Source organism: Nonomuraea sp. ATR24 (assembly GCF_041950485.1).
GTDB lineage: Bacteria > Actinomycetota > Actinomycetes > Streptosporangiales > Streptosporangiaceae > Nonomuraea > Nonomuraea ceibae.
The window spans coordinates 397,898-453,662 of the sequence record NZ_JBGNUU010000004.1 but is presented as its reverse complement, the minus strand read 5'-3'; the positions used below and the strand labels follow the sequence as shown (position 1 = coordinate 453,662).

52 protein-coding genes (2 of these 52 cut by a window edge) are annotated in these 55,765 nt (G+C 72.3%); 26 read left to right on the top strand and 26 right to left on the bottom strand.

Features of this window, described 5'->3' with window-relative positions; translation table 11 throughout:
- The 6 genes in view from ACBI99_RS13080 to ACBI99_RS13055 are tightly spaced (at most 45 nt apart) and all read right to left on the bottom strand, a layout consistent with a single transcriptional unit that may run on beyond the window.
- On the bottom strand, positions 1-2,070 hold the 5' portion of the coding sequence (locus ACBI99_RS13080; RefSeq protein ID WP_375072384.1) for a hypothetical protein. Its footprint begins 153 nt before the window's first position; only the first 2,070 of its 2,223 coding nucleotides appear in the window; its start codon is at positions 2,068-2,070; its stop codon lies off the left edge, out of view.
- A 45-nt stretch (positions 2,071-2,115) separates the two neighbouring features.
- The gene (locus ACBI99_RS13075) at positions 2,116-3,327 is read right to left on the bottom strand and encodes an acyl-CoA reductase (RefSeq protein WP_357591324.1); all 1,212 of its coding nucleotides are present in this window, start codon (positions 3,325-3,327) and stop codon (positions 2,116-2,118) included.
- Complete coding sequence (locus ACBI99_RS13070; protein WP_364173621.1) at positions 3,327-4,358, bottom strand: acyl-protein synthetase; 1,032 nt, start codon at positions 4,356-4,358, stop codon at positions 3,327-3,329. The genes ACBI99_RS13075 and ACBI99_RS13070 overlap by 1 nt, the downstream gene beginning before the upstream one ends.
- Complete coding sequence (locus ACBI99_RS13065; RefSeq protein ID WP_219500574.1) at positions 4,355-5,665, bottom strand: AMP-binding protein; 1,311 nt, start codon at positions 5,663-5,665, stop codon at positions 4,355-4,357. The genes ACBI99_RS13070 and ACBI99_RS13065 overlap by 4 nt, the downstream gene beginning before the upstream one ends.
- A gap of 3 nt (positions 5,666-5,668) precedes the next feature.
- On the bottom strand, positions 5,669-6,427 hold the full coding sequence (locus ACBI99_RS13060; RefSeq protein WP_364173618.1) for an SDR family NAD(P)-dependent oxidoreductase: 759 nt from the start codon (positions 6,425-6,427) through the stop codon (positions 5,669-5,671).
- Positions 6,402-6,650 (bottom strand): acyl carrier protein, encoded by a 249-nt coding sequence (locus ACBI99_RS13055; RefSeq protein WP_219500578.1) that lies wholly within the window; start codon positions 6,648-6,650, stop codon positions 6,402-6,404. Before ACBI99_RS13055 ends, ACBI99_RS13060 begins: the two co-directional genes overlap by 26 nt.
- Positions 6,651-6,995: 345 nt before the next feature.
- Here ACBI99_RS13055 and ACBI99_RS13050 point away from each other — a divergent pair, with 345 nt between their 5' ends.
- Genes ACBI99_RS13050 through ACBI99_RS13040 form a run of 3 tightly spaced genes read left to right on the top strand, consistent with a single transcriptional unit; the run spans position 6,996 to position 11,154 of the window.
- Complete coding sequence (locus ACBI99_RS13050; protein ID WP_375072383.1) at positions 6,996-7,649, top strand: hypothetical protein; 654 nt, start codon at positions 6,996-6,998, stop codon at positions 7,647-7,649.
- On the top strand, positions 7,646-9,253 hold the full coding sequence (locus ACBI99_RS13045) for a hypothetical protein (RefSeq protein ID WP_357591323.1): 1,608 nt from the start codon (positions 7,646-7,648) through the stop codon (positions 9,251-9,253). Before ACBI99_RS13050 ends, ACBI99_RS13045 begins: the two co-directional genes overlap by 4 nt.
- Before the next feature lie 14 nt (positions 9,254-9,267).
- The gene (locus ACBI99_RS13040) at positions 9,268-11,154 is read left to right on the top strand and encodes a glycosyltransferase family 2 protein (protein ID WP_375072382.1); all 1,887 of its coding nucleotides are present in this window, start codon (positions 9,268-9,270) and stop codon (positions 11,152-11,154) included.
- On the opposite strand, the gene ACBI99_RS13035 is transcribed toward ACBI99_RS13040, so the two are convergent.
- Positions 11,151-12,275 (bottom strand): aminotransferase class I/II-fold pyridoxal phosphate-dependent enzyme, encoded by a 1,125-nt coding sequence (locus tag ACBI99_RS13035; RefSeq protein WP_357591319.1) that lies wholly within the window; start codon positions 12,273-12,275, stop codon positions 11,151-11,153. The genes ACBI99_RS13040 and ACBI99_RS13035 overlap by 4 nt on opposite strands.
- Complete coding sequence (gene pseB / locus ACBI99_RS13030; protein WP_308125615.1) at positions 12,275-13,300, bottom strand: UDP-N-acetylglucosamine 4,6-dehydratase (inverting); 1,026 nt, start codon at positions 13,298-13,300, stop codon at positions 12,275-12,277. Before pseB ends, ACBI99_RS13035 begins: the two co-directional genes overlap by 1 nt.
- 21 nt (positions 13,301-13,321) lie before the next feature.
- Here pseB and ACBI99_RS13025 point away from each other — a divergent pair, with 21 nt between their 5' ends.
- Together ACBI99_RS13025 and ACBI99_RS13020 are read left to right on the top strand one after the other, a co-directional pair.
- Positions 13,322-14,053, top strand: coding sequence for a cytidylyltransferase domain-containing protein (locus ACBI99_RS13025; RefSeq protein ID WP_375072381.1), 732 nt, complete (start codon positions 13,322-13,324; stop codon positions 14,051-14,053).
- Complete coding sequence (locus ACBI99_RS13020) at positions 14,050-15,015, top strand: PseG/SpsG family protein (RefSeq protein WP_375072380.1); 966 nt, start codon at positions 14,050-14,052, stop codon at positions 15,013-15,015. Before ACBI99_RS13025 ends, ACBI99_RS13020 begins: the two co-directional genes overlap by 4 nt.
- Here the strand turns inward: ACBI99_RS13020 and pseI are convergent.
- Both pseI and ACBI99_RS13010 read right to left on the bottom strand, forming a co-directional pair.
- On the bottom strand, positions 14,996-16,039 hold the full coding sequence (gene pseI / locus ACBI99_RS13015; protein WP_219500589.1) for a pseudaminic acid synthase: 1,044 nt from the start codon (positions 16,037-16,039) through the stop codon (positions 14,996-14,998). The two genes, ACBI99_RS13020 and pseI, sit on opposite strands and share 20 nt — an antisense overlap.
- Positions 16,036-16,536 carry a GNAT family N-acetyltransferase gene (locus ACBI99_RS13010; RefSeq protein ID WP_219500591.1) on the bottom strand — a complete coding sequence of 167 codons (501 nt, stop codon included), beginning with the start codon at positions 16,534-16,536 and terminating at the stop codon, positions 16,036-16,038. The genes pseI and ACBI99_RS13010 overlap by 4 nt, the downstream gene beginning before the upstream one ends.
- 112 nt (positions 16,537-16,648) lie before the next feature.
- Between ACBI99_RS13010 and ACBI99_RS13005 the strand changes: the two genes are divergently transcribed.
- Genes ACBI99_RS13005 through ACBI99_RS12995 form a run of 3 tightly spaced genes read left to right on the top strand, consistent with a single transcriptional unit; the run spans position 16,649 to position 20,037 of the window.
- Entirely contained in the window at positions 16,649-18,097 is a 1,449-nt protein-coding gene (locus ACBI99_RS13005) for a glycosyltransferase family 2 protein (protein WP_357591313.1), read from the top strand.
- A 48-nt stretch (positions 18,098-18,145) separates the two neighbouring features.
- The gene (locus tag ACBI99_RS13000; RefSeq protein WP_246644003.1) at positions 18,146-18,967 is read left to right on the top strand and encodes a CDP-alcohol phosphatidyltransferase family protein; all 822 of its coding nucleotides are present in this window, start codon (positions 18,146-18,148) and stop codon (positions 18,965-18,967) included.
- Between the two features lie 20 nt (positions 18,968-18,987).
- Positions 18,988-20,037, top strand: a complete 1,050-nt coding sequence (locus tag ACBI99_RS12995; protein WP_219500595.1) for a sulfotransferase — start codon at positions 18,988-18,990, stop codon at positions 20,035-20,037.
- A 31-nt stretch (positions 20,038-20,068) separates the two neighbouring features.
- Here the strand turns inward: ACBI99_RS12995 and ACBI99_RS12990 are convergent, their stop codons facing one another.
- The 8 genes from ACBI99_RS12990 to ACBI99_RS12955 form a co-directional block, all read right to left on the bottom strand.
- Positions 20,069-21,133, bottom strand: a complete 1,065-nt coding sequence (locus ACBI99_RS12990; RefSeq protein WP_375072379.1) for a glycosyltransferase — start codon at positions 21,131-21,133, stop codon at positions 20,069-20,071.
- On the bottom strand, positions 21,130-23,739 hold the full coding sequence (locus ACBI99_RS12985) for a CDP-glycerol glycerophosphotransferase family protein (protein ID WP_375072378.1): 2,610 nt from the start codon (positions 23,737-23,739) through the stop codon (positions 21,130-21,132). The genes ACBI99_RS12990 and ACBI99_RS12985 overlap by 4 nt, the downstream gene beginning before the upstream one ends.
- Positions 23,740-23,847: 108 nt before the next feature.
- On the bottom strand, positions 23,848-24,558 hold the full coding sequence (locus ACBI99_RS12980) for an SRPBCC domain-containing protein (protein WP_375072377.1): 711 nt from the start codon (positions 24,556-24,558) through the stop codon (positions 23,848-23,850).
- 82 nt (positions 24,559-24,640) lie between these two features.
- On the bottom strand, positions 24,641-25,495 hold the full coding sequence (locus tag ACBI99_RS12975; RefSeq protein WP_375072376.1) for an FAD binding domain-containing protein: 855 nt from the start codon (positions 25,493-25,495) through the stop codon (positions 24,641-24,643).
- A complete protein-coding gene (locus ACBI99_RS12970) occupies positions 25,492-27,819 on the bottom strand; it encodes a xanthine dehydrogenase family protein molybdopterin-binding subunit (RefSeq protein WP_375072375.1) in 2,328 nt (775 codons plus the stop codon). Before ACBI99_RS12970 ends, ACBI99_RS12975 begins: the two co-directional genes overlap by 4 nt.
- Entirely contained in the window at positions 27,816-28,298 is a 483-nt protein-coding gene (locus ACBI99_RS12965; protein WP_219500606.1) for a (2Fe-2S)-binding protein, read from the bottom strand. Before ACBI99_RS12965 ends, ACBI99_RS12970 begins: the two co-directional genes overlap by 4 nt.
- A 70-nt stretch (positions 28,299-28,368) precedes the next feature.
- Positions 28,369-28,572 carry a hypothetical protein gene (locus ACBI99_RS12960; protein ID WP_219500607.1) on the bottom strand — a complete coding sequence of 68 codons (204 nt, stop codon included), beginning with the start codon at positions 28,570-28,572 and terminating at the stop codon, positions 28,369-28,371.
- Positions 28,562-30,184, bottom strand: a complete 1,623-nt coding sequence (locus ACBI99_RS12955; RefSeq protein WP_357584316.1) for a PspC domain-containing protein — start codon at positions 30,182-30,184, stop codon at positions 28,562-28,564. The genes ACBI99_RS12960 and ACBI99_RS12955 overlap by 11 nt, the downstream gene beginning before the upstream one ends.
- A gap of 113 nt (positions 30,185-30,297) precedes the next feature.
- On the opposite strand from ACBI99_RS12955, the gene ACBI99_RS12950 reads away from it, so the two are divergent.
- From ACBI99_RS12950 to ACBI99_RS12920, 7 genes are all read left to right on the top strand, one after another.
- Entirely contained in the window at positions 30,298-31,515 is a 1,218-nt protein-coding gene (locus tag ACBI99_RS12950) for a PspC domain-containing protein (RefSeq protein ID WP_357584314.1), read from the top strand.
- Complete coding sequence (locus ACBI99_RS12945) at positions 31,512-32,144, top strand: response regulator transcription factor (RefSeq protein WP_357584312.1); 633 nt, start codon at positions 31,512-31,514, stop codon at positions 32,142-32,144. The genes ACBI99_RS12950 and ACBI99_RS12945 overlap by 4 nt, the downstream gene beginning before the upstream one ends.
- 52 nt (positions 32,145-32,196) lie before the next feature.
- A complete protein-coding gene (locus ACBI99_RS12940; protein WP_357584310.1) occupies positions 32,197-33,660 on the top strand; it encodes a glutamate--cysteine ligase in 1,464 nt (487 codons plus the stop codon).
- Positions 33,661-33,665: 5 nt separating this feature from the next.
- On the top strand, positions 33,666-34,313 hold the full coding sequence (locus ACBI99_RS12935; RefSeq protein ID WP_219500611.1) for a neutral zinc metallopeptidase: 648 nt from the start codon (positions 33,666-33,668) through the stop codon (positions 34,311-34,313).
- Positions 34,314-34,379: 66 nt separating this feature from the next.
- Complete coding sequence (locus tag ACBI99_RS12930; RefSeq protein WP_219500612.1) at positions 34,380-34,637, top strand: WhiB family transcriptional regulator; 258 nt, start codon at positions 34,380-34,382, stop codon at positions 34,635-34,637.
- A gap of 19 nt (positions 34,638-34,656) precedes the next feature.
- Positions 34,657-35,385, top strand: coding sequence for a CPBP family intramembrane glutamic endopeptidase (locus ACBI99_RS12925; protein ID WP_219500613.1), 729 nt, complete (start codon positions 34,657-34,659; stop codon positions 35,383-35,385).
- On the top strand, positions 35,372-36,355 hold the full coding sequence (locus ACBI99_RS12920) for a DUF2804 domain-containing protein (protein WP_357584306.1): 984 nt from the start codon (positions 35,372-35,374) through the stop codon (positions 36,353-36,355). The genes ACBI99_RS12925 and ACBI99_RS12920 overlap by 14 nt, the downstream gene beginning before the upstream one ends.
- 104 nt (positions 36,356-36,459) lie before the next feature.
- Here the strand turns inward: ACBI99_RS12920 and ACBI99_RS12915 are convergent, their stop codons facing one another.
- Complete coding sequence (locus tag ACBI99_RS12915; RefSeq protein ID WP_219500616.1) at positions 36,460-37,179, bottom strand: PIG-L deacetylase family protein; 720 nt, start codon at positions 37,177-37,179, stop codon at positions 36,460-36,462.
- A 124-nt stretch (positions 37,180-37,303) separates the two neighbouring features.
- On the opposite strand from ACBI99_RS12915, the gene pcrA reads away from it, so the two are divergent.
- Positions 37,304-39,526 carry a DNA helicase PcrA gene (pcrA, locus tag ACBI99_RS12910; protein WP_219500789.1) on the top strand — a complete coding sequence of 741 codons (2,223 nt, stop codon included), beginning with the start codon at positions 37,304-37,306 and terminating at the stop codon, positions 39,524-39,526.
- 9 nt (positions 39,527-39,535) lie between these two features.
- Here pcrA and ACBI99_RS12905 read toward each other — a convergent pair whose 3' ends face one another.
- The 5 genes from ACBI99_RS12905 to ACBI99_RS12885 all read right to left on the bottom strand — a co-directional run bounded on the left by ACBI99_RS12905 (position 39,536) and on the right by ACBI99_RS12885 (position 43,893).
- Complete coding sequence (locus ACBI99_RS12905; protein ID WP_375072374.1) at positions 39,536-40,435, bottom strand: L,D-transpeptidase; 900 nt, start codon at positions 40,433-40,435, stop codon at positions 39,536-39,538.
- A 155-nt stretch (positions 40,436-40,590) separates the two neighbouring features.
- Positions 40,591-41,448: a hypothetical protein gene (locus ACBI99_RS12900; RefSeq protein ID WP_219500621.1), complete on the bottom strand. Its 858-nt coding sequence runs from the start codon at positions 41,446-41,448 to the stop codon at positions 40,591-40,593.
- Between the two features lie 49 nt (positions 41,449-41,497).
- Positions 41,498-42,253 carry a hypothetical protein gene (locus ACBI99_RS12895; protein WP_375072373.1) on the bottom strand — a complete coding sequence of 252 codons (756 nt, stop codon included), beginning with the start codon at positions 42,251-42,253 and terminating at the stop codon, positions 41,498-41,500.
- Between the two features lie 60 nt (positions 42,254-42,313).
- The gene (locus tag ACBI99_RS12890) at positions 42,314-43,066 is read right to left on the bottom strand and encodes a hypothetical protein (RefSeq protein ID WP_375072372.1); all 753 of its coding nucleotides are present in this window, start codon (positions 43,064-43,066) and stop codon (positions 42,314-42,316) included.
- 5 nt (positions 43,067-43,071) lie between these two features.
- Entirely contained in the window at positions 43,072-43,893 is an 822-nt protein-coding gene (locus tag ACBI99_RS12885; protein ID WP_219500627.1) for a hypothetical protein, read from the bottom strand.
- Between the two features lie 281 nt (positions 43,894-44,174).
- Between ACBI99_RS12885 and sucC the strand changes: the two genes are divergently transcribed.
- The 3 genes from sucC (at position 44,175) to ACBI99_RS12870 (ending at position 48,123) form a co-directional block, all read left to right on the top strand.
- The gene (sucC, locus tag ACBI99_RS12880) at positions 44,175-45,356 is read left to right on the top strand and encodes an ADP-forming succinate--CoA ligase subunit beta (RefSeq protein WP_219500628.1); all 1,182 of its coding nucleotides are present in this window, start codon (positions 44,175-44,177) and stop codon (positions 45,354-45,356) included.
- Between the two features lie 3 nt (positions 45,357-45,359).
- On the top strand, positions 45,360-46,235 hold the full coding sequence (sucD, locus tag ACBI99_RS12875) for a succinate--CoA ligase subunit alpha (RefSeq protein WP_049566658.1): 876 nt from the start codon (positions 45,360-45,362) through the stop codon (positions 46,233-46,235).
- Positions 46,236-46,605: 370 nt separating this feature from the next.
- Positions 46,606-48,123, top strand: coding sequence for a DUF6350 family protein (locus ACBI99_RS12870; protein WP_375072440.1), 1,518 nt, complete (start codon positions 46,606-46,608; stop codon positions 48,121-48,123).
- Here ACBI99_RS12870 and ACBI99_RS12865 read toward each other — a convergent pair.
- Positions 48,120-48,536, bottom strand: coding sequence for a hypothetical protein (locus tag ACBI99_RS12865; protein WP_308125616.1), 417 nt, complete (start codon positions 48,534-48,536; stop codon positions 48,120-48,122). The two genes, ACBI99_RS12870 and ACBI99_RS12865, sit on opposite strands and share 4 nt — an antisense overlap.
- A 64-nt stretch (positions 48,537-48,600) precedes the next feature.
- On the opposite strand from ACBI99_RS12865, the gene purN reads away from it, so the two are divergent.
- From purN to ACBI99_RS12850, 3 genes are all read left to right on the top strand, one after another.
- Positions 48,601-49,242, top strand: coding sequence for a phosphoribosylglycinamide formyltransferase (gene purN / locus ACBI99_RS12860; protein WP_219500630.1), 642 nt, complete (start codon positions 48,601-48,603; stop codon positions 49,240-49,242).
- On the top strand, positions 49,239-50,780 hold the full coding sequence (gene purH, locus ACBI99_RS12855) for a bifunctional phosphoribosylaminoimidazolecarboxamide formyltransferase/IMP cyclohydrolase (RefSeq protein WP_375072371.1): 1,542 nt from the start codon (positions 49,239-49,241) through the stop codon (positions 50,778-50,780). Before purN ends, purH begins: the two co-directional genes overlap by 4 nt.
- Positions 50,781-50,889: 109 nt before the next feature.
- Positions 50,890-51,072: a hypothetical protein gene (locus ACBI99_RS12850; protein ID WP_219500799.1), complete on the top strand. Its 183-nt coding sequence runs from the start codon at positions 50,890-50,892 to the stop codon at positions 51,070-51,072.
- Here the strand turns inward: ACBI99_RS12850 and ACBI99_RS12845 are convergent.
- Entirely contained in the window at positions 51,051-51,971 is a 921-nt protein-coding gene (locus ACBI99_RS12845) for an ROK family protein (RefSeq protein WP_375072370.1), read from the bottom strand. The two genes, ACBI99_RS12850 and ACBI99_RS12845, sit on opposite strands and share 22 nt — an antisense overlap.
- A gap of 155 nt (positions 51,972-52,126) precedes the next feature.
- On the opposite strand from ACBI99_RS12845, the gene ACBI99_RS12840 reads away from it, so the two are divergent.
- The 4 genes from ACBI99_RS12840 to ACBI99_RS12825 form a co-directional block, all read left to right on the top strand.
- Positions 52,127-52,981, top strand: coding sequence for a bifunctional methylenetetrahydrofolate dehydrogenase/methenyltetrahydrofolate cyclohydrolase (locus tag ACBI99_RS12840; protein ID WP_375072369.1), 855 nt, complete (start codon positions 52,127-52,129; stop codon positions 52,979-52,981).
- A gap of 80 nt (positions 52,982-53,061) precedes the next feature.
- Entirely contained in the window at positions 53,062-53,796 is a 735-nt protein-coding gene (locus ACBI99_RS12835) for an SDR family NAD(P)-dependent oxidoreductase (protein ID WP_375072368.1), read from the top strand.
- Positions 53,797-53,821: 25 nt separating this feature from the next.
- A complete protein-coding gene (locus tag ACBI99_RS12830; RefSeq protein WP_219500636.1) occupies positions 53,822-55,111 on the top strand; it encodes an MFS transporter in 1,290 nt (429 codons plus the stop codon).
- A 13-nt stretch (positions 55,112-55,124) separates the two neighbouring features.
- Positions 55,125-55,765, top strand: the 5' portion of a protein-coding gene (locus ACBI99_RS12825; RefSeq protein WP_219500638.1) for a C45 family peptidase. The gene runs 490 nt beyond the window's last position; 641 of the gene's 1,131 nt are visible here — the first part of the coding sequence; the start codon lies at positions 55,125-55,127; the stop codon falls past the right edge of the window.

Here is a 55,765-nt window from a genome sequence, read left to right as displayed (position 1 = left end):
CGTCTGGAAGGCCGCGTCGTTCACCGCCAGCCGCAACGGATCGGCGAACCCGATCCGCAGATAGGACTCCCTCGTCTCGGGCGCCCGCCGGAGCGTGCTCATCGCGTACGCCCACCCCTCGACCAGCACCCGCCGCTCGCTGTAGCCCGACACCCAGTAGTGCCTGGCGTCGCAGTGCCGCCGCACGGTCGGCCGGCAGTGCAGGTTGGTGGCCACCACGTCGCCCGGCCCGGAGTGGTCGCGCAGCCACCGCGCCGCCTCCATGCCCCCTTCGGGCATCATCTGCCGGAACTGCCCGCCCGGCCCGACCTGCCGCACCGCCTTCACGGCCGCCGCCGGCACCGTGTAGCCGCACGCCAGCGCCGCCACCACCACCGCCGCGACCGGCCTGCGCCACACCGCCACCGCCGCCCCGGCGACGACCAGCACACCCCCCAGCACCAGGTACGGCAGCGCGACGTCGGCGAGCCGCAGGTCCCGCGCCGGAATCTCGACGCCGAGCGTCTCCGCCACCAGCACCGCCAGCCCCGCCCCGGCGGCCAGCGCGCCCGCCGCGACCCGCCACGCCCCGGGGAAGGCCCGCAGCAGCGCCCCGGCCCCCGCGACCGCCAGGATCGCCAGGTAGGGCTTCGCGCTGGTCAGGAAGTAGAGCTGGGAGGCGGCCGGATGCCCGAACACCAGCACGGCCCCCACCCCGGCGGCCCCGATGCCGCCGAGCAACAACACCCCCGGGTCCCACCCCCGCCACAGCGCGAGCCCCGCGATGCCCGACCACACGCACGCCAGCGCGCCCACGTGGAGTCCCGCGAGCGCCAGCGCCGGCCCCACGGGGAGCTGCGCCATCTCCGGGTCGCTCAGCTCGGCCGCCGCCCGCCACAGCCGCAGCATCGTGTCGAACGGCGTCACCGTCATGCCCTGGGTCCCGTGCGCGAACAGCACGAACTGCGCCACCAGCAGCCCGCCCACGGCCAGCCCCGCGGCGGCCAGCGCGGGCCGGTGCACCCGCCGGTCCACCAGCAGCCGCACCCCCAGCACTACCACCAGCCCGGCCACCAGCAGCGGCAGGTAGGTCGCCTTGGCCCCGGTGAGCGCGAGCAGCAGCACCCCCACGACCAGCCACCGCCCGCGCCCGTCGCGCAGGTAGGCGATCAGCGCGAGCACCACCGGCGCGAACAGCAACGCCCCGAACGTCTGCGTGGGGCTCAGCCAGGCGCTGAACGGCGACATCGCCGGGAACAGCTCCACGCTCCCGGCCGGCAGCGCCGGCGAGCAGGCCAGGCAGGCGGCCACCACGGACGCCACCCCCGCCCAGGCCCGCCCGGCCAGCCGCCACCCGGTCACCCCGAGCAGCACCATCGTCGCCGCCAGCATGGGCAGCACGCTCAGCCGGTAGAGCAGCGTCTGCGGCTCGATCCCGGTCAGCCAGCTCGTCGCGGCCATCTCCGCGTAGACGAACCAGTGGTAGGACAGCGGCTCACCCAGCACCGACGGGAACTGCGGCGGCACGTGATGCCGGACCTCGCCGAGAAGCGCCAGGTGGTAGTGCATGTCGACGTAGGGGCCGGCGTTGCCCGGCCAGGTCAGCCCGTGCACCGCGTAGAACTGCCGGGCACTCCAGGCGAGCAGGTAGCCGACGACGCCCGACATGGCCCACGCCCACCACAGCGGCACCCGTACGCCCGAGCCGCGCCAGTGGCGCCGCAGCTTCGGCACGGCCAGGAACGCCACGACGGTCAGCACCGGCCAGGCGGCCACCGCGAGCGGCGCCCCGAGCGCCCGCGCCGGCAGGTAGACCAGCACCTCGATCGCGTAGCCGAGAGCCAGCCCGGCGGCCAGGTCGGCGGGCAGCGACCCGCCCCCGGGCCCCAGCGCCCGCCAGAGCAGCATCCCGGGCAGCATCACCCCGAGCCCGACGTAGCCGGCGAAAGCGCCGAGGTCCTGCGGCGGCACGCCGTGGCGCCACAGCACCACCACGGCGGCCACGGCCACCAGCACCGCCGGCACCCACCCGTAGCCACGCCGCGCCCGCGCGGCAGGCAGCACCGGCACCCTGGACAGCGCGACCGTCATGGCGCCCTCAGTCCCCTCAGCCTCCTCAGCCCTTGAACCCGCTGGTCAGGCCGACACCATGACCAGCCGGGTGAACTCGGCGGCCAGATCGACGCCGTCCCACACCCGGTGGAAGCTCAGCGCGTCACCGAACGGCACCATCCGGTCGACCCCGCGCCCGGCCAGCACCTGGGCCAGCTCCATCAGCTCGTCCCTGGCGAACCCGAAGTGCGTCATCGTCTGGTCGCGCCGCCCCACCAGCGGCACCAGCTCGGTCAGCGTGCCGAGCCTGGCGTGGGCGAACGTGCCGGTGCCGAGCCAGCGGCGGGGGGCGGCCACGGCGGTCGACAGCGTGACGTTGGCCAGCGCGTTGCCGTGGAAGTCGATCGTCCCGGCCGACCCGTCGGCGGCCATGCCGTAGGTGGCGACCCGCTTCTCCACGGCCATCGCCGCGTCGACCGCCCAGCCCCGCTGGGAGACGGCCTGCGACAGGTGGGCGGTGAAGTCGGCGCGGGCGGCGTCGGACTCGTCGCGCGGCCCCACCCAGAAGACGGTCCGCGGCGAGGAGCAGGCGGCCTGGTCGAACCAGTAGGAGTCGTTGACGAACCCCTCGGCCATCGCCACCCGGGTGGCGGGCGGCGCGGCCAGCCAGGCCGACGAGCGCACGGCCGCGAACGACGAGCGGTCGGGGAAGGTCAGGTCGCGCGCGTGCGGGGCCAGCGGATGCTTGCGGATCTCGTCGACGGTCCGGTCGCCGCCCCAGATGACCCGCAGGTCACAGCCCGAGGAGAGCGCGGCGGTGATGGAGTCGGAGCGGTCGTAGCAGACGATCCGCTGGGTCGCGGCCACCACCGGGTCGGCCCCGTCGAGCGACTCCAGCAGCGTTTCGACGATGGTCGAGGCGACCGTGCCGGCCCGGGGCGACAGGCGCACCACGTTGCGGTTGCCCATCAGCGCCGACAGCGCCCACGAGTAGACGAAGACGGTGTCGACGTTGGCGGGCGGGATGTGGAACACCAGGCCGCGCGGCACCCGTACGTGATCGCCGCGCAGGCCCTCGACGGTGCGCAGCAGCTCGCTGCGGCGCAGGAAGAAGCCGAGCGAGCCCAGCTCGGGATGGCGGCGCGACAGCGTGGGCCGCAGCAGGCGGCGGCCGAACCCGGTGAGGAAGTCGCGCACCCGCTCGTCGCCCACGGCCAGGCCGCCGCCCGCGGTGATCTGGTCGAGCAGGGTGCCGACCGGGACCGGCGGGCCGTCGGGGAACCTCACGTCGAGCATTACGCGGCCGCCTGCCCGTAGGTGTCGCTGCACCCGCGCGCCTCGGCCCGGGGCAGCCGGCCCAGCACCGAGAAGCGCTTGCCGGGCCACACGCCGTCGTCGACGCCGTGGACCACGCCCAGGTCCTCGGTCAGCAGCACGTGGCCGGGATAGGAGGTCGGCAGCGTGCTCACCACCTCGATCAGCCCCGGCACCCCCGGCGGCGCCTCCTGCCAGGTGTCGGGGTCGCGGATCACCACGTCGGCGAAGTCGGGGCAGTAGAGGCCGCCGCCGTCGGGGCCTTCGAGGAAGACCGTGCCGATCTGCTCGACCATGCCGTAGAAGTTGTGGACACGGCGCAGCCCGCACTCCTCGGCCAGGCGCCTGCGGAACTCCTGGTTGTCGACCGACTGCTCGGCCAGCTTCTTCCAGCCGCCGGAGTGGACGAGCACGCCCTGCGACAGGTCCATGCCCAGCTCGCGCAGGTGGAGCCAGGCCAGGTAGGTGAAGCCGAAGATCAGGTAGGGCTCGGCGCCGTGCCTGGCCAGGAAGCCCTTGACCGCCTCGGCGTCGAGCTCGCCCCGCTCGTCGAGGGCGAAGGTGTGGTCCCGGCCGAAGTTCATCATGCCGAGGACGCCCGCGCCCCGGGCGCTCAGCGCCGGGTCGCGCACCACCGCGCGGCTGTCGACGATCAGCATGGGCAGCCGCCGCTCGCCCAGCACCGCCCGCAGCGTCGCCGCGAGCATGCGCGGCTGAGCCGCGGCGGCCTCCCGGTCGAGGTAGACGCGGCTGGGCCGCTGCCCGGTCGTGCCGCTGGAGGTGAGCACCCGAAACACCTGGTCCTCGGGAACGCTGCGCAGCTCGTGGGTCTTGAACAGCCGCACCGGCAGCCACGGCAGCGCCGCCACCCGGTCGTAGGGTGGCCTGGCGCCGATCGCGTCGAGGATGCGCCGGTAAGGAGGGCAGGCCAGGCGGTGCCGCTCGGTGAGCGCGGTCAGCTCGGGCAGCAGCGCGGCCTCACGCTCGGCTGCCGACAGGGTGAAGACGGTCACGTCCGGGCCTCCAGGGCGCGGTAGTCGATCTTGCCGGTGGTGAGCAGCGGCAACCGGTCGACGCCGCGCACGTCGAAGCCGCTCCAGTGCAGCCGCAGCTCGGTGCCGAGCCGCCGGGCCAGCGTCGAGCAGCCCTTGGCGTCGACGCCCTCGGCCCACACCGTGACCCGGTCGTCGCCGCCGGTGGCCGCGATCGGGCCGCAGTCGCGCAGCAGCCGCTCCACGTCGTCGAGGTTGACCCGCACGCCGAAGATCTTGGCGATGCGCTTGACCCGGCCGGTGAGGTGCAGGAACCCCTCCTCGTCGAGGTGGCCCAGGTCACCGGTGCGCAGCACGCCGCCCAGCTCGTCGCCCTTGGCCAGGTCGGCGGCCTCGTCGGCATAGCCCATCATCACGTTGGGGCCGTGGTAGACGACCTCGCCGTCGACGATCTCCAGCCGGCCGCCGGGCACCGCGACCCCCGCCGAGCCCGGCTTGCCGGCCAGCCGGTCGGGGGGCAGCACCGCGATCCGGGCCGTCGCCTCGGTCTGGCCGTACATCACGTAGAGGGTCGTGGGCAGGGCGGCGAACTCGGTGACCAGGTCGGGCCTGAGCCGGCCGCCCGCCTGGGTGAGCGTGGTGAGCGACGGGTGGTCGGCGGGGTCGAAGCGGAGCCTGCGCAGCATCTCGTACTGGTAGGGCACCGCGGCCAGCGAGGTGCAGCGGTGCTCGTCGAGCGAGGCCCAGAAGGAGCGTTCGAGCAGCCCGGCGTCGGTGAGCAGGACGCTCGCGCCGGCCACCAGGTGGCTGTTGAGCACCGACAGGCCGTAGCTGTAGTGCAGCGGCAGGCTGGTGGGCGCGATCTCGGCGGGCCCGATGGCCAGCGCCTCGGCGATGGCCCGCGCGTTGGCGAGCACGGCGGCGCGCGAGAGCCGCACCAGCTTGGGGCTGCCGGTCGAGCCGGAGGTCGCCAGCAGCACGGCCAGGTCGGGATGGGTCGGGCTGCCCGCGCTGCGTGCCGTCGCGCCGTGCGGCGCGTGGGCGAAGCCGAGCAGGGCGGCGGGCTTGAACCGGCCCGCGAGCTCGGCCAGCGCGGCGGCGGGCAGGTCGGGGTCGAGCAGCGCCACCGCCCGCCGGGCCCGCCAGGCGGCCAGGTAGCGCACCACCGAGGGCAGGTCGTTGCGCATGCCGCAGAAGATCGGACCGGCCGGCAGCCCGTCCAGGGTGGCGGCGGCGCGCTCGACGCGGGTGGCGAGGGCGTCGCCGCCGAGACCGCCCGGCTCCTCGTCGGAGACGAGCCGCGCGCCCGGGTGCGGGAGATCAACCATGACTCACGGCACCAGCCCGCCGTCGACGCCGATGACCTGCCCGGTGATGAAGCAGGCGTCACTGGAGAGCAGGAAGGCGGCCAGCGCGGCCACGTCGTCGGCGGTGCCCAGGCGGCCGAGCGGCGTGGCGGCCACGGTGGCGGCGCTCGCCTCGGCGTCGAGCGTGGACAGCATCGCGGTCTGGATGTAGCCGGGAGTGACGGCGTTGACCCGGATGCCCGCCGGGCCGAGCTCCTTGGCCGCGGCCTTGGCCAGGCCCAGCAGGGACGCCTTGGTGGCGGAGTAGACCGCCTGGCCGGGGCCGCCGTCGCGGCCCATGACCGAGGAGACCAGCACGACCGACGGGCTGATGCCCCGGCGCAGCAGCCGGACCGCGCCCTGCAGGGTGTGGACCGCGCCCACCGCGTTGACCGCGAACAGGTCGCGGACCCCGGCGCTGGGCAGCATGCCGAGCAGGGCCGCGGCGTGGACGCCCGCGTTGATCACCAGGCCGTCGAGGCGGCCGTGACGCTGGTGGATCTCGCGCATCATCGCGGAGATCGCGGTGGGGTCGGACACGTCGCCGTGGACGCCGCCGACCCGGCCGCCGGTGAGCGCGGCCAGCTCGCCCGCCGCCTTGGCGGTGCGGGCCTGGTCGCGGCCGTGGACGACGACCTCGCGGTGGGTGGTGGCCAGCCGCGTGGCGATGGCCCGGCCGATGCCCGAGGTGGAGCCGGTGACCAGGACGACGCGGGGGTCAGCGGGCCGCTGCGCCGATGCCATGCTTCTCCAGGAGCGCCGCCGCCTTGGCGAACGAGCTCATGTCGATCATTTCGTCGGTGTCGATCGTGACGGCGAACTCGTCCTCCATCGCCGCGATCAGCGACATGTGGGCCAGGGAGTCCCACTGGGGGATGGCGCGGTATTCGAGGCCGTCGACGTCGGCGGCGGCCGGGAGGTTAAGCGAGCTGCGGAAGACCTCACGCAGCCGGTCGAGATGACTCATGCTTCACTCACTCTCTGTCTTCAAGCCAGAACTGAGTGTAGCGGTGATCCCCGTTCAACAGAAACCAAGCACCCGTCGCGAGTAATGGAAGCGTATAACTCCGAGTGGCCCGCGCCTGGGGCTGGGAATGTCGGATGGGGCCTGCCAACCGCGCGAGGGGAAACAATGGACGAATCCAACCACTGGTACGGTCATTCCCGCATACTCGGACGATATTGCGGAATGGCGGACGAAGCGCCCAGGCGTATCCAGGGGTTCCTCCAGCACGGATGGAATTATCTGCACGGATTTCCACCTAATGATCACTGGTGCAGCCCCGGTTACCCCCGTTTCGTATGGTCTGACGTGCTGCGTCGCCGGGGCTGGTCGATGGGGCGGCGCGGCCACTACCTCATCGGCGCGCCCTGGATCTACCTGCTCGACCTCGAACCGGACCTGGGCGTCAAGCCCAAACGCACGGGCACGATCTGGTACCCCTTTCACGGCTGGGAGAAAGCCTCCGTATCGGGCGACCATGCCCGGCTGGCCGACGAGATCCGGGATACGGAAACCGAACCGGTCACCATATGTCTTTATTGGCTGGAATTTGCGAATCCCGGCATCCGGCAGGCGTACGAATCGCGCGGGTTTCGGGTGATATGCCACGGCGAGCGCGGATCGCGCTGGGACCCGAGCGGGCGTGACTTCCTGCGCAAGCAGCTCGTCGAGCTCCGGCGGCACCGCCGCGTGGCCTCCAACCGGCTCGGCAGCGCCCTGTTCTACGGCGCGTCCGTCGGCTGCGAGATCGGCGTGTACGGCGACCCGATGCAGTTCGACGACGAGCGGCCCGAGTACGGCGGCACCGCGCGCCGGATGCGGCTGTGGCCCGAGCTGCACGGCGTCCGCGTCGACCCGGAGGTGGCCGGCGAGGCCGCGCGGAGCGAGCTGGGATTCGAGTATCAGGCGACACCTGAGGAGCTACGGCGAATGTTCGGCTGGAAGCGGGTGCGATGCGCATGACCGAGGCGCCCGAGAACGTCCGGTTGATCGGCGGCGAGATGCTGCTGTGGTCAGACATGTCCGACGGGTCGAGCATCACGGACTGGCGCGGCGTGGCACGGGAGCTGATCGGCCGGCTGCTCCCGGCCGCCGGCTCCGTCCTGTTGGTCGGGCCGCACCCGAGAGAGCTGATCGACGAGGTGGCCGGGCGCGCCTCCTCGGTGGCGGTGCTCGTGCGGTCCTACCCCGACGCGTGCGCGCTGGGCGACCGCCACCCCGGCCTCGACGTGCACTGCGGGCGGCTGGCCGCGTTCTGCTGCGACAGGCCGTACGACCTGGTCCTGGCGCTGGACGGGCTCCAGCGCACCCACTCGGCCGAGGCCCCGGCGGCGGCCTGGCGCGAGTCGATGGCCGCGCTGGCCGCGCTCGTCGCGCCCGGCGGCCGGCTCGTCCTCGGCGTGCGCAACGACCTCGGCGTGGACCGGTTCCTCGAAGCGCGCCCGGCCGACCGCGACGGGGGCGACGGGCAGTGGGAGCCGCACGGCTTCGACCCCACCTACCCCAACGGCCCCGCCGCGCTCGACTTCGACCTGGAGGCCACCGGCCTGGCCGTGGAGCGCTGCTACGCCGCCTACCCCGACAGCCGGGCGCCGCGCGCGATCCTGTCGCGCGAGGCGCTGGCGCGCGAGCTGCCGGAGGCGCTCACGTTCCCGCTGAGCGCGCGCGCCGACGACCGCATGCTGGTCGCCGACCCGCTGCGGCTGACCCGGCTGGCCTTCCGCCACGGCCTCGGCGAGCACCTGGCGCCGATCTGGCTCGCGGTCGCCTCCCGCGACAGGCCCGAACCCGTCGGGCTGCCGCTCGGGCTGGTCGAGGACGGCCCGGCCGTCGACGAGCTGCGCGAGGAGGGCGGCGAGGTCACGCTGCGGCGGCTGCCCGACGGCGAGTCGCGCGAGGTCCCGCCGGGCCGCGTGGTCGAGGAGATCCTCGTCGAGGCGTGCGCCCGCGAGGACGTGCGCGCCGTGCGCGAGCTGCTGGCCGCGCTCGCCCGATGGGTGGAGACCAGCGGCGACGCCACGGCGGCCACCGACAGCCTGGTGTGGGACGGGGAGCGCTTCTCCGCCATCAGCCCCGGCCCGTCGCCGGAGCCCGAGCCCGCCCCCGTGATCGTCCTGTGCCGGATGCTGTGGCGCTTCGCGGTGCGGCTGCTGGCCGCCGGGCACCACCATCCGTGGCCGTGGCCGCTGGAGGCCGACCAGCTCACGCTGACGCTCTGCGGCATGGCCGGCCGGCCATGCGACCAGCAGGAGCTGGACCTGGCCCGCAAGCTCGACGCCGAGCTGGGCCAGCCCGCCGAACGCGCCGGCTCCGCCCCCGCCTACCGCGACCTGCTGCGCTCGCGCGACCGGCTGGCCGGCCAGCTCACGGCGGCGATGGCCAGGATCGCCAGGCTGGAGACCAAGCTCAGCTACCGCGAGCGCGAGCTGGTCAGGGCCCGTTCCAAACTGCGCAGGACGCAGCGCAAGGCGACGGCCTACCGCAGGACGCTCGGCTACCGGCTGTCGCGCCGCCTGTCCCGCCCCCGCCGGATGGCCCGCCGGGTCATGCGGCTGCTGTCCGGCTGAGGAAGGGAGCATCCGTGCCGGTCCTATCCGTGATCGTGCCGTTCTACGACGTCGAGAAATACCTCACGCCGTGCCTCGACTCGCTGGAGGCGCAGACCCTGCGGGACATCGAGGTGATCTGCGTGGACGACGGCAGCCGCGACGGCGGCCCGGACCTCGTGGCCGCCCGCGCCGAGCGGGACGGCCGCTTCCGCCTGATCCGGCAGGACAACCTGGGCGTCGGCCGGGCCCGCAACATCGGGGTGAGCCAGGCGAGCGGCCGCTACCTGGCGTTCGTCGACGGCGACGACACCGTGCCGCGCGCGGCCTTCCAGCGCCTGGTCTCGTCGCTGGAGTCCACCGGCTCCGACCTGGCGTGCGGCAACGTCATGCGGCTGCACCGCAACCTGCTCGTGCCGTCGTGGGCGCACAAGGAGCCGTTCGCCGAACCGGCCGAACGCACCCACATCACCCGTCGCCCGCTGCTGGTGCGCGACCGCATGCTGTGGAACAAGGTCTACCGCCGCGCCGCCTGGGACCGCCTGGACCTGCGCTTCCCCGAGCGGATGTACGAGGACCAGCCGGTCGCCATGGCCGCCCACGTGGGCGCGCGCTCGGTCGACGTGCTGCACAAGGTCGTCTACCACTGGCGGCAGCGCGACGAGCCCGGCTCCTCCATCACCCAGCGCCGCCTGGAGCCGGACAACCTGCGCGACCGCCTGCTCTCGGTGCTGCAGACCGCCGCGCTGCTCGACGCGGAGGCGCCCCGGCTGCGGCCCGAGTTCGACCGCGACACGCTGGCCATCGACCTGACCGTCGCGGTCGAGGCCATCGCCCGGCTGGGCCCCGCCGCCGACCCGGCCCTCGTGGACCTGGCCGTACGGTATCTCGACGGGGTGTCGCGGGCCGCGCTGCGCGAGCTGCCGTTCGCCCACCGCCTCCAGGTGCACCTGCTGCACCGGCGCCGCCTGGACGAGCTGGCGGGCGTGGCCGCGCAGGCGCGCGACGGCCGCCTCCAGCCGCGCGTCAGCTCCGCCGGGCTGCTGCGCAAGCGCTGGTACGGCCGGCATCCGGCGCTGCCCGGGCACCTGTCGGAGGTCTCCGGCGAGCTGGAGGCGACCGCCAGGCTGGTGGAGCTGGAGTGGCGCGACGGCGTGCTGCACGGCTCCGGCCGGGCCGGCATCGGCAGGTTCGACGCGGGCGAGCTGGGCCGGATGCGCGTGACGGTGTGGCTGGAGGAGCGCCGCACCGGCGACCGGGTGCCGCTGGCCGAGCAGAGCGCCGCGCCCGCCTGGGAGAGCGCGCCCCAGCCGGACGGCGGGTCGGTGCCGGAGCACGTCTTCCCGTTCCGGTTCGCCTTCGACCCGGCGGCGCTCAGCGCCGCGCAACTGCGCAGGCACGGACACTGGGACCTGTACGTGCGGCTCAAGGGCGCGGGGTTGCGCCTGGAGGGCAAGGTGCGCGGCGACCGCAGGCTCGCCCCGTCGGCCCCGCCGCCCCGGCGCAGGTCAGGCGTGTGGCTGGTGCCGGTGCTCAGCTTCCGCGGCGCGTGGGGGCTGCGGCTGCGCGAGGCCGAGGCGGTGATCGGGGAGTGCCGCGTCGACGGCGGCGACCTGGTGTTCGCCGGGGAGCTGGCCGACGTCGGCGACGGCGAGCCGGTGATCAGGCTGGTGCGCAGGAGCGACGGCGAGGAGATGTACTTCCCGGTGACGCTGGCCGGGCGTGACTTCCGCGCCCGGGTGCCGCTCGCGGGCATCGACGAGGTCGTCGGTGACGTGACGTGGTGGGAGGTCGTCGTCGACCAGGGCCGGGCGATCCGCACGCTGGTGCGGACCCGGAGCCGCCCGCCGGCGGACGTGCCCGGCAGGCGCTTCCTGGTGGACCGGGGCGACGACGGCTGCCTGCTCCTGCTGGAGCACTAGGACAGGATGCCCGCCAGGCACTCCGCGACCCGGTCCTGGTCGGCGTCGCCCAGGCCCGGGAAGAGCGGCAGCGACAGCTCCTCGGCGTAGTAGGTCTCGGCGTTCGGGCACAGCCCGCGCCGGTAGCCGAGGTCGGCGAACACCGGGTGCCAGTAGGCCGGCAGGTAGTTGACCTGCACGCCGATCCCGGCCGCGCGCATCCGCTCGTACACCTCGCGCCTGCGCCCGTCGGCGACGCGCACCGGGTAGAGGTGCCAGCTCGGCGACACGTACGGGCGCTCGGCGGGCAGGGTGAGCCCCGGCACGCCGGCCAGCAGCCGGTTGTAGCGGGCGACCAGCTCGGCCCGCCGGGCGCGGAAGGTGCCCAGCCGGCCGAGCTGGCTGGTGCCGAGCGCGCACAGCACGTCGGGCAGCCGGTAGTTGAGCCCGAACGCGTGCACCTCCTGGTGCCAGCCGCCCTCGCCCGGGTCGCGCTGCTCGGCCGGGTCGCGGACGAGGCCGTGGTTGCGGAAGCGGGCGGCGGCGGCGAACAGCTCGGGGTCGGCCGCCGCGACGGCCCCGCCCTCGGCCGTCGTCACGGTCTTCGTCGGGAAGAACGAGAACGTCGTCAGGTCGGCGAGCGAGCCCACCGGCCGGTCCTTGTAGGTGGAGCCGATGGAGTGGGCCGCGTCGCCGATGAGCACCGCCCCGGCCGCCGACGCCACCCCGCGCAGCTCGTCGTAGTCGGCCGGATGGCCCGCGTAGTCGACCGCGGTGATCGCCCGGGTGCGGCCCGTCACCAGGCTCGCGGCGGCGTCGGGGTCGAGGTTGCCGGTGTCGGGCTGCACGTCGGCGAAGCGCACCCGGGCGCCGCGCAGCGCGGCGGTGGCGGCCGTGGCCACGAACGTCAGCGGTGAGGTGACGACCTCGTCGCCCGGCCCGACGCCGGCGGCCGCGTAGGCCACGTGCAGGGCGGCGGTGCCCGACGTGACCGCCAGGCACGGCACCCCGCCCGTCCACCGGGCCAGCGCCGACTCGAAGCGCGCCACGGCCGGGCCGGTGGTCAGCCAGTCGCCGCGCAGCACCTCGGTCACCGCCAGGATGTCGGACTCGTCGACCGACTGCCGTCCGTAGGGGAGCATCAGGCCGACACCATCGCCCGCAGGTCGTCGACCGACAGCCAGCGGTCGTTGGCGTCGGAGCGGTAGGCGAACCCCTCCGGCAGCACCTCGCCGCCGACCGGCGGGACGTAGCCCCAGGTCGCGATCGTCGGCTGCACTACGTAGCGGTCGGCCAGGCGCAGCGCGCGGCGGCCGTCGTCGGGGCCGATCATCTCCTCGTGCAGCTTCTCGCCGGGCCTGATGCCGATCTCGTAGATCGGGCTGCCGGGCGCGAGCGCGTCGGCCAGGTCGACGATCCGCATGCTGGGGATGCGCGGCACGTAGAGCTCGCCGCCCTGCATCAGGTCGAAGGAGTCGACGACGAACTCCACGGCCTGGTCGAGCGTGATCCAGAACCGGGTCATCCGCTTGTCGGTGATCGGCAGGCTGGCGCCCTGGCGGGCCAGCTTCAGGAAGAACGGCACCACGGACCCGCGGCTGCCGACGACGTTGCCGTAGCGGACCACGGCGAAGCGGGTCTCGTGCCCGGCGGCGTAGTGGTTGGCCGACACGAACAGCTTGTCGGCGACCAGCTTCGTGGCGCCGTAGAGGTTGATGGGGCTGGACGCCTTGTCGGTGGACAGCGCCACGACCTTGCGCACGCCGCAGTCGATGGCCGCCTCCACGACGTTCTGCGAGCCGGCGACGTTGGTGCGGACGTATTCGAACGGGTTGTACTCGGCGGTGTCGACCTGTTTGAGCGCGGCCGCGTGGACCACGTACTCCACCCCGTGCATGGCGCGGGCCAGGCGCTCGCGGTCGCGCACGTCGCCGATGAAGTAGCGCAGCCGCTCGTCCTCGCCGAGCGCCTGGCGGAGCTCGTACTGCTTGAGCTCGTCGCGCGAGAACACCACCAGCCTGCGCACGCCGACGTGGCCGAGCGCGTGGCGGATGAAGGCCTTCCCGAACGAGCCCGTGCCTCCGGTGATCAACATTGACGATCCACTGAGAATGCTCAAGCGGTCCCCCTTACGTCGGCCGGTAGCATAGCGCGACCAGCAAGTCACCGACGGTAACAGGGGGAATCGTTGAGGATTGTCGGAATCATTCAGGCGCGGATGGGGTCGACCCGGTTGCCGGGGAAGGTGCTGCGGGATCTCGGCGGGCGCACGGTGCTGGGCTGGGTGGTCCGGGCGGCGCGCGAGTCGGGCGCGGTCGACGACCTCGTGGTGGCGACCACGACGCTGGCCGAGGACGACGCCGTGGCGGCCGAGTGCGCGGCCCTCGGCGTGGCGTGCCACCGGGGGCCGGTGGACGACGTGCTCACCCGGTTCGCGCAGGCGCTGGAGGGGCGGGAGGGGGAGGCGGTCATGCGGTTCACCGCCGACTGCCCGCTGCTCGACCCGGCGGTGATCAGGGAGGCGGCGCTGGTCTACCGGGCGCTCGGCGGCGCGCTCGACTATCTCAGCACCGGGCTGTCCGGCACGCTGCCGCGCGGCCTCGACGTGGAGATCGCCGGGCTGGCGGCGCTGCGCCGCGCCGACCGAGAGGCGACCGCCTACCACCGCACGCACGTGACGTCCTACATCTACGCGGAGCCGGGCGACTTCCGGCTGCTCGGCCTGGCCTATCCGCCGGGGGCGGGCGACCTGCGGGTCACGCTCGACACCGAGGACGACTGGCGGCTCATCGCGCGTGTCGTGGCCGCGCTGGGCGACCGGTGCGTGCCGTTCCGCGAGCTGGTCGGCTGGCTGCGCGAGCGGCCCGAGGTGTGCCGGCTCAACGCGCACGTGGAGCAGAAGGAGCTGCAGGACGCATGACGGCCGTCGGTGTTCGCTGTGATGCCGGCGCCGCGATCGGCGTCGGCCACCTGGTGCGGTGCGTGGCGCTGGCCGAGGAGCTGCGCTCGCGCGGCGTGCCGGTGACGTTCCTGGGCGAGGTGACCGGGTCGGAGTGGGCCGCGGCGCAACTGCGCGAGCGCGGGCTGCCGTCGGTGCCCGCGCTCCGCGAGCCGCACCGGCTGGCGGCCCAGGCGCGGGAGCTGGGGATCGACGTGATGGTCCTCGACTCGTACACGCTGCCGCCCGGCACCGGGGCGGCGCTGCGCGAGGCGGGGATGGCGGTGCTGGCGATCGTCGACGGCGACCCGCGCGGGCAGGAGGCGGACCTCTACCTGGACCAGAACCTGGGGGCCGAGCGCCACTCGTTCGACGGGGAGCGGCTGGCCGGGAGCGCGTACGTGCTGCTGCGCGACAGCGTGCGCCGCTGCCGCCGGACGCCCCGCGAGGGCGGGCCGCCCCGGGTGCTGTGCTTCTTCGGCGGGACCGACAGCGCGGGCGTCGCGCCGAGGTGGACGAAGGCGCTGCTGTCGACCGGGGCGCCGTTCGAGGCGACCGTGATCAGCCCGGAGCCGTTCGAGGCCGGCGAGTCGGTGGCCGTCGTGCCGCCCACCGACCGGCTGCCCGAGCTGATGGCGCGGGCCGACCTCGTGGTGACCGCCGCCGGTTCGGCCGCCTGGGAGCTGCTGCACCTGGGCGTGCCCACGGCGCTGACCTGGGTGGCGGCCAACCAGCTCACCGGCTACGAGGAGCTGGTGGCGGGCGGGCTGGCCGCCGGGCTGGGGCCCGAGCCCGGCGCCGCCGCCGTCGACACGCTGGCCCGCCTGCTCACCGACCCCGAGCTGCGCGAGGAGTACGGGAGCCGGGGGCGCGACCTGGTCGACGGGCGGGGCCGCGAGAGGGTCGCCGACGCGCTGCTGCGGCTCAGACCAGATCCCACGTGAGCGGCGTGCCGAGCGGCGCGTCGCGGGTGAAGCGGCGGCCCATCACCTGCGGCGCGAGCTCCGGGGGCAGCCCGCCGGCGGGCCGGATCGAGCGCACGTTCTGCTCGGTCACCGGCTCGCCCGCCCGCACGTCCCGCACCACGTACAGCGACCTGCGGAAGCGCAGCCCCTCGCGCTCGGAGGGGCGCGGGCCGATGACGGCGGCGCCGAGCGACTGCCAGGCCCGCTCGCTCTCCACCACCAGGGCCGCCAGCTCGTGCGGCTCCAGCGAGAACGCGGCGTCGACACCGCCGCCCACCCGGCTCAGCGTGACGTGCTTCTCGATCAGGCACGCGCCGAGCGCGACCCCGGCCAGCGCGGCGCCCAGCCCCGGCGTGTGGTCGGAGACGCCGACGACCGCCCCGGTGATCGCGGCCAGCAGCGGCAGCGCCCGCAGGTTGCTGTCGGCGGGCGAGGCCGGGTAGGAGGCCGTGCACGACAGCACCGCGAGCTGGTCGCACCCGGCGTCGCGGGCCGCCTCGACGGCGTCGTGGATCTCGCCGATCGACGCCATCCCGGTCGAGATGATCAGCGGCTTGCCCGTCGAGGCGGCCAGCCTGATCAGCGGCAGGTCCACGATCTCCGACGAGGCGATCTTGTACGCGGGCGCGTCGAGCTTCTCCAGCAGCTCGATCGCCGTACGGTCGAACGGCGAGGAGAACGGGATCAGCCCCCGCTCGCGCGCCCTGGTGAAGATCGGCTCGTGCCACTCCCACGGTGTGTGGGCGCGCTCGTAGAGCCGGTAGAGCCGCTCGCCGCCCCACAGCTCGTGTCCGGAGCCGATGCGGAAGGCCGGGCCGTCGGCGTCGACGGTGATCGTGTCGGGCCGGTAGGTCTGCAGCTTGAGCGCGTGGGCGCCGGCCCGCGCCACCGCGTCGACGATCGACAGCGCGCGCTCCAGGCTGCCGTCGTGGTTGCCGGACATCTCGGCGATGACGAACGGCGGCCGGCCCGGCCCGACGGCCCGCTCGGCGATCTTGATCATGCGTGGTCCTCCCTGGTCAGCTCGATGGCGATGACGTCGCGGCGCAGCCCCTCGACCTCCAGCCCGAAGACGCCCACCTCGGCGAAGCCGAACCGCCGGTGCAGCCGCCTGACCGGCTCGTTTGAGGCCAGCACCTCGCCGCGCAGCCGGGTCAGGCCGAGCGGCCCGAAGGCGTGCGCGATGGCGGCCCGCTCCAGCCCGATCCAGGCGGCCAGCAGCGTGCCCGACCGCTCCAGCCCGTCGAGGTCGAGGTAGAAGGCCCAGCTCGCGGTGCGCGACCCGTCGCCGAGCCCCGAATAGGTCACCACTCCGGCGGGCTCGCCGTCGTGGTCGTAGACGAGCACCCGCCGCGCCGGGTCGTCCTTGACCCGGGCCCACCAGCGGGCGTGCTCGGCCGGGCTGATCTCGTGGGTGGTGAAGCTGGACGCCCGGACCTTCGGATGGTTGCGCCAGCGGCGCAGCACGGGCAGCTCGTGCTCGTGGACGCTCCTCAGCATCCTTCCCCCTACACAACGTGCCGGATCACTTGCACAACGTAGCGTAAAGACCCGATCAGGGCAGCGACAGCCCGGGCATGCTGCCCTCAGCCACCGAAAGGAGTGCTCGACAATGATCCCCCTGCTCAGCGTCGTCGTCCCGATCCACAACGTGGAGCCGTACCTGGCGGAGTGCCTGGAGTCGCTGGCCGCCCAGACGCTGACGGACTTCGAGGTCCTCTGCGTCGACGACGGCTCGCTCGACGGCAGCCGCCGGGTGGCCGAGGAGTTCGCCGCCCGCGATCCCCGGTTCGTGCTGCTGCGCCAGCCCAACCAGGGGCCGGGACCGGCCCGCAACCTCGGCGTGCGGCACGCCCGCGGCCCCTACCTGGCCTTCGCCGACGGTGACGACGTCGTGCCGCCGCGCGCGTACGAGCTGCTGGTCTCCTCGCTGCGGGAGACCGGCTCCGACCTGGCGTGCGGGGCGGTGCTGCGGCTGGCCGACGGCGAGCTGGCGCCGTCGACGATGCACGAGAAGGTGTTCAGGCGGCGGGTGCTGTGCACGCACGTCATGGACCGGCGCTCGCTGGCCCGCGACCGCACGGTCTGGAACAAGGTCTACCGGACGGCGTTCTGGCGCGAGCGCGGGCTGGAGTTCCCCGCCGGGATCTACGAGGACGTGCCCGTGGCCATCCGCGCGCACGTGCTGGCCACCAGCGTCGACGTGCTCGACGACGTCGTCTACCACTGGCGCAGGCGTGACGGCGGCGAGGACTCGATCACCCAGCGGCGCACCGAGCTGCCCAACCTGACCGAGCGGCTGGGCGCCATCCGCTCGGTACGGGCCTTCCTGGACGAGACGGCGCCGGAGCTGAAGGCCACCTTCGACGACCTGGTGCTGGAGAAGGACATCGTCTTCCTCTTCCAGGCGCTGGAGGACGCCGCCGACGGCGACAGCGGGCCGGCGCTGGAGGTGGCCAGGCAGTGGCTGGCCGAGCTGGGTCCCGACGTGATCGCGGCGGCGCCATCGCTGCGGCGGCTCGAACTCCACCTGGTCGAGCGCGGGCTGGTCAAGGAGTTGCGACAGGTGCGCGAGTTCAGGCGGGCCTCGGCCGAGGGCACCCGGGTGGTGCCGCGCGGCTGGCGCAACACCGGCTGGTACGGCGACTACCCGTACTTCCGCGACCGCAGGCTGGCGATCCCCGACGAGGTGTACGACGCGCGGCAGGAGCTCAAGCTGGTGGCGCGGGTCGACGAGTGCGGCTGGACCGGCCGGGAGTATCTGCTGCGCGGCCAGGTGGCCATCCACCGCGTCGAGCGCAAGCCGGGCCGCGTCAGCCTGGTGCTGAGCGACGGCCGCCGCAAGGTGCCGCTGACCGCCAAGCGCGTCGGCGGGCAGGGCCTGGTGGCCACGATCGACCCGCGCGCGCTGGAGGGCGGCGGGCCCACCTGGCGGCTCCAGGCGCGCACCGAGACGCGCGGGCTGGTGCTGAAGGGGTGGTTCCGCGAGGGGGAGAGCGGCCCCACCTGGCGCCTTTCGGTGGCGGAAGGGTCAAGAAGAGGCATGGACATTCCCCAGTAGTTCCAGAGAGTAATTGCTCAAACACGGCTCGTCGTCATGCTGTAGTCCATGAGGACCTATTCGCTCGATGACGTCCACGCGACACGCAAGCGGAGAGACTCCTGGTGGACCGTGTACTTCGTGGACCCGGTCGCCTGCCGGGTCGCGCTCGCGGTCGCCAACCGCACGCGGATCACGCCCAACGAACTCACCGTGACGTCGCTGGTCCTCGGCATGATCTCTGCCGCGTGCCTGGCGACGGACCGGCTGGTCGCCGGGGCGGTTCTGTTCTATCTGAGTTTCATGATCGACTGCGTCGACGGGAAGATCGCCAGGCTCAAGGGCACGGGGACGCCCTTCGGGCTCTGGCTCGACTACGTCGGCGACCGCGTCAGGGTGGTCTGCTGCGCCGCCGGACTCGCCTACGGGCAGTTCGCGCTCACGGGGGATGTGAGCTGGGTGGTGCTGGGCGCGGTTGTGGCCGTGCTCGACCTCTTCCGGTACGTCAACGCGCCGCAGATGAAGCGGGTCCGCGAGGTCATCAGGGAGGGTCGGGCCGATCTCCAGGCGGATCTCCAGGCTGAAGTGCAGCCTGGGCTGGTGCCGGCGCCCAGGGGAGGGCGGACCGGCGGCAGGATGCCGTACTCGCTGCGGCGGCTCAACAGGTTCCTGGCCCGGCGCCGGGTGCGGTCGCACCTCATCAGCGGCATCGAGTTTCATGCCGCGGTGTTCGTGATCGCGCCTCTCGCCGGGGCCGGGGCGCTGATCCCGGTGGCGGTGGTCGCCAGCGTCCTGCTTCTCGCCAACGAGATCTTCCTTGTCTACCGGATGTGGCTCTTCGCGCGCAGGCACCCCGTGCCCCAGGAGAGCCGAGAGCACGTTCTCGTCTAAATTTCGGGGGTTAGTACGAAATGTCAGACCGGCCAGTATTCGTGATCGGCTGCCCGCGCTCCGGCACCACGATGCTCCAGCTCATGCTCCACTCGCACCCGCGCCTCGCGGTGCCGCCGGAGACGCGCTTCGTCATGCCCGTCTACTACAAGCGGCGCGCGTTCGGCGACCTCCGGGACGCCGAGCGGCGGCGCGCGCTGGCCGAGTGGATCGCGAGCGACCGGAGCACCAAGTTCCGCGAGCTCAAGATCGACCGCGACGCCTTCGTCCGCCAGGTCGTGGACGGCCCCGGCTCGCTCGGCTCCGTGCTCGGCACCGCCTTCCGCATGTACGCCGAGCGGTTCGGCAAGGCCCGCTGGGGCGACAAGCGGCCCAGCTACGTCAAGCACACCGACCTGCTGCTCAGGCTCTTCCCCGACGCCCAGTTCATCCACCTGATCAGGGACGGCCGCGACTGCGTGGCCTCGCTGAAGGAGATGCCCTGGTACACGCTGGACTCCTTCCACGCGGTCTCCACCTGGGCCGAGGCCATCGACCACGGTGACAAGCTGCGCCGGACGCTGCCCGACGACAGCTACTTCGAGCTGCGTTACGAGGACCTCACCGACGACCCGGTGACCGAGCTGAAGAAGCTCTGCGCGTTCCTGGAGGAGGACTTCTCGCCCGCCATGGTGTCGCCGCGCGAGGCGGCCAGCGTGGCGGTGCCGGTGCACAAGGTGTGGCACAGCAACACGCACGGCGAGGTCACCAGGAGCCGGGTCGGGAGCTGGGCCAAGCGCCTGGACGGCTGGGAGATCTCGCTCTGCGAGCAGGTGCTCGGCGAGCGGCTGGAAGCCCAGGGCTACGAGCTGACCGGCGCCGCCCCGGCGGCCAAGGAGCACGTGTCGGCCTGCAACAAGACGATGCAGCGCCGCCGCAACAGCCGGATGCGCAAGTCCATGCGCGACCGCTTCAACCGGCTGCGCGAGCCCAGCCCGGTGGCCGCCCTGCTGACCACCGGCCAGCGCGCCCTGGCCGGCGTCCCGCAGCAGCGCAGCGAGTCGCCGGAGCTGGCCGAGCGCACCGGCTGACCGCCCGTGCCGCTGCTCACCGGCCGGATCTTCACCGGTCGATGTGGGTGAAGAGCGCTTCCCAGCGGTCGAGCACCGGGTCGAGGCGGAAGTCCTCGGCCCGCTGCCGGGCGGCGGCGCCCAGCCGCCGCCGCTCCGGCGCCGAGCCGATGAGCCGGCCCAGCTCGGCCGCGAAGGCGTCCACGTCCGCCGGCGGGACCAGCGCCGACGCGACCGAGCGCACCCCGCCCGACACGTCGAACGCCACCGCCGGCACCCCGTGCGCGGCCGACTCCAGCAGCACGATCGGCAGCCCCTCGTGCTCGCTCGTGAGGGCGACCAGCGAGGCGTCCCGGTACTCGGCCGGCATCCGCGCGGCCGGCACCCGCCCGCGGAACACCACCCGGTCCGCCACCCCTTCCCGCGCCGCGTGCGCCCGCAGCCGCTCCAGCTCGCTCCCGTCGCCGATCAGGTGCAGCTCCCACGACGGCGGCGCCCCCGACCTGGCGAACGCGGTGATCAGCCGGTCGAACCGCTTGACCCCCTCCAGCCGCCCCACCCCCAGCACCCGGGGCGACGACAGCGGCGACACGGCGTCCGGCCAGGCGGCCAGCGGGTTCGGCAGCGTCCAGGTGTTGGGCAGCAGCGCGTTCTCCGCGAACAGCCACGCGTCGTCGTCGCTCAGGAACACCGCCTGGTCCAGCCGCGGGTAGTGCTTCCTGATCGAGCCCAGGTGCCAGCAGCCGCGGGCGTGCTCGTACGAGCCGTGATACTGGCCGATCGGACGCAGCGAGCCGGGCAGCAGCCGTGACAGCCGGGTCACCACGCCGGGCGAGGTGAGCACGGCGAAGCCGGGCCGCATCGGGCCGAGCAGCTCGCGCAGCCGGCGGTCGGCGCGCAGCCGGGCCAGGCGTCCCTGCGGCCCGACCGGGGTGCGGCTGATCAGGTGCTGCCGGTAGCGGGGGCGCTCGACGTAGCGGAACGGCGCGTCGGCCCGGTGCAGCCCGACGACGTGCACCTCGTGCCCGCGCCCGGCCAGGCCCTGGGCCAGCGTGTGCGTCACCTGCTGGATGCCGCCCAGCGTGTCGGCGTCCAGGCAGGCGAAGACGACGTTCACCGGGCACCCGCCGCGAAGAAGTCCGCGACGATCCGGGCGGAGGCGTCGCCGCGCTCGTCGGCGCACCACAGCTCGCGGAAGGCGGCGTAGCGGCCGGCGTGGGCGGCGTGCACGGCGGGCAGGTCGCGCAGCGCCGCGACGAGGTCCGCGGTCGTCGTCACGCACGGGCCGGGGGCGATCGACGGCAGGTCGTGGTAGACGCCGCGCTCCGACAGCCGGTAGTCGTCCCAGTCGTCGATGAAGAACAGCATCGGCTTGCCGGTCAGCGCGTAGTCGCACATCACCGACGAGTAGTCCGTCAGCAGCGCGTCGGAGGCCAGCATCAGGTCGTTGATCTCCGGGTACGAGCCGGCCGGGCGGACGAAGTGCCGCAGCCGCTCCGGCGGTTTGTAACGTTCCACCGGATGCGTCCGCAGGATCAGCACCCACTCGTCCGCGAGCTCCCTGGCCATCAGCTCCAGGTCCACCCGGACCGACCGGCCGCTGCCTTTGGCCCGGTCGCGGTAGGTGGGCGCGTACAGCAGCACCTTCTTGCCGGGCGGGACCTCCAGCCGCTCGCGCACCCCGTCGGCGCAGGCCCCGCGCACCAGCGCGTCGCAGCGCGGCGTGCCGCAGCGGTAGACGCGGCCGGTGTAGCCGTTGGAGGGCAGGAAGCAGCGCGAGAACTCGGCGCTCGGCGACACCAGCGCGTCCCACCGGGCGACCGCCCGCCGCCACTGGGCGCGCGGCCCGTCGAAGTCGCCGCGCAGGTCCGGCGCGTCGAAGCCGATCGACTTGATGCCCTGCCCGTGCCACGTCTGCAGGTAGCGGGTGCGGCGCGGCTTGGGATAGTCGAGCGGGAAGCCGTGGCTGTCGACCCAGTAGCCGGCCCTGGCCATCGTCCAGACGTAGGCCCAGCTTCCGCGCCTGACCAGCCGCACGTCGGGCGGGAAGTTGCCGCGCCCCCTGGCCACCGACCACACCGCCTCGATCGGCAGGCCGCTGCGGCGCAGCTCCTCGTAGATGGCGCGCGGGCTGCCCGTGTAGCCCTTGCCGACGTCGGCCTCGAACAGCGCCAGGTCCATGCGCTGCGGCACCACCTTGATCAGCGCCTTGTAGACGCGCAGCTTCAGCTTCGGCGTGCTCAGCCGCTTCAGCAGCCTGCGCCTGATCCGGCGCAGCAGCGACCGGGCGGAGACGGCTCGCACGCACAGGTACGCCGCGTAGCCCTCGGCCTTGACCGTGCCGCCGGGCAGCTCGATCGGCTTCATCGCCGGGTCGACCAGCAGCCGGTCGGTGGTGGTGTGGCCGTCGGCGACCCGGGTGAACCCGATGCGCGGCTCGCACCGGCCCTTGGGCGTGAAGACGATCTCGCTCACGTACGCGCACTCGCCCGACGGCTGCGGGCTGATCGGCACCTTCTCGCCGCCCACCCGCAGGAACGCCTTCCACTCCACCGGCAGCACGCCGAACGGGTCGTAGGTGTGCACGGTCATCCGGACCCGGTCGCCGTCCTGGCCGATCTCGGTCACCTCGTGCCGCAGCCGGGTGGCCGAGTACGGCAGCTCGGCCAGCCGCAGGTCCGTGATGTCCATGCCCGGCGTGGCCGTCGTGCCCCAGTACGTCCGGCCGCCGACCTGCACGGCGGCCCGCGGCGGCGCCCCGGCCCCGGTGAGCGACCCGGCGGCGATGCGCAGGTCGTCCACCCGGTCGTCGAGGATGAGCCGGCAGCAGACCCGGTCCATCGGCCCGACCCGGTCGAACACCTCGGGCGCGATCTCCTCCAGGTACGGCCGGACGACCGCGGCGAACTCCTTGACCCACACCCGGTCCATCGTGGGCAGCGGGTTCAGGTAGACGCGCAGGTCCTGGCGCAGGAACCGGTACTGGCGGGCGGGCACCAGGTCGGCGGCCCCGTGCTCGCGCAGGATGTCGTCGCTCAGCCGGGCGGCGACGACCCGGTGGCGCACGTTGTCCATGTCCTTGATGCTCAGCGAGATCGACGTGCCGCCGCGCGCCCGGTGCCAGTGGTAGACCACCCACGGCACGACGGCGAAGCGCCGCGCCAGCGCGTACAGCTCGGTGGCGAACACGTGGTCCTCGTAGTGGATGTCCTCCGGGAAGCGCAGCAGGTTGTCACGCAGGAAGCGCACGTCGTAGAGCTTGTTGGTGCTGAAGGAGTCCAGGAACAGCTCGGGCTCCTCGCGGATGCCCTCGACGACCCGCCGCCTGGCGAACAGTGTCGGATAGTACGGCTTGAGCCGGCCGCTGGACTCGTACAGCCGGGAGATCTGGCCGGACACGAAGTCGGCCCCGGTCCGCTCGATCTCGGTCAGCAGGCTCTTGCAGGCGTGCCGGGGCAGCTCGTCGTCGCTGTCGAGGAACATCACGTACGGCGCGGCGGCGGCGTCGAGGCCGTCGTTCCTGGGGGCGCCGCAGCCGCCGCTGTTGACCTTGCGGCGCAGGTAGCGGACGCGGGGATCGGCCTTCATCAGCTCGGCTGCCACCCGGGGCGTGCCGTCGGTGCTGGCGTCGTCGGAGATGATCACTTCCAGGTCGCGCAGCGACTGCCGCAGCACGGAACGCACCGCCCTGGGCAGGCGGGCCGCGTCGTTGTAGGTGATCACGACAACGGTGCAAGCCGGCATGCCATCCCCCCGAGTGTCACGACGTGGGGGTAGGCATGCCCGCAGGATTCTGGATGTGTCCGGACTTGATGGGGTTTTTGCCTAAAATCACCGCATAAGGCGACGAATCACCCAGACGATCAGCGCCAGCACGGCCAGCGCGCCCAGGACCGGCGCCACCCGCTTGATCAGCGGCGCCCCGGCGACCTCCAGCAGGTCGAGCGCCTCCTCGTCCGCGCTCAGCGCCGTCCGCGCCGTCCCCGCGGGCCTGGCCGGGCTCTCCACCGCCTCCTCCGGGACGGCGGCCAGATGCCGCTCACCCGGCCCGGGAGCCTGAGGTTCCGGGGACTCGGCGATCTCCGGGGCCGCCGGCTCGGTGAGCAGGTCGGCCAGGTTGGCGGCGAACCGGTCGATGAGCTTGCCGCCGACCTCCGCCATCACGCCGCGCCCGAACTGCGCCGGCCGGCCCGTGACGTTGAACGACGTCTCCACCGCCACCGACGTCGAGCCGTCGCCCGGCGTCAGCCGCGCCTTGACCGTCGCCGACGCCGTGCCCGAGCCGCGCGCCTCCTTGCCCGACGCCCGCAGGGTCAGCGTGTGCGCGTCCTTGTCCACGTCCTCGAACCGGGCGGTGCCCCGGTAGGTGACGGTGATCGGCCCGACCTTGACCTTCATCCTGCCGGTGAACTCTTCGCCCTCGAAGATGTCCAGCGTCGCCCCCGGCAGGCACGGCGCGACCCGCTCGACGTCGAGCAGCACCGCCCACGCCTGCTCGACGGGGACCGGGACCGTGAACTCGTGCTCGAACCGCATCGCCATCGATCCGCTCCTTCCCGACTGGTTGCGAGCGTACGTCCCGTGGGGGCGACCCGGAAGGGCGGCGCCCCCACGGGACGCGGGCTCAGGGAGCCCCGGCGGCCGTGCGCACCGCGCGATGCGTCAGCACCCTGGCCAGGTGCCGCCGGTAGTCCGGCTGGGCGTGCAGGTCGGCCGGCGGCGCCGTGCCCTCCGCCGCCTCTTCGCACGCCTGCCGTACCTGGTCGCCCAGCTCGGCGCCCTGGAGCGCCGACTCGGCGGCGCGGGCCCGCAGCGGCGTCGGCGCCATGTTGGCCAGCCCGATCCTGGCCTCCTGGATCGCGCCGTTCGTGCGCCGGACCGCGACGGCCACGCCGACGATCGGCCACGCCTGCGCCGTGCGGTGGAACTTCTCGTAGTGGAAGCCCCACCCGTCACCCAGCTTGGGGATCTTCACGCCGGTCAGGATCTCGCCCGGCAGCAGCGCCGACTCCAGGTAGTCGACGAAGAACCGGGCCGCCGGGATCTCCCGCTCGCCGCCGGCCGAGCGCGCGACGAACACACCGTCCAGCGCCAGCACCACGGCCGGCAGGTCACCCGCCGGGTCCGCGTGCGCCAGTGAGCCGCCGAACGTGCCGCGGTGCCGCACCGCCGGATCGGCCACCGTGGCCGTCGCGAGCGCCACCAGCGGGCAGCCCTCGCGCACCACCGGCGAGCGCATGACCTCGTCGTGCGTGGTCATCGCGCCGACGAACACGTGGTCGCCCCAGTCGTGCGCGCCCGCCAGCTCCGGCAGCCGCGCCACGTCGACCAGCTTGGACGGGTACGCCAGCCGCAGCCGCAGCAACGGCAGCAGCGACTGCCCGCCGGCCAGGACCTTCGTGTCCTCGTCCGAGGCCAGCTCCCGGAACGCCTGGTCCAGCGAGTCCGGGCGGACGTAGTCGAACTGGGCCGGGATCATGACCGCGCTCCTTCCAGCGCCCGCCAGACGCGCTCGGGCGTGCACGGCATCGCCACGTCATGGATGCCGTGCGGGCGCAGCGCGTCCACGACGGCGTTGACCACGGCCGGGGTCGAGGCGATGCAGCCCGCCTCGCCCACGCCCTTGGCGCCCAGCGGGTTGCCGGTCGCCGGGGTCTCGGTCCGGTCGGTGACGAAGTCCGGCAGGTCGGCCGCCGACGGCAGCAGGTAGTCGGCCAGCGTGCTGGTCAGCAGGTTGCCGTCCGCGTCGTACACCGCCTCCTCGAACAGCGCCTGCCCGATCCCCTGGGCGATGCCGCCGTGCACCTGGCCCTCGACGATGAGCGGGTTCACCACCTTGCCGACGTCGTCCACGGCCACGTACGAGCGGATTCTCGTCAGGCCCGTCTCGGTGTCGACCTCGACCGCGCACAGGTGGGTGCCGTGCGGGAAGGAGTAGTTGCCCGGGTCGTAGGTCGCCTCGGAGTCCAGCCGCGCCTCCACCCCGTCGGGCAGGTCGTGCGCGGTGAACGCGGCGAAGGCCAGCTCCTGGATCGTCGCGCGCGCGTCGGTGCCGCGCACCGTGAACGCGCCCCCGGCGAACTCCAGGTCGTCCGGCGCGCACTCCAGCACGTGCGCGGCCAGCTTGCGGGCCTTCTCCCTGACCTTCTCGCACGCCTGGAGCACCGCCACGCCGCCGATCACCAGCGATCGCGAGCCGTAGGTGTCCATGCCCTTGTGCGCGATGGCCGTGTCGCCGTGGATGACCGTGATGTCGTCGAACGGCACGCCCAGCGCGTCGGCCGCGATCTGGCTCCACGCCGTCACGTGCCCCTGGCCGTGCGGCGACGTGCCCGTGATCACCTCCACCTTGCCGGTCGGCAGCATGCGCACCGCGCCGTGCTCCCAGCCGCCCGCCGCGTACCGCGCCTCCTTCAGCAGCCGCGACGGGGCCAGCCCGCACATCTCCGTGTACGTGCTGACGCCGATGCCGAGCTGCACCGGGTCCCCCCGGTCCCGCCGGTCGGCCTGTTCGGCGCGCAGCTTGTCGTAGCCGAACAGCGCCATCGCCTTGTCCGTGGCCGCCTCGTAGTTGCCGGAGTCGTAGGTCAGGCCGGAGATCGTCGTGTACGGGAACTCCTCATGCCTGATCCAGTTGCGCCGCCGCACCTCCAGCGGGTCGGCCTTGAGCTCGGCGGCCAGCTCGTCCATGATCCGCTCGATGCCGAACGTCGCCTCGGGCCGGCCCGCGCCCCGGTAGGCGTCCGTGGGCATCTTCGTGGTGAACACGCCCGTGCAGCCGAACTCGTAGGCGTCCATCTTGTAGATCGCGTTGAACATCGACGCGCCCAGCAGCGGGACGCCGGGCGTGAGCAGCATCAGGTACGCGCCCATGTCGGCCAGCAGCTCCACGCGCAGGCCGCGGATCCGGCCGTCGGCGTCGGCCGCGAGCTTGACGCGCTGCACCTGGCCGCGGCCGTGATGCACGGTCAGGTTGCCCTCGGAGCGGGACTCGTTCCACTTGACCGGCCTGCCGAGCCGGCGGGTGAGCAGCAGGCAGAGCACCTCCTCGGCGGTGACCTGCAGCTTCGAGCCGAACCCGCCGCCCACGTCCGGGGCGATCACGCGGATCTTGTGCTCCGGGATGCCGGTGGTCAGCGCCAGCATCACCCGCAGCACGTGCGGGATCTGCGTCGCCGTCCAGACCGTGTACGAGTCGCCGTCCGTGCTGGCCAGCACCGCCCGCGGCTCCATCGCCGCCGGGATGAGCCGCTGCTGGTGGTAGGTGCGCTCGATGACGATCGGGGCGTCACGGAAGGCCGCGTCGACGTCGCCCGAGGTGACCTTCATCGTGTACGCCTGGTTGCCCGACTCGTGCACCTTCGGGCTGTCCGGCGCGAGCGCCTCCTCCAGGCCGACCACGGCCGGCAGCGGCTCGTAGTCGACCTCGATCGCCTCCAGCGCGTCGGCCGCCAGGTAGCGGTCGGTGGCGACCACGCACGCCACCGCCTCGCCCACGTAGCGGACCTCCGACACGGCCATCGGAGGATGGTCCGGGATCACGATGTCCTCGGTCACCGGCCACGCGCACGGCAGGCTGCCCTGCTCGGCCGCCAGGTCCTGGCCGCAGAACGCCGCCACCACCCCGGTCATCCCGCGCGCCCCCGACACGTCGACCCGGGTGATCCGCGCGTGCGCCATCGGGCTGCGCAGGAACGCCACGTGCAGCGTCCCCGGCGGGCGCAGGTTGTCGGTCCACTGGGTGCGGCCCGTCAGCAGCCGCGCGTCCTCCTTGCGCCTCCTGGCCCTGCCGACCTCGGTCATGACGTCCTCACCGCCCGCCCCATCTCCTGGGCGCCCCGCCTGACCGCGCGGACGATGTTGCAGTAGCCGGTGCACCGGCACAGGTTGCCCTCCAGGCCCTCCCGGATGGCCTCCTCCGACGGCTCGGGCGTCTCCCTGAGCAGGTCGATCGCCGCCATGACCATGCCGGGCGTACAGTAGCCGCACTGCAGCGCGTGTTCCTCGTGGAAGGCCCGCTGCATCGGGTGCATCGACCCGTTCGCGCCCAGACCCTCGATCGTGACGACCTCACAGCCGTCGGCCTGCACGGCGAGCACCGAGCAGCTCTTGGCGCTCTTGCCGTCGAGCATCACGGTGCAGGCGCCGCAGTTGCTGGTGTCGCAGCCGACCGGCGTGCCGGTCCTGCCCAGCCGTTCTCGGAGCAGATGGACGAGGAGGAGCCGCGGCTCGACCTCCTCCTCGTACGTGATCCCGTCGACGGTGACGGTGATACGGGGCATACGTCCTCCCTCGGAGCAGGGGGAAAGGCGGACAACGCCAACGTACGCCCGGGTATGTCCCGGTCAAGGGTTACTTACCGCGAACCGCCCTCGCCACGATCGCCACCAGGCCCGCGAACGCCAGCCCCACCACCATCACGGGCAGCAGGACCAGCGAATCCGTGATCGAACCCGTCAGCACCAGGATGCCGAGCACCACGAACAGCGACCCGCTCAGCAGCGCCATCCAGTCGGTCCGGTGCAGCCTGCGCGGCCTGTCGAGATCACGCGCCACGGCGCACCTCCAGGTCTCCCACGCCGCCCTTCAGGTTCAGCACGATCGTCGGCGCCTTGCCCTCCGGCTCCACCTCGGGCTCCAGCACCTTGTCGAACTGGACGTCCACGCCGCCACGCAGCGACTGGTCCACCTTGATGTCACCGATCCGGTTGAACGCGTGCACCTCGACCCGCGCCGTCGGCGGCACGACCACCGCCAGCTCGCCCACCGCGATCGACGCGTCGAACGTCACCTTCGCCCCCGGCTCCAGCCGCAGCTCCGACAGGTCCAGCTTGCCGTCGCCCACTCCCGCGTCGTACACCCGGTTCGACTCCGCCGGGTTCGTCACATGCCATACGGACTCGCCGACCTTGGCCGGCAGGCCGCCGAACATCATGCCCACCCCGATCAGCAGCGTCACCAGCGTGCCCGCCGCCACCAGGCCCGCGCCCCGGCCCCACCAGGCCGCGATCAGCAGGCCGGCGCCGATGGTCACCAGCACCGCGCCCGCGACCAGCGTGGGCTGCACTCCCGAGGGTGATGCGGCCTGCACCGCCACGAGGATCCCTCCAATGATCGTTGCCAGCGCCATGGTGATGGCGCCGATGTACGACTTCGGCCGCCGCTCCCGCGGCACCGGCCGGCGGTACAGCGCCGGGTCGTAGGGCGAGTAGCCGCCGCCGCGCCGCGCCGGGTCGAGCGGCTGGTAGGAGCCGTAGCGCGACTCGTACGGGCCGTGCGGGGCGAACGGCTCCCCGTACGCGGGGTGCGCCGCCGTCCGCCGCCCCGGGTCGGTCGTGGGGTGCTCGGCTCGGGGTCGCGCCGCCGTCGGCACCGCGTACGCCGCCGTCTTGGCGAACGGCGCCTCGTCCTCCAGCAGCCGCCGCGCCTCCGGATCCCGCCGGGCCCGCCGCTCCTCGGTGTTCGCCGCGGGCTCCTCCCGAGCCTCCTCGGCGGGCGCGCTCTCCGGAGCGGGGGCGACCGGCGCGGCCGTCTCCTCGGGGAGGTCGGCCCGTACCGTCTCGGCGGCGGGCGACTCCTGCTCGGACGGGACGTCCTCCTCGGCCCGAGCCGCCTCGGCGGCGGGCGCGCTCTTCACGGAGGGAGCGTCCGCCGGGGGAGCGGCGGCGGCCGGGCGGGGGAAGTCGTCGGACGTGGCGAGGCCGTCCGGGCGGGGACGGCGGTTGAGGCGCTCGGGCATGGAGCGGGCCAGCGCCAGCAGGTCGACGCCGCTGGTGTGCGCGGCCAGCAGGGCGATGGCCAGGAACAGCCCGACGACGAGCGTCCCGGCGCCGAGCCAGACGGTGGAGAGGTTGAGCACGAGCCCGAGCGCGAGCACGGCCGTCAGCAGCGCCAGCACCGTGTCGGCGTCGAAGTCGCGGCGGGTCCACTGCTCGATGATCGCCGGCTTCCCGTTGGGCTCCTTCATCAGCATGAACGCCGCGATGTACAGGATGAACCCGATCCCGGATCCGAACATCAGCACCGCGAAGCCGACCCGGAACACGACCGGGTCGACGCCGGTGTGCCGGCCCAGGCCGGCGCACACTCCCATGAGGAATCGTCCCTCGTTGCTGCGGCGCAGCGTGGCAGGGGGAGCGGCCGGTTCCCTGGACGGTGCTTCTGTCATGCCACCATCGTCGCTCACCTGCGAAGGCGGTCGCATCGGGGAGACCCCTGACCCGACCCGGGGGTTGTTCCCTGATGCCCGCGATGCCCGCGACGTGTGACTATGGCGATGTTATGGCTGACCAGAAGACTCTCGCCGAGCCGGGCCCGGGCGCCGACGCGCCGTATCGCAGGATGACACGTCCCTTGGAGGGCCGTCTCGTCAGCGGTGTCGCCCACGGGCTCGCCACGCAGCTCAAGCTCGATCCCGTGGTGATCAGGCTGATGTTCGTGCTGCTCAGCGTCGTGGAGGGGGTCGGGGTGGTCGCGTACGCGGTGCTCTGGATGCTCACGCCGCAGCAGCCGAACGAGGGCCGCCCGGTGCCGGCCCGTGACTGGAGCCAGCTTGCCGCGTTCGCCGCGATCGGGGTGGCGTTGCTGGCGTTCGGCTGGCTGACGGGCGCGTCGCAGGGCGGGATCGGCATGCTGCCGTTCGCGGTGGGCGGCATCGGCACGATCATCCTGTGGCAGCAGGCCGATCCGGAGCGCCGTAAGCACTGGGTGAGCGGGGCGACCCAGAGCATCAGGAAGAACCGGGTGCGTACGCTGCTGGGCGTGCTGCTGGTGATCGTCGGCGCGATCGGGTTCCTGCTGGTGGAGGGGCAGTTCCAGCAGGCGCGGCCGGGGCTGATGTTCACGGCGGTGGTGGTCGGCGGGCTCGCGGTGATCGCGGCCCCGTGGCTGGCCGGGCTGTGGAAGGAGTTGCAGCTCGAACGGCGCGAGCGCATCCGGCAGGAGGAGCGCGCCGAGGTGGCGGCGATGGTGCACGACTCGGTGCTGCACACGCTGACGCTCATCCAGCGGGTCGCGCACGATCCGCGCGAGGTGGCCAGGCTGGCCCGTTCGCAGGAGCGCGAGCTGCGCAACTGGCTCTACCAGCCGGCCCAGGACGCGGACGCGACGCTGGCGGCGGCGGTGCGCCGGATCGCGGCCGAGGAGGAGGACGCGCACGGCGTGCCGATCGAGGTGGTGTGCGTGGGCGACATCGACCTCGACGCGCAGGGCAGGCTGGGCGCGATGCTCAAGGCGGCCAGGCAGGCGATGGTCAACGCGGCCAAATACTCTGAGAGCCCGTCCATTTCCGTCTATGCGGAGGTGGAGGGTGAAGAGACGACGATTTTCGTGAAGGATCGCGGTAAGGGGTTCGAGCTCGATGCGGTGCCGCTGGACCGGATGGGCATCAGGGAGTCCATCATCGGCAGAATGGAACGCCACGGCGGCACGGCGCGCGTTCGGACCGAGCCGGGTGAGGGCACGGAAGTGATGTTGACCATGAAGGTGGAAAAGCCATGACGCGCGTGCTGATCGTCGACGACCATCGGCTGTTCCGCTCGGGGGTGCGGGCCGAGCTGGGCGACTCGATCGAGGTCGTGGGCGAGGCCGAGGACGTCGACACGGCGGTCAAGGCGATCGCCGACCTGCAGCCGGACGTGGTGCTCCTGGACGTGCACATGCCCGGCGGGGGCGGCCAGGAGGTGCTGCGCCGGGTGCTGGGCGCGGGCTCCCAGGTGCGTTTCCTCGCCCTCTCGGTCTCCGACGCGGCCGAGGACGTGATCGGCGTGATCCGGGGCGGCGCCCGGGGTTACGTCACCAAGAACATCAGCGGCAGGGAGCTCACCGACGCGATCCGGCGGGTGGCCGACGGCGACGCGGTGTTCTCGCCGAGGCTGGCGGGCTTCGTGCTGGACGCCTTCGCCTCGTCGGAGGCGCCGTCCATCGACCCGGAGCTCGACTCGCTCACCCAGCGGGAGCGGGAGGTGCTGCGGCTCATCGCGCGCGGCTACGCGTACAAGGAGATCGCCAAGGAGCTGTTCATCTCCGTGAAGACGGTCGAGACGCACGTGTCGTCGGTGCTGCGCAAGCTGCAGCTGTCCAACCGTCACGAGCTCTCCCGCTGGGCGACGGCGCGCCGCCTGGTGTGACAGCCCGCCGCGACGCTGGTGTCGCGGCCCGCCGCGTGCGACATTGCCAAGTATGGGCAGGGACGTGCCGGTGGTGGTGTTCAGCCGGGAGGACCGGCGGGCGTACCGGGAGAAGGTGCGCCGATGCCTCGACGTGTTCGCGCAGCTGCTGCGCGAGTCGCGCTTCGAGGACGACCGGCCGCTGGCCGGGCTGGAGATCGAGCTCAACATCGTGGACGCCGACGGCGAGGCGGCCATGCGCAACGCCGAGGTGCTGGCGGCGATCGAGCGGCCCGACTGGGCCACGGAGCTGGGCCAGTTCAACGTCGAGATCAACGTCGAGCCGCAGGACCTGGGCGGCGACGGGGCGCGGCGGCTGGAGGACGACGTGCGCGCCCGGCTCAACCACGCCGAGGAGCGCGCCAGGTCGCGGGGCGGGCACCTGGTGCTGATCGGCATCCTGCCGACGCTGCGCGAGCAGGACATCGGCGAGGGCACGCTGTCGGCCAACCCGCGCTACCGGCTGCTGAACGAGCAGATCTTCGCCGCCCGGGGTGAGGATCTGCACCTGTGCATCGAGGGCGTCGAGCGGCTCGACACCCACGCCGACAGCCTGGCGCCCGAGGCGGCCTGCACGAGCGTGCAACTGCACCTCCAGGTGAGCCCGGCGGAGTTCGCGGCGCACTGGAACGCGGCCCAGGCGATCGCGGGCCCGCAGGTGGCGGTGGCGGCGAACGCGCCCTACCTGTTCGGCAGGGAGCTGCACCGCGAGACCAGGATCGCGCTGTTCGAGCAGGCCACCGACACCCGGCCGGACGAGCTGAAGGCGCAGGGGGTGCGGCCGCGCGTGTGGTTCGGCGAACGCTGGATCACGAGCGTGTTCGACCTGTTCGAGGAGAACGTCCGCTACTACCCGGCGCTGCTGCCGCTGTGCGAGGAGGAGGACCCGCGCGCGGAGCTGGCGGCGGGCCGCGTCCCGGCGCTGCACGAGCTGACCCTGCACAACGGCACCGTCTACCGGTGGAACCGGCCGGTGTACGCGGTGGTGGACGGCACGCCGCACCTGCGGGTGGAGAACCGGGTGCTGCCCGCCGGGCCGACGGTGCTCGACATCGCGGCCAACGCCGCCTTCTACTACGGCCTGATGCGCGTCCTGCCGCACGCCGAGCGGCCGATCTGGAGCCGGATGTCGTTCGCCGCCGCCGAGGACAACCTGACCGCCGCCGCCCGCCACGGCCTGGACGCCCGCCTCTACTGGCCCGGCGTGGGGGAGGTCCCGGCGGCCGAGCTGATCCTGCGCAGGCTGCTGCCGATGGCCCGCGAGGGGCTGGCCCGGCGCGGCGTGGACGAGGCGGTGGCCGGCCGGCTGCTGGACGTCATCGAGGGCCGCTGCCTCACCGGCCGCACGGGCGCGACCTGGCAGGTGGACAAGGTGCGGGCGCTCGGCGGCGACCGGCACGAGGCGCTGCGCAGGATGACGCTGGAGTACATCGAGCGCATGCACACGAATGATCCGGTGCACACCTGGGCAGTCTGAGCGTCGTGACCTCCTCCCGCCGGCTGCTGCCCCTGGCGCTGATCGCCGTCCTGCTCACCGCCTGCGGCGTCCTCGACGTGCCCTCCCGTGACACGCGCGGCGCCGACTCCTTCGCCGACGACGTGCTCGGGGCCAGGACGCTGACCGAGGAGTTCTGGAAGCAGCAGTTCGCCGCCGCCGGGCGCACCTACAGGCCGGTGACCGGCTTCGTCCCCTATTCGGCGGGCGGCGGCCCGAGCTGCGGCGGCGAGCCCGCCGTGCCCGCCAACGCCTTCTACTGCCCGATCGGCCACTTCATCGCCTTCGACCAGGACTGGATGGCGGGCCTGTGGAGCGAGATGGGCGACGGCTCGGTCTACCTGATCATCCCGCACGAGTTCGGCCACGCCGTGCAGGCGCAGCTCCGCACCGAGTTCCAGCTCAACATCCAGGCCGAGCTGCAGGCCGACTGCTACGCGGGCGGCACGCTGAAGGCGCTGATCGACTCCGGCGCGCTGACGGCCGAGCCGGGCGACGAGGACGAACTGCTGCTCAACCTGGCCGCCGCCGGCGACCCCACCGACGACTGGCTCGACCCGGCCGCCCACGGCACCGCAGAACAGCGCCAGCGCTCCTTCGCCACGGGTTACACGCGCGGCGTGGGGGCCTGCTGAGGTTGTACGCGCGTGTCAACCCAGAGGATGATGCGACCGATCATGCGCGCGGCATAGCGTTGGCCCATGCCATTGGAGGAGATCGGCTGGCTGCGCAGGGGCGCCTGCAAGTCCAGCGACCCCGAGCTGTTCTTCCCGCTCGCGCCCTCACCCGTCCAGGAGGCGCGGGCCAAGGCCGTCTGCGCGTCCTGCAAGGTCCTGGCCGAGTGCCGCTCCTATGCGCTGAAGGCCGGCGAGGCCGACGGCATCTGGGGCGGCATGACCCCGGAGGAGCGCCGCCGCACCCGCTTCCCGGCGGGCTGGCGCAACTCCGCGGCCTCCTGACGCCACGTAGCCTCTAAGGGTGCTGCTTCGCTCGATCGCCGTGCTCGCTGCGGCCAACGTCCTCAACAACAAGGTCGCGCCACGGCTGGGGCCGCTCACCTCGGCCGCCGCGACGGCCGCGTTAGTCGCGATGGCCCGCAGCTCCGGCGTGTCGTGGCGGGAGCTCGGCTTCGAGCGCGGCCGTCGCGGCGCGCTCGTCGGCGGCGCGCTCGCGGCCTCCGTCGTGGCGGTCTACTCGGCCGGCATCAGCATGCGCCGCACCCGCCCGTTCTTCCACGATGAGCGGGCGCTCTCGCTCTCCCGCGCCCGCGTCCTGGAGGAGGCGCTGGTCCAGGTGCCGTTCGGCACGGTCCTGCTGGAGGAGGTCGGCTTCCGCGGCGCCCTCTACGGGATGCTGCGCCGCTCCCACGGCACCGCCACGGCCACCGCGGTGTCGTCGGCGCTGTTCGGGCTCTGGCACATCCTGCCCGCGATCGACATGGCCCGCGCCAACCCGGCGCTCGGCGCGCTGGCCGCGGGGGAGTCGCCCGCCCACCTCGACACGGCCCGGGTGGTGGCGGGCAGCGTGCTGTCGACGGCCGTGGCCGGGGTGCTGTTCAGCGAGCTGCGGCGGCACAACGGCCTGCTCGCCCCCGCCATGCTGCACCTGGCGACCAACTCGCTGGGCTACCTGTTCGCCCGCCTCGCGGCCCACCGCACAGGCCACGGAGATCAGGGCTCGCTACCCTTCGCTCATGGTGACGCATGAGCGGGAGATCACGGCTCCCATCGACCTGTGCCTGCCGGACGGTCGGCTCGACCCGGCGGCGGTCGGCTGGACCCGGCGGCCGCTCCACCGGGCCAACCTGCGCGGCTGGGGGCGCACCAAACGCTGGGAATACTGGGGGATCGTCACTCCCACTCACGTGATCGGCGTGGTCGCCTCCTCGCTCGACTACGCGGGCGTGCACGGCCTGTACGTGCTCGACCGGGCCACCGGCCAGGAGACGGCCAGGGACGTGGTGGTGCCGCTGGCCCGCAACACCGCCATGCCGGAGCGCAGCGGCGAGGGCGCCGCGTCGGCGCGGGCGGCGGCGCTGCGGATCGACATCCGCCAGCGGCCCGACGGCACCTCGCTGCGCGGCGTGGCCCCGGGCATCGAGGTCGACCTGGAGATCCCGCTGCCCGACGGGCACGAGGCGCTGGGCGTGGTGGTGCCGTGGAGCCCCACGCGGTTCCAGTACACGCTCAAGGACGTGGGCAGGCCGGTGCGGGGGCGGCTGCGGCTGGTCTCCGGCGAGTACGAGGTGCGCGAGCAGGACTCGTTCGCGGTGCTCGACCACGGCCGGGGGCGCTGGCCGTACTCGGTGGTGTGGAACTGGGCGGCGGGCAGCGCGCCCGGGCGGGCGATCCAGCTCGGCGGCAAGTGGACCGACGGCACCGGCATGACGGAGAACGCGCTGTTCGTCGACGGCCGGCTGCACAAGATCGGCGAAGAGCTGGCCTGGCGCTACGACCGCGACGACTGGATGCGGCCGTGGCGGATCACCGGGGCGCGGGTGGAGGCGGAGTTCACGCCGTTCCACGAGAAGGTCGCCCGCACCGAGCTGGGCGTCGTCGGGTCGGAGACGCACCAGTGCTTCGGCCACTTCAGCGGCCGGGCGCAGGCCGACGACGGCGCGTGGATCGAGCTCGACGGCCTGACCGGGTGGGCCGAGGAGGCCCGGCAGCGGTGGTGAGGCTCAGCGCGGCAGGCGCAGCGCCGCGTTGACCGCCCGCACCAGGTCCTCGGGCAGCACTCGCAGTAAGCCCCGATTTCCGGGGCTGACCTGCGGCTACGGCGTCACGCCGTCGGCACCACCTGGAAGCCCTCCGCGTAGTGCCCCTCGGGGAACCCCGCCTCCTTCCCCCAGGCGGCGAAGCGGCTCTTCACGAAGTCGGCGAACCCCTCGACGTGCGCCACCTGGCTCACGTGCGACTGCAGCGCCGCCAGCTTGCGCTCGACGGTGGCCGTGATGTCCACGTAGTGGTTGGGCGTGGAGCCGCCCGTCAGCCACACCTCGCGCACCGTCCACGCCTCCAGGCCCTCCTCGGTGAATAGCTCGGGGAAGGCGTACGGGTTGCGGGCGTCGGGGTAGACGGCGTCCAGCGTGGCGCCGCCGACCGCGCGATGGTCGGGGTGGCTCGGCGCGACGAACTGGTAGTTGCGGTCGGGGTGATGCGTGATGACCAGGTCGGGCCGCACCTGCCTGATGACGCGGGCGATGTCGCGGCGCAGCTCCAGCGACGGCACCACGGTGCCGTCGGCATAACCGAGAAAGCGCAGGTCCGTGACGCCGACGCACTTGGCCGCCGCCGTCTGCTCCGTGCGGCGGAGCTCGGCCATGCCCGAGTTGTCCAGCGTGCGCTCGTTGCCGCCCGCGTCACCGTCGGTGACCAGCAGGTACGTGACCTCCACCCCGGCGTCGGCGAACAGCGCCACGGTCCCGGCGGCCCCGAAGTCGGCGTCGTCCGGATGCGCGGACACGACGAGGATCCGGTCGATCTCGTTCTCGGCCAGCATGCGGTCCCCTTTCTGATCGTCGTACGGGACAACCGAAGCCCGGCTACCCGCATTCCGTGCGCCGATTGTCGGTGGCGCGTCTTAACCTAGGTGGGTGCCGACCCACGTCTCTGTTGACCACCCCTTGCTCGATGGCCTCAACCCGCAGCAGCGCGAGGCCGTGATCCACCATGGCAGCCCCCTGCTGATCGTGGCGGGGGCGGGATCGGGAAAGACGCGGGTGCTCACCCACCGCATCGCCTACCTGCTGGCCGAGCGCGACGTCCATCCAGGCGAGATCCTGGCGATCACCTTCACCAACAAGGCCGCCAAGGAGATGAAGGAGCGCATCGACAAGCTCGTCGGGCCGCGCTCGCGGGCGATGTGGGTGATGACCTTCCACAGCGCGTGCATGCGCATCCTGCGGCGCGAGGCCAAGCGGCTCGGCTTCCCCTCCAGCTTCTCCATCTACGACCAGGCCGACTCCCAGCGCCTCATGGCCATGGTCTGCCGCGAGATGGAGCTCGACCCCAAGCGCTATCCGCCCCGCTCGTTCTCCGCCCAGGTCAGCAACTTCAAGAACGAGCTGATCGACTACGAGACCGCGATCGAGCGCGCCGGCTCCCACCTGGAGAAGACGCTCGCCCAGGCCTACAAGAGCTACCAGCTCAAGCTCACCGAGGCCGGCGCGATGGACTTCGACGACATCATCATGAACACGGTGACGCTCTTCCAGCTCTTCCCCGAGGTGGCCGAGCACTACCGGATGCGCTTCCGCCACGTGCTCGTCGACGAGTACCAGGACACCAACCACGCCCAGTACATCCTGATCAGGGAGCTGGTCGGCCACCCCGAGGTGCGCACGGCCGACGGCGACGTGGTGCGGGCCGGGGCCGACATGTCCGAGCTGTGCGTGGTCGGCGACGCCGACCAGTCGATCTACGCCTTCCGCGGCGCGACGATCCGCAACATCCTGGAGTTCGAGCGCGACTATCCGAACGCGCGCACCATCCTGCTGGAGCAGAACTACCGCTCCACCCAGAACATCCTGGCCGCCGCCAACGCGGTCATCTCGCGCAACGAGTCGCGCAAGCCCAAGAACCTCTGGTCCGACCAGGGCGACGGCCCCAAGATCGTCGGTTACGTGGCCGACAACGAGCACGACGAGGCCGTCTTCGTCGCCCAGGAGGTCGACCGGCTCAGCGACGAGGAGGGCGTCAAGGCCGGTGACGTCGCGGTCTTCTACCGCACCAACGCCGCCTCCCGCGTGTTCGAGGAGATCTTCATCCGCACCGGCCTGCCCTACAAGGTCGTCGGCGGCGTGCGCTTCTACGAGCGCAAGGAGGTCAAGGACCTGCTGGCCTACCTGCGGCTGCTGGCCAACCCGCTCGACGTGGTGTCGCTGCGGCGCATCCTCAACGTGCCCAAGCGCGGCATCGGCGATCGGGCCGAGGCCATGGTCGAGGCGTTCGCGGCCCGCGAGCGGATCCCGTTCTGGGACGCGCTGCGGCGGGCCGACGAGGCGCCGGGCATGGCGACCCGCTCACTCAACGCGATCAGGGAGTTCGTCGCGCTCGTCGAGGAGCTGATCGTCAAGGGCGAGGGCATGCCGCCGTCGGCGCTGGCCGAGGAGGTGCTGGTGGCCACCGGCTACCGCGCCGAGCTGGAGGCGTCCGAAGACCCGCAGGACGAGTCGCGGCTGGAGAACCTCAACGAGCTCATCTCCGTGGCCTCCGAGTTCGAGGAGGCCAACCCGGAGGGCACGCTGGTGGAGTTCCTGGAGCAGGTGTCGCTGGTGGCCGACGCCGACCAGATCCCCGACGCCGACGGCGGGCAGGGCGTCGTGACGCTCATGACCCTGCACACGGCCAAGGGCCTGGAGTTCCCCGTGGTGTTCCTGACGGCGATGGAGGACGGCGTCTTCCCGCACATCCGCTCACTCGGCGAGCCGAAGGAGCTGGAGGAGGAGCGCCGCCTGGCCTACGTCGGCATCACCCGGGCCCAGCAGCGCCTTTACATCACCCGCGCCGCCGTGCGCAGCTCGTGGGGGGCGCCGTCGTTCAACCCGGCCTCCCGCTTCGTCAGCGAGGTGCCGGGCACGCTCATCGAGTGGCGTACGGATCCGAGCAAGTCGGCGTGGAGCGCGGCCACGCGCCGTGAGCCCACGCCCGCCGCCGCGCCGAAGAAGAGCGGCGGGCGCGCGGTCCCGACGCTCAACCCCGGCGACCGGGTCACGCACGACGCCTTCGGGCTCGGCACGGTGGTGACGGTCGACGGGGTGGGCGACAAGACCAAGGTCAAGATCGACTTCGGCTCCGGCGGCGAGAAGACGCTGCTGCTGGCCTACGCGCCGCTGGAGAAGCTCTAGCCGAGACGGTCAGAGGGCGCTGCCCTGCTTCCACTGGGTCCAGTTGAGCTGCCAGTAGCTCCAGCCGTTGCGCCAGTCGAGCTTGCGCTTGGTGCCGGTGATCTTCACGACGTCACCGCGCTGGGCGATGTCGTAGAACCACTTGGCCCCGGCCGGGGTGGCGCGCACGCAGCCGTGGCTCTGGTTGGAGCGGCCGAGGAACTGGTAGTCGCCGTAGCTCTGGTGGACGTACTCGCCGCTGTCGGAGATGCGGACCGCCCACGGGATCTGCTCCTTGTAGTAGCGCGGGTCCTTGGGGTCGGTCACGCCCATCCACGACGAGGTCATGGTCTCCACGGCCTTCTTGCCCATGGTCAGGTGGACGCCGCTGGTGGTCAGGTAGACGTCGACGCCGTTCCTGATCAGCCCGCCCCGGCCGGCGCTGATCGGGATCTTCTTGGCCAGCCTGCCGTTGCGGTAGACCTTCATCACGTGCTTGCGGGTGTCGACGACGGAGATGTTCTGCGCGCCGACGGCGAAGCGGCGGCTGACGTTCCTGGCCGCCTGGTTGCCCGGGATCTCGCTGAGCAGGGCCTTGAAGAGCACCTTCTGGTTGGGCTTCCAGTAGGTCTTGGTGCGGTAGACGACCTTGTTGTCGGCGATCCACCGCCAGGCGCCCTCGACGGGCTTGTCGGCCTCGACCCGCAGCACCGACTCGGCCGCCGCGCGGTCGCGCACCTTGCGGTCGAAGGTCACGATGATGGGGAAGCCGACGCCCACCTTCTCCGACTTCTCGCCGAGCGGGGTGATGTCGGCGATGCCGAGCTTGACCTTCTTCGGCGCGGCGGCCTGGGCGGGCACCGTCGGCGCCACGCAGAGGGCCGCGGCGACCAGGGCGGTCACGGCCGGCATCCGGGGGAAGAGCTTCACAGGTCGTACTCCTGGACTATGTGCTTGACGCGTTCGCTACGTGTGACAGCTGAGGCTCGTGTTTCGCCGTCCAGGAAGGCGTCACGATGTCATAACGGTTCAATTTTGTACATTCCGGTGGCCGGCCGTGGCGGCGCCACGGCCGGCCTCAGGACCTACTTGGTGGCGATGCCGTTGAGCTTGCCGAACTCCTCGACGGTCTCCTCGCCGCCCTCCTCCAGGTCGGTGGTGACCTGGTCGGCCGTCGGCGCCTTGATCGTCAGCTTGCCGCCCCAGCCGGTGAAGCGGGTGTCGACGCTCAGGCTCCCGCTGTCCATGGCCAGCGCGACCGCCGAGAACGTCGTCACCAGGCGCGTGGGCAGGCCCTTGGCGTCCACGGTGAGCCGCCAGTTGATCGGCGTCTTCAGCGTCTTGGCCGTGTCCTTCGCCCCCATCCTGGAAGCGCGGAACCACGCCGACGCCTTGCGCAGCTCACCGACGGTGATCTTGCCGGTGTAGCCGCCCGAGGTCGCCTTGGCGTTCTTGAACAGCGCCTTGAGCGTGGCCGGCTCCGCGATGTTCACGGGCTGGCCCAGCACGCCCAGAATGCCCGCGGGCGGGCCGTTCGGGGCCTTGTACCAGGTCTCGCCCTCCGGCAGCACGGTCGACCAGATGCCGCCCGACAGGTAGGACGTGGTGCCGATCCTGATCGTGCGCTCCGACTTGGTCATCGCCGCGATCAGCGAGTCCTCCTCGGCGTCCAGGTCACTGGCGTTGATGGCCAGCTTGCCGGTGATGTCGGACGCGGCGATGCCCGACCGGCCGAACGCGAAGCTGCCGTGACGCCTGAGGAAGACGGCGCGCTGGCCGTCCTCGATCACGGTGGTGCGCTCGGTGAACTTCACGCCCTTGCCCGGGGCGACGTGCTTCTTGACCGCCGTCACCGGGTTCTTGGGCGCAGCGGCCTGGGCGGGCGTCGCCGTCACGAGGGCGGCGGCCGACGCCAATGCCAGGCCGGTGATGATGCGCTTCATGCAGATTCCTCTCGATTCCTGTAATCGTTCGTGCAGGGCCCGGCGGGTCTCAGTCCTTGGACTTGGGAGCGACCTTGCCGGCGGGCGGCGCCTTGATCGTCACCTTCGCGCCCCAGCCCCTGTAGGTGGTGTCGTTCTTGACCGTGACCCCCTGCCAGCCGATGAGCCCCTCGGCGTCGTAGGAGGAGACCAGCCGCTGCGGAACGCCGCTACGGCTGACCGTGAGCCGCCAGTCGACCTCGGTCTTGGGCTCCATGTAGAGCGGGACGCTCATGCGGAACCACGGCGACACCTTCTTCAGCTGGTCGAACGTGATCGTGCCCTGGTAGCCGTTCGACGTGCGCTCGGCCTTGGCCAGCAGCTTCTTCAGCGTGGCGGGCTCGACCGGGTTGATCGGCTGGGAGAACCAGCTGCTCGACCCGGTGTGGTCGGACTTGCGCCAGGTCTTGCCCTTCGGCAGGTTCTCGCGGTAGATCCCGCCCGACACGTACGCCGTCTTGCCGACGATGATCGTGCGGTCGTTCTTGAAGACGGACTCGCCTTCCTTGACCTGGTACGTCGCCGCCAGGTCGGCTGCCGCGATCTTGCCCTTGCCGAACATGATCCGGCCCGTGCGCTTCATGAACGGCTCCGGGCCGGTGGACTCGCGCACGAGCGTGGTGGTGTCGGTGAAGCTGACGCCCTTGCCCGCGACGAGCTGCTTCTTGACCGCCGCGAGGGGGTCCTTGGGCGCCGCCTGCGCGGGGGCGGCCACGGCGAGCGCGGCGGCCGAGGCCAGCACGACGCCGGTGATGAGGGTTCTCATGAGGGTGCCGTTTCTGGTGAGGGGTATAGGCGGGCCCTCTCGGGAAGGGCCCGCCGGACGTCACTCCGCCGCGACCGTGCCGGCGGGCGGAGCCTTGATCGACACCTTGGCGCCCCAGCCTCGGTACGTGGTGTCCATCCTGAGCGTGCCGAGCATGCCCCTGACCATCCCGCCGGCCGGGTAGGAGGTGACCAGCCGCTTCGGCAGGCCGTCAGGGCCGACGGTGAGCTTCCAGGTCACCTCGGTCGCGCCTGCCCGCCACAGCGGGACGCTCTGGTTGAACCAGGGCGAGACCTTGCCCAGCTCGTCGAACGTGATCGTGCCCTGGTAGCCGCCCGCCGTGCGCTTGGCCTTGGCCAGCAGCTTCTTCAGCGTGGCGGGCTCGGCCGGGTTGATCGGCTGGGCCCAGTTGTTGCTCAGCGCCGCGCTGTCAGTCTTGAGCCACTTCTTCCCCTCCGGCAGCTGCTTGTCGTAGTAGCGGCCGGACAGGTAGGCGGACTTGCCGATCAGGATCGTCCGATCGTTCTGGAAGGAGTCCAGCCCTCGCTGGAGGGTCTCCTTCGGATACGTGGACGCCATGTCGGTCGCGGCCACCTTGCCCTTGCCGAACATGAAGCGGCCCGTGCGCTTCAGGTACGGCTCGGGGCCGTCGTCGCGCACGTACGTGGTGGTGTCGGTGAAGCTGACGCCCTTGCCCGCGACGAGCTGCTTCTTGATCGCCGTGACGGGGTCCTTGGGCGCCGCCTGCGCGGGGGCGGCCACGGCGAGCGCGGCGGCCGAGGCCAGCGCGACGCCGGTGATGAGGCCCTTCACGCGGTTTACCGCTGGTCCAGCGAGTGGAGGCCCTTACCGGGCAGCTCCGACGGCAGCTCGGTGTCCTTGCCCAGGTCGAGGAGGTCGACCCACTGCGACTCCGGCGGCGCGACGACCTTGACCTTGCCGCCCCAGCCGGTGTAGCGGCTCTCGGTGACGGCCCTGGTCTTGCCGAGCAGGCCGAAGTCCAGCGTGTAGTCGCTGACCACGCGCTTGATCAGGCCCTTGGCGTCGACGTCCAGCAGGTAGGAGATCTTGATCTTGCCGACGTTGCCGGTGATCTTGGCGCCGGTGAGCTTGCCCAGCTCCTTGGCCGTCAGCGAGCCGGCGTAGTCGCCCTTGACGACCTTGGCCTTGGCGACCAGGGCCTTGAGCAGCTTGGCGTCGAAGACGTCGATGACCTGCTCGGTGCCCATGGCCTGGACGCCCTCGTAGCGCACCCACTTCTTGCCCTCGGGCAGCTCCTCGCTGAAGAGCCCGCCCTGCATGTAGGTGTCGCCGCCGACGCTGATGGCGCGCGAGTTGGAGATGCCGCGCAGCATCTCGGCCATCTCCGCCGAGGCGCCCTTCGGGATCTTGACGCGGGTCGTGAGGTCGGAGGCGACCACTCCGGACTTGCCGAATTCGAGCACGCCGGTGGTCTTGCCGCTTCTGGTCTCTTTACCGTCGGTGAACGTCCGGTTCGTTTCTGAAACCCGAACGCCGTGGCCCGGCTTGAGCTGCTTCTGCAGCGCCTTGACCGGGTTGACGGGCGCGGCCTGCGCTGGTGCCGCCGTGACCAGCGTCGACATGGCGGCCACGGCCAGCCCGGCAATGATTCGCTTCATTGCGATCCTTTGACGTCGAGTTATTGAGGGGTATGGATCATGTCAATTGAAGATCACAGGTATATCTCGGCGAAACTGGTTATTAACGTCGAATCGGTGCACTTTCCGTGCAGCGTGCGCATCGGGGAAGTGAGATCACCGTCACATCGCGGGATATCTGCTACCCGATGACCTGGTCAGGTCAAGGTTGGGGCTAGGCTTCACTGGCGGAAAACGCCCGGCACGCACGGGGTGGACCGGGCCGTCGAACATCAGTCGGAAATGAGCAAGGACGGACCCTCGTGGACCTGTTCGAACATCAGGCGAAGGAGCTCTTCGCGGACTACGGCATCCCGGTGCCTCGCGGCATCGTCGCCCACACCGTGGAGGAAGTGCGGGCGGCAGCGGAGCAGCTGACCGGCCGTGTCGTCGTCAAGGCCCAGGTAAAGACCGGCGGGCGCGGGAAGGCCGGCGGCGTGAAGGTGGCCGACGACGCCGCCGACGCCGTCGAGAAGGCCGGCGCGATCCTCGGCATGGACATCAAGGGCCACACGGTCCACAAGGTGCTCGTGGAGGAGGCCAGCGCGATCGCGGAGGAGTACTACTTCTCGTTCCTGCTCGACCGCGCCAACCGCACCTTCCTCGCGATCTGCTCGGCCGCGGGCGGCATGGACATCGAGGAGGTCGCCCACAGCACGCCCGAGAAGGTCGCCAAGGTGCCCGTCTCGGCGCTGACCGGCGTCGACCGGGCCAAGGCCCGCGACATCGCGATCGCCGGCGGCCTGCCGGAGAAGGCCCTCGACGGCGCCGCCGAGCTCATCGAGAAGCTCTGGTGCGCGTTCGTCGACGAGGACGCCACGCTGGTCGAGGTCAACCCGATGATCCTCGCGGCCGACGGGCAGGTGAAGGCGCTCGACGGCAAGGTCACGCTCGACGACAACGCCACCTTCCGCCAGGCCGACCACGAGGCCTTCGCCGACAAGGCGGCCGAGGACCCCCTGGAGGCCAAGGCCAAGGAGAAGGACCTCAACTACGTCAAGCTCGACGGCGACGTCGGCATCATCGGCAACGGCGCCGGCCTGGTCATGTCCACGCTCGACGTGGTCGCCTACGCCGGTGAGGCGTTCCCGGGCAAGCCGTCCCCGGCCAACTTCCTCGACATCGGCGGCGGCGCGTCCGCCGAGGTCATGGCGGCCGGCCTGGAGATCATCATGTCCGACCCGTCGGTCAAGTCGATCTTCGTGAACGTCTTCGGCGGCATCACCGCCTGCGACGCCGTCGCCAACGGCATCGTGTCGGCGTTCAAGCTCCTCGAAAGCCGCGGCGAGGCCGTCACGCACCCGCTGGTGGTCCGACTCGACGGCAACAACGCCCAGCTCGGGCGGCAGATCCTGGCCGACGCCGCACTCCCGCGCGTCGAGCTGGTAGACACGATGGACGACGCGGCCAAGCGGGCCGCCGAGCTCGCTGCGGCAGGTGTGTGACACATGGCTATCTGGCTGACCGAGAACAGCAAGATCATCGTTCAGGGCATGACCGGCGGCGAGGGCACCAAGCACACCCGCCGCATGCTCGCCTCCGGCGCCCGCGTCGTGGGCGGCGTCAACGCCCGCAAGGCCGGCACCACGCACGAGGGCCTGCCCGTGTTCGGCACGGTCAAGGAGGCCATCGAGAAGACCCGCGCCGACGTGTCGGTCGTCTTCGTGCCCCCGGCGTTCACCAAGGACGCCGTCAAGGAGGCCATCGACGCCGAGATCCCGCTCTGCGTCGTCATCACCGAGGGCGTGCCGGTCCACGACTCCACCGAGTTCTGGGCGTACGCGGTCGCCAAGGGCAACAAGACCCGCATCATCGGCCCCAACTGCCCCGGCATCGCCTCGCCCGGCGCCTCCAACGCCGGCATCATCCCGGCCGACATCACCACCGCGGGCCGCATCGGCCTGGTGTCCAAGTCCGGCACGCTGACCTACCAGCTCATGTACGAGCTGCGTGACTTCGGCTTCTCCACGGCCGTGGGCATCGGCGGCGACCCGGTCATCGGGACCACCCACATCGACGCCCTCCAGGCGTTCCAGGAGGACCCGGGCACCGACGCGATCGTCATGATCGGCGAGATCGGCGGCGACGCCGAGGAGCGCGCGGCGGCCTACATCGAGGAGCACGTCACCAAGCCGGTCGTCGCCTACGTCGCGGGCTTCACCGCCCCCGAGGGCAAGACCATGGGCCACGCGGGCGCCATCGTGTCCGGCTCCGCGGGCACCGCCCAGGCCAAGAAGGAGGCCCTGGAGAAGGTCGGCGTCCGCGTCGGCAAGACCCCCTCCGAGACCGCTCGGCTGATGCGGGAGATCATGCAGTCCCGCTGAACTGCTTTCACGGCCGAAGCCCCGCGCGGTTGAGCGCGGGGCTTCCGCTTTTCCTGGGCGCCGCCCGGGAGCGCTCACGGCCGGTCGGTGACACGCCGGCCGGTTGGGCCCGCGAGTGCGCCCCGGCCGCCCTGTCCGGGGCTTTGGGGTCTCTTGATCTTGCCCTCGACGACTATTGATCTTGAAACGGCGCACAAACTGGGCGGGGGCGGCGCGTCAACCAAGCGCTGGTCGGGAAAGATTGAGAAAATCGCTTGTTGTGACGGCGATACTCGACCAGCTGCGGACCGCCCCCCGGTCGGTTCTCGGCAAGCTCCCCGGGGTCTCGAGTGACGATGACGAGACGCGCCGGCCACTGCCTGTGTCCGGGATGCTGGCCGCCGCGTGCACGCTGGGCGTCGGGCTGGCCGTGCTCACGACGCTCACGCTGGTCGGCTGGATCGCCGCGCCACGCGGCACGCTGGGCGACGGGCTGCCCGGGGTGTTCCGCACGGCGGCGCAGATCTGGCTGGCGGCCCACCATGCCGGGTTCGCCATCCCGGGCGGCCGGGTGGGGCTGCTGCCGATCGGCCTGATGGTGCTGCCCGCCGTGCTGCTGTACAAGGCGGGCCGGTGGATGGCCCGCGACGCCGACCTGCGGCTGCGGCTGCCGGCGCGGCTGCCGAAGAACAGCCCGCGCGAGAAGGCCGCGGCCCGGCGCCGCGCCCAGCTGCTGCTGGTGGCGCAGGCCGGTGTGTCGCTGGCGGCCCCGTACGCGCTGCTGGCGGGTCTGATCGCGCTCGTCACCAGCAACGAGATCACCCAGCCGTTCATCGGCGAGGCGCTGCTGAGCCACTTCCTGCTGGCGTTCGTGGTGGGCGCGGTGGCGACGGCGCGGACGATCGGGCCGTGGCGGGCGATGCTGCGGTTGCTGCCGGAGCGGGTGCGGGCGCTGACGGTCGGCACGGCGGTGGCCACGGCGCTGCTCGTGCTGTTCGGGCTGGGCCTGGTGCTGGTCGCCGTGGCGCTCAACTTCGACCAGGTGCGCGAGCTGTCGAACGTGCTGTCGCCGGGGGTCGTGGGCGGGCTGCTGCTCCTGCTGGTGCAGGCGCTCTACCTGTTCAACGTGGTCATCTGGGCGTCGTCGTACATCGCCGGGCCGGGCTTCGCGATCGGCGCCGACACGCTGGTGGCGCCCACGGGCGTGCAGCTCGGTACGGTGCCGAGCCTGCCGCTGCTGGGCGCGCTGCCGGAGAGCGGGCCGGTGCCCGCGTGGATGATGGCGGTGATCGCGCTGCCGTTCGCGGCGGGCGCGGTGGCGGGCGTGGTCGTGGCCAGGATGTCACCTTCTCCCGCGTACGAGGCCGCGCCGCTGTGGGGTTTCCTGACGGGCGTCACGTCCGGGCTGGTGGCGGGGCTGCTGGCGGCGCTGTCCGGGGGCCCGATCGGCGGCGGCCGGCTGACGGCCGTCGGGCCGTCGCCGTGGGAGGTGGCGCTGTCGGTCGCGCTGGAGGTCGGCGTGGCGGCGGGCATCTCCGCCGGGGTGACGAACCTGCTGCTGCTCAACCGCAAGGCCCGCGCGCCGCTGGACAAGGCGGCGGCGCCGGTGCGCAAGGCGGGGGCGGCGATCGCCCGGGCGGCGAGCAAGGTGGGGCTGGCCGAGGCCGACGCCCGCCCGCTGCCCGGTCACTGGATGGACGCCACGGAGGCCGACACCCAGCCGATCCCGGTCATCCGTGACGACTGGCAGGACGAGCACGCCTCGGCTGCGGCCGAGACGCTCTCGCAGGCGCGCCCGCGCCCGCCGATGGACCAGGCGGCGCCGGCGCGTCAGGACATCGTGGACGAGTCGGACGACCGGGGCGGCCACGTCATCTACGTCGACCCCTACGCCTGGGACCGCGACTAGGGCGTCGTGCCCAGGATCTCCAGCACGTCGGAGGGCAGCTTCTTCTCCGCCGCCTCCCTGAACTGCACGTAGCACTCTCCCTGGGAGGACACGGTGCCCGCGCCCTTCAGGCATTCCTGGTAGGCGGAGTGCTCGTCCATCAGATAGAGCTGCATGGCCGTGGCTCCGGCCGACAGCAGCAGTGCGACGGTCGAGACGGCGATGCCGCCCGCTGCCGCGCCTGTGGGCTTGCCCGCGTTTCGCAGCAGCGGGAGTGCGCGAATCCCCGCCACGAGCGCGAACACCGCCAGAACCAGGCCCGCCGCGGGCAGCATGATCGTCATCGCCAGCGCGGCGATGGACAACCAGATCGCCCGGCGTCCCGCGGACTCCGCGGGCTGCTGACCGGCTGGTGCTTGCACCGGTGTCGACACCTGACCTCCTCTGCGTCACCGTGACCGGGAACAGATACGCTGGCAGCCCCAACCCGGAATCCTCATGGGAGTGTGCGTGTCCAAGGCTGCGCGGCTCGTCGTCCTCGTCTCCGGCTCTGGAACAAACCTACAGGCCCTCCTGGACGCTTCCGCCGATCCGTCTTACGGAGCCCGGGTCGTGGCCGTCGGTGCGGACCGGGATGGCATCGAAGGACTGGCTAGAGCATCTCGCGCAGGTATACCCACTTTTGTCCGAAAGTTGGGCGATTACCCGTCCCGGGCCGCGTGGGATGCCGCGCTCGCGGCGGAGATCGCCGCCCACAAGCCGGACCTGGTCGTCTCGGCCGGCTTCATGAAGATCGTCGGAGCTCCGACCCTGGAGGAGTTCCCGCTGCTCAACACCCACCCCGCGCTGCTGCCGGCCTTCCCCGGCGCCCACGGGGTGCGTGACGCGCTGGCCCACGGGGTCAAGGTGACGGGGTGCACGGTGATGCTGGCCGACGCCGGCGTCGACACCGGGCCGATCGTCGCGCAGGAGGCCGTGCCCGTGCTGCCCGCCGACGACGAGGCGACCCTGCACGAGCGCATCAAGACCGTCGAGCGCCGCCTGCTCGTCGACGTCGTCGGCCGGATGGCCCGCGAGGGCTGGACGGTCAGCGGACGCAGCGTCCGCATCGGTAACCCATCAGGAGGGGAAAGCACGTGACTCGCATCGCCATCCGGCGCGCTCTCATCGCCGTCTACGACAAGTCGGGGCTGGAGGAGCTGGCCAGAGCCCTGGACGGGGCGGGGGTGGAGATCGTCTCGACGGGCGGCACGGCGGCGGCCATCGCCTCCTACGGGATTCCGGTCACCAAGGTCGAGCAGCTCACCGGCTTCCCCGAGTGCCTCGACGGGCGGGTCAAGACCCTGCACCCGCGCGTGCACGCCGGCATGCTGGCCGACCTCAACAAGCCGCACCACGTGGCGCAGCTCGACGAGCTGGAGATCGACCCGTTCCAGCTCGTGGTGGTCAACCTCTACCCGTTCCAGCAGACGGTCGCCTCGGGCGCGTCCGACGCGGAGTGCGTGGAGCAGATCGACATCGGCGGGCCCGCGATGATCCGCGGCGCGGCCAAGAACCACAGCACCTGCGCGGTCGTGGTCGACCCCGCCGCCTACGGCGACGTGCTGGCCGCGCTCGACCACGGCGGCTTCACGCTCACCGAGCGCCGCCGGCTGGCGGGCGCCGCCTACGCCCACACCGCCGCCTACGACGTGGCCGTGGCGTCCTGGTTCGCCAACGGCTACGCCGAGCAGGAGACGTGGCCGCAGTTCATGGGCGCCACCTGGGAGCGCAAGAGCGCGCTGCGCTACGGCGAGAACCCGCACCAGGCCGCGGCCCTCTACAGCGCGGGCGGCGACGGCCTGGCCAACGCCGAGCAGCTGCACGGCAAGGAGATGTCCTACAACAACTACCTGGACGCCGACGCCGCCTGGCGCGCGACCTGGGACTTCACCGGCCCGTGTGTCGCCATCATCAAGCACCAGAACCCGTGCGGCATCGCCGTCGGCGCCGACGTGGCCGAGGCCCACCGCAAGGCGCACGCCTGCGACCCCGTCTCCGCCTACGGCGGCGTGATCGCGGTCAACGGCGCGGTCACCGCCGAGCTGGCCAGGCAGATCGCCGAGGTGTTCACCGAGGTCGTGGTGGCGCCCTCCTACGAGCCCGAGGCGCTGGCCGTGCTCACGCAGAAGAAGAACATCCGCCTGCTGGCCTGCCCGAGCGGCCCGGTCAACCCGGCCGAGTTCCGCCGCATCGACGGCGGGCTGCTGGTGCAGCAGGTCGACCGGATCGACGCGGCCGGCGACGACCCGGCGACCTGGCAGCTCAAGGCGGGCGAGCCGGTGTCGCCGGCGGTGATGGCCGACCTGGTGTTCGCCTGGCGGGCGGCGCGTTCGGTCAAGTCCAACGCGATCCTGCTGGCCGGCGACCTGGCCACGGTGGGCGTCGGCATGGGCCAGGTCAACCGGGTCGACTCGTGCCGGCTGGCGGTGTCGCGCGCGGGGGAGCGGGCGGCGGGTTCGGTGGCCGCGTCCGACGCGTTCTTCCCGTTCGCCGACGGGCCGCAGGTGCTCATCGAGGCGGGCGTCAAGGCCATCGTCGAGCCGGGCGGCTCGGTGCGTGACCAGGAGGTCATCGAGGCCGTGGAGAAAGCGGGCGTGGCGCTCTACTTCACCGGCACGCGGCACTTCTTCCACTGATGCCGAAAGGGTGGCCCGCCGGAGCGGGTCACCCAAAAACGGGTCAAGCATCCGCATGGTGCGGTTAATCTGAGGGCTTCCGCCGCGTGATTGCTCCCCGGAGTCCCTTATGACACTGCTCGACGCATCCCTGCAGGCCCTCATCGCCGTGAACGGGTTCGCGACCAGCCCCTTCGTGCTCATCCTGCTCGCGTTCATCGGCGCCTACCTGGGCGGGCGGGTCGTCGAGCTCATCCCGTTCACCCGCCGGATCATCGAGCGGCGTGAGGCTCAGTTCGCCGAGCGCGAGTAGTCCCAGGCCAGTTTGGCGGCGCCGGCCAGCCCGGCCCGTACTCCCAGGGTGGTCGGCCGGACCCGCACCGCCCTGACGAACGCCAGCCCGCCGACGTCGTCGAGGGCCCGCGCCAGCGGCTCGAACAGCACCGGCCCGGCGCCCGACACCCCGCCGCCGACGACCACGGTGCTCACCTCGGTGGCGGCCGCCGTGGAGGCGATCATCCCGGCCAGCGCCGCGGCCCCCCGCTCGAAGGCGGCCACGGCGACCGAATCGCCGTCCGCCGCGTCGCGGGCCAGCATCCGCGCGTCCGGGCGCGCTGTCTCGGGGTGCTCCGAGCCGGGGCGCCAGCCGTTCTCCAGGGCCCAGCGGGTCATGTTGGGGCCGCTGGCGTAGCGCTCGACGCAGCCGCGCCCGCCGCACTCGCAGCGCTCGCCGTACGGGTCGATCGTCATGTGGCCGACGTGCCCGGCGTTGCCGGTGGGGCCGAGCAGCGGCCGCCCGCCGATGACGAGGCCGCCGCCGATGCCGGTGGAGACGACCACGCCCAGCAGCGCCGAGCTGCCGCGCCCGGCGCCGAGCCAGTGCTCCCCGAGCGCCATGCACTGGGCGTCGCCGGCGAGCACGGTGGGCAGCCCGGTCAGCGCCCGCACCTCGTCGCGCAGCGGGAAGCGCCGCCAGCTCGGCATGTTCACCGGGCTGACGGTGCCGCGGTCGAGCGGCCCGGCGCAGCCGATCCCCACGGCGACCGGCGCGGGCCCGTCGCCGGTCACCTCGTCGACGAGCCCGCCGAGCGCGGCCATGACCTGCTCGCGGGGCGTGGGCCGGGTGGCGGAACGCAGCACGGCGCCCTCCTCGTCCACCAGCGCGGCGGCGAGCTTGGTGCCTCCGATGTCGATGGCGAGTACGTACGTCATCGGCGTGCGGGCGGGCGGGGGTGAGCGGACATGACCACCTCTCGGGGGAGCGCGCGATTCCGGCGAAGGTCACCATATGCCGTCCAAAGTCCGATGACAACGATGTCATTCGGGTCGTGGACGCCCGGCAGCCGGAGCGTGGAAGGATTGACCGCATGAGCGCAGTGAGACTCGACGGCAAGGCGACGGCAGCGAAGATCAAGGCGGACCTGGCGGCCCGGGTGACCGCGCTCAAGGAGCGTGGCATCACGCCCGGCCTCGGCACCGTGCTGGTCGGCGACGACCCCGGCAGCCAGATCTACGTGGCGGGCAAGCACCGCGACTGCGCCGAGGTCGGCATCTCCTCCATCCGCGTCGACCTGCCCGCGACCGCCACCCAGGCCGACGTCGAGGCCGCCATCGACGAGCTCAACGCCTCGCCCTCCTGCACCGGCTACATCGTCCAGCTCCCGCTGCCCAAGCACCTCGACACGATGGCGCTGCTGGAGCGGATGGACCCGGCCAAGGACGCCGACGGCCTCCACCCGGTCAACCTCGGCCGCCTCGTCCACATGGTCGACGCGCCGCTCCCGTGCACGCCCCACGGCATCGTCCTGCTCCTGCAGCAGTACGGGGTGCCGATCAAGGGCGCCGAGGTCGCCGTGGTCGGCCGCGGCATCACCGTGGGCCGCTCGCTCGGCCTGCTGCTGACCCGCCGCAGCGAGAACGCGACCGTGACCCTCTGTCACACCGGCACCCAGGACCTGGCCGCGCACGTGCGCCGCGCCGACATCGTGGTGGCCGCGGCCGGCGTGCCCGACCTCATCACCGCCGACATGGTCAAGCCGGGCGCCGCCGTGCTCGACGTCGGCGTCTCCCGCGTCCACGGCAAGATCGCCGGTGACGTGGCGGCCGACGTGGACGACGTCGCGGGCTTCCTCACGCCCAACCCGGGCGGCGTCGGCCCGATGACCCGCGCCCTCCTGCTGTCCAACGTGGTGGAGGCCGCCGAGCGCACATCCGTCATCTGACGGACGCCACGGGCCGCCCACCGGCCCAGGATGGTCCTCAAAGCTCCTACCAGGGCATACGCCGGTAGGGAGGGAGGACCATGGAGCTCGAAGGACTGGTCGCCGCCGTCACCGGCGGCGCCGTCGGTCTCGGCGCCGCCATCGTCGACGGCCTGCGCGCACGCGGCGCCCAGGTCGTCTACGGCGACCTTCGCGACGACCGCCCGCCGTCGGCCGGCGCCCTCTACCACCCCCTGGACGTACGCGACCGCGACTCCTGGGACGCCTTCGCCGAAACCGTCCGCGCCACCCACGGCCGGCTCGACATCCTCGTCAACAACGCCGGCGTCAGCGCCCGCAGCGGCCTGCTCGACACCGCCGACGACGACTGGGACCGGGTCCTGCGCACCAACCTGTGGGCGCCGTGGACCGGCATCCGCGCCTTCGCCGCCGAGCTGACCGCCAGCCCGCACGCCAGCGTCGTCAACATCGGCTCCGTCTACGGCCAGGTGCCGCCGCCCGGCCCGCCCTCGCCGCCCTCCTCCGTGGCCTACCAGGTCAGCAAGGCCGGGCTGCACATGCTCACCAGGACCGCGGCCGTCGAGCTGGCCGGCCGCGGCATCCGCGTCAACGCCGTGCTGCCCGGCGTGTTCGTCACGCCGCTGCTGCGGCAGCTCTCCGACGACCAGCTCAGGCCCCGGATCGAACGCGCCCCGATGGCCCGCCCGGGCGACCCCGCCGACGTGGCCGAGGCGGTCGCCTACCTGGCCTCGCCCCGCGCGTCGTTCGTCACCGGCGTCCTGCTGCCGGTCGACGGCGGCTACACCGCCTCATGACCCCCCCGAGAAGTGAGAGGTCGCGATGAGCGACAACAGCACCCTGAACCGGACCGGCGGCTCCATGCGCGCCGTCGTCGCCGGCTCCTTCGGCAACATCATGGAGAACTACGACAACCTGGTGTACGGCTACACCGCCGCCACACTGGGCAAGCTGTTCTTCCCCGAATCGGACGGCCTCGTCGGCACCCTCTACACGTTCGCGGTGTTCGCCGTCGGCTTCCTCATGCGCCCGCTCGGCGCGATCACGTTCGGGCACGTGGGCGACAAGTTCGGCCGCCGGATCGCGCTGGTGGTCAGCGTGCTCCTGATGGGCGCGGCCACCACGTTGATCGGCCTGCTGCCCACGTACGAGAGCATCGGCGTGCTCGCGCCGCTGCTGCTGGTGGTCCTGCGGATGGTGCAGGGCTTCTCGGTGGCGGGCGAGTGGGCGGGCTCGGCGGCCTTCCTCGTCGAGTACGCCCCGGCGCGGCGGCGCGGCTTCTTCGGCAGCTTCAACCAGGTCTCCACGGCGGCCGGCTTCCTGCTCGCCTCCGGCGTGGTGGCGCTCAACTCCACGATCTTCACCGAGGAGCAGGTGCTCGCCTGGGCGTGGCGGATCCCGTTCCTGCTGTCGGCGCTGACGGCCGTGGCCGCGCTCTGGCTCCGGTACGGCCTGGACGAGACGCCGGCGTTCGCCGAGGAGCAGGAGAAGGGCGCGACGGCCAAGAGCCCGCTCAAGGAGGGGCTGCGCACCGAGTTCCCGAGCATCCTGCGCGGGTTCGGCTTCACCATGCTGTGGACGGTCGCGTACTTCTTCTTCCTCACCTACCTGCCGACCTGGCTGGCGGACGTGGCCGGGGTGGACCCGGGCGTGGCGCGGGCCTCCAACATCGTCGGGCTGGTCGTGCTGACCGTGTGCATCGCCTCGTTCGGCGCGCTGTCGGACCGGGTCGGGCGCAAGCCGCTGCTCATCGCGGCAGCCGCCGGGTTCCTGGTGCTGAGCTGGCCGGTCATGCTGCTGCTGCAGCACGGCGGCACGTTCGGCGTGTTCGCCGGGCAGATCGTCATCGCGGTCGTCCTGGCCATGTTCTCGGGACCCGGCCCGGCGGCGCTGTCGGAGATGTTCCCGACGAAGCTGCGGTATTCGACGATGTCCATCGGCTACAACTTCGCGGTCATGGCGTTCGGCGGCACGGCGCCGTTCGTGGCCACGGGCGCGATCCAGCTCACCGGGTCCGACATGTCGCCCGTGGTGCTGCCGATCGTCTCCGCGTTCGTCACGCTCCTCGTCGTGATCGGCATGCGGGAGACCGCCCACCGGCGCCTGCACTAGGAGGGAACCGACCATGAACCCACCCGTTGTCGCGGTCCAGGGCACCTACGAGGAGATGGGCGCCGAGCTCGGCCGCCGCACCGCCGGCCTGGTCGAACAGAGCCTCGGCACCTACCTGCGCCGCTTCCGGGACCAGGCCGGGCTCGGCGACGCCGACGTGCGCCGCTGGGGCGCCACCTACCTGGAGGTCGCCAGGGACTACGACCCCCGCATCGCGCGGATGCTCGAAGGGCTCGCCGCCGGCGCGGGCCGGCCGGTCGAGCACATCACCGCGCTCAACGCGCGCACCGAGATGCTGTACGGGACCGGCTACCGGGACGAGGGATGCACCTCGGTCGCGGCCATCGGCAAGCACACCCGCGACGGCCACACGCTGCTCGCGCAGAACTGGGACTGGCACCCGGAGCAGGGCCCGGTCACGTTCCTGCTGGCGACCCGCGACACCGACGGGTTCGCGGTGCTGACGCTGGCCGAGGCCGGGATGCTGGCCAAGTCGGGACTCAACTCGGCGGGGCTCGGCGTGTGCGCGAACCTGCTGGTCTCCGACCGCGACACCGGCGGGGCCGGGGTGCCGTACCACTATCTGCTGCGCGGCGTGCTGCAGTCGCGCACGATGAGCGAGGCGCACCGCAAGGCGCTGGACGTGACGCGGAT

Bases quoted from the DNA above. Each gene is read 5' to 3' on its own strand.
- ACBI99_RS13075 (WP_357591324.1), bottom strand. From the start codon at position 3,327: ATGCTCGACGTGAGGTTCCCCGACGGCCCGCCGGTCCCGGTCGGCACC.
- ACBI99_RS13065 (WP_219500574.1), bottom strand. From the start codon at position 5,665: ATGGTTGATCTCCCGCACCCGGGCGCGCGGCTCGTCTCCGACGAGGAG.
- ACBI99_RS13060 (WP_364173618.1), bottom strand. From the start codon at position 6,427: ATGGCATCGGCGCAGCGGCCCGCTGACCCCCGCGTCGTCCTGGTCACC.
- ACBI99_RS13055 (WP_219500578.1), bottom strand. From the start codon at position 6,650: ATGAGTCATCTCGACCGGCTGCGTGAGGTCTTCCGCAGCTCGCTTAAC.
- ACBI99_RS13045 (WP_357591323.1), top strand. From the start codon at position 7,646: ATGACCGAGGCGCCCGAGAACGTCCGGTTGATCGGCGGCGAGATGCTG.
- ACBI99_RS13035 (WP_357591319.1), bottom strand. From the start codon at position 12,275: ATGCTCCCCTACGGACGGCAGTCGGTCGACGAGTCCGACATCCTGGCG.
- ACBI99_RS13020 (WP_375072380.1), top strand. From the start codon at position 14,050: ATGACGGCCGTCGGTGTTCGCTGTGATGCCGGCGCCGCGATCGGCGTC.
- pseI (WP_219500589.1), bottom strand. From the start codon at position 16,039: ATGATCAAGATCGCCGAGCGGGCCGTCGGGCCGGGCCGGCCGCCGTTC.
- ACBI99_RS13010 (WP_219500591.1), bottom strand. From the start codon at position 16,536: ATGCTGAGGAGCGTCCACGAGCACGAGCTGCCCGTGCTGCGCCGCTGG.
- ACBI99_RS13005 (WP_357591313.1), top strand. From the start codon at position 16,649: ATGATCCCCCTGCTCAGCGTCGTCGTCCCGATCCACAACGTGGAGCCG.
- ACBI99_RS13000 (WP_246644003.1), top strand. From the start codon at position 18,146: ATGAGGACCTATTCGCTCGATGACGTCCACGCGACACGCAAGCGGAGA.
- ACBI99_RS12995 (WP_219500595.1), top strand. From the start codon at position 18,988: ATGTCAGACCGGCCAGTATTCGTGATCGGCTGCCCGCGCTCCGGCACC.
- ACBI99_RS12980 (WP_375072377.1), bottom strand. From the start codon at position 24,558: ATGGCGATGCGGTTCGAGCACGAGTTCACGGTCCCGGTCCCCGTCGAG.
- ACBI99_RS12975 (WP_375072376.1), bottom strand. From the start codon at position 25,495: ATGATCCCGGCCCAGTTCGACTACGTCCGCCCGGACTCGCTGGACCAG.
- ACBI99_RS12970 (WP_375072375.1), bottom strand. From the start codon at position 27,819: ATGACCGAGGTCGGCAGGGCCAGGAGGCGCAAGGAGGACGCGCGGCTG.
- ACBI99_RS12965 (WP_219500606.1), bottom strand. From the start codon at position 28,298: ATGCCCCGTATCACCGTCACCGTCGACGGGATCACGTACGAGGAGGAG.
- ACBI99_RS12955 (WP_357584316.1), bottom strand. From the start codon at position 30,184: ATGACAGAAGCACCGTCCAGGGAACCGGCCGCTCCCCCTGCCACGCTG.
- ACBI99_RS12950 (WP_357584314.1), top strand. From the start codon at position 30,298: ATGGCTGACCAGAAGACTCTCGCCGAGCCGGGCCCGGGCGCCGACGCG.
- ACBI99_RS12945 (WP_357584312.1), top strand. From the start codon at position 31,512: ATGACGCGCGTGCTGATCGTCGACGACCATCGGCTGTTCCGCTCGGGG.
- ACBI99_RS12940 (WP_357584310.1), top strand. From the start codon at position 32,197: ATGGGCAGGGACGTGCCGGTGGTGGTGTTCAGCCGGGAGGACCGGCGG.
- ACBI99_RS12930 (WP_219500612.1), top strand. From the start codon at position 34,380: ATGCCATTGGAGGAGATCGGCTGGCTGCGCAGGGGCGCCTGCAAGTCC.
- ACBI99_RS12920 (WP_357584306.1), top strand. From the start codon at position 35,372: ATGGTGACGCATGAGCGGGAGATCACGGCTCCCATCGACCTGTGCCTG.
- ACBI99_RS12915 (WP_219500616.1), bottom strand. From the start codon at position 37,179: ATGCTGGCCGAGAACGAGATCGACCGGATCCTCGTCGTGTCCGCGCAT.
- ACBI99_RS12900 (WP_219500621.1), bottom strand. From the start codon at position 41,448: ATGAAGCGCATCATCACCGGCCTGGCATTGGCGTCGGCCGCCGCCCTC.
- ACBI99_RS12895 (WP_375072373.1), bottom strand. From the start codon at position 42,253: ATGAGAACCCTCATCACCGGCGTCGTGCTGGCCTCGGCCGCCGCGCTC.
- ACBI99_RS12885 (WP_219500627.1), bottom strand. From the start codon at position 43,893: ATGAAGCGAATCATTGCCGGGCTGGCCGTGGCCGCCATGTCGACGCTG.
- sucD (WP_049566658.1), top strand. From the start codon at position 45,360: ATGGCTATCTGGCTGACCGAGAACAGCAAGATCATCGTTCAGGGCATG.
- ACBI99_RS12870 (WP_375072440.1), top strand. From the start codon at position 46,606: ATGCTGGCCGCCGCGTGCACGCTGGGCGTCGGGCTGGCCGTGCTCACG.
- purN (WP_219500630.1), top strand. From the start codon at position 48,601: ATGGGAGTGTGCGTGTCCAAGGCTGCGCGGCTCGTCGTCCTCGTCTCC.
- ACBI99_RS12850 (WP_219500799.1), top strand. From the start codon at position 50,890: ATGACACTGCTCGACGCATCCCTGCAGGCCCTCATCGCCGTGAACGGG.
- ACBI99_RS12845 (WP_375072370.1), bottom strand. From the start codon at position 51,971: ATGACGTACGTACTCGCCATCGACATCGGAGGCACCAAGCTCGCCGCC.
- ACBI99_RS12840 (WP_375072369.1), top strand. From the start codon at position 52,127: ATGAGCGCAGTGAGACTCGACGGCAAGGCGACGGCAGCGAAGATCAAG.
- ACBI99_RS12835 (WP_375072368.1), top strand. From the start codon at position 53,062: ATGGAGCTCGAAGGACTGGTCGCCGCCGTCACCGGCGGCGCCGTCGGT.
- ACBI99_RS12830 (WP_219500636.1), top strand. From the start codon at position 53,822: ATGAGCGACAACAGCACCCTGAACCGGACCGGCGGCTCCATGCGCGCC.